This window comes from Sorangiineae bacterium MSr11367, assembly GCA_037157805.1.
Classification (GTDB): Bacteria; Myxococcota_A; Polyangia; order Polyangiales; family Polyangiaceae; genus Pendulispora; species Pendulispora rubella.
The window spans coordinates 8617574-8675244 of record CP089983.1 but is presented as its reverse complement, the minus strand read 5'-3'; the positions used below and the strand labels follow the sequence as shown (position 1 = coordinate 8675244).

The following is a 57671-nucleotide window of genomic DNA, read 5'->3' as shown; positions in this document are numbered from 1 at the left end:
TTGGTCCATGACCGATGACCGCGCCATTGCGCGGTGCGTTCTGACATCGAGGCGAGAACGCCGGCGCACATGCCCTCACGTCTCAGCCGGGCGCGATCCTCGAACAGTGTCATTGGGAGAGAGAGAAGGAGAGAAGCACCGCCAGGACGCCAAAAGAGAGTCGCCAGGATCGCCAGGTGAACCAACGATATACCCTCATTGGATTGTATGGGGAGATCAGGAGATTGTGTCGAGCCGCGCCACGCGGTTGAAACACCAAAAAAACTCCCGATCTCCCGATCTCCCTGTAAGAATTCTCCGGCCGTCATCGCGTACGCTCGACGCGACCCTTGGTGGCTCGTTTCGAGAATCGTGCCCGTCCATTTGGAACGCCGAGGCACCGCCATACACATCGTGGATAGGTCCCATAAGCGCCGCTCGGCTGTTCCGCCAACGGCGCCGCCCTCACATGAGCGGCATGAATACGAGGAAAATGGCGGTGAAGTTCGGCAGGGTGGCGCTGCTGCTGGCGATGGTGACGGCGTGTGCGGCGGTCGATGCGGATGCGGAACCGTCGAAGGGCAAGGTCAACTTGCAGGTGGTGCCCGGGGTTTATCGATTCGACGTTGGCGATTTTCGCATGACGGCGCTCTCGGATGGCACCGTGGCGCAGGACGTTTACAAGATTGCATCGAATACGTCGCCGGGCGAACTCGATGGGGCGCTGCACCGTGGATACGTGACGAATCCCGTCGAGGCGTCGATCAACGTCGTTCTGATCCAGGCCGGGCCGCGGCTCGTGCTCGTGGACACCGGGTCCGGCGAATTGTTCGGCCCTGGCAATGGAGGCAAGCTGGTTTCTGCCATGACGGCGACCGGGGTCCGTCCGCAGCAGATTACCGATATCTTGATTACCCACGTTCACACGGATCACAGTGGCGGCTTGATTGCGGACGGCAAAATTCAATTTCCCAATGCCACCGTGCACGTGGGGAAGCCGGACGTGGACTTTTTCTTGGACCCGGCCAATTCGGCCAAGTCGGGGTACGATATTCACTATTTCAACGAGGCCATCAAGACGTTGAAACCCTACGTCGACGCGGGCAAGGTGCGCACCTTCTCGGGTACGACGGAGGTGCTCCCGGGCATCACGGCGAGCCTCCATCCGGGGCATACGCCGGGCACGGCGTTTTTCGTGGCCGAAAGCCGCGGGGAGAAGATTACCTTCATCGGCGACATCGTTCACTTCAGCGCGGTCCAATTCCCCAATCCGAAGGTCACCGTCGTCTACGATCTCGATACGAAGGCGGCGGCCGCGGTCAGGACGCAGCAATTTTCGCTTTTTGCGCAGCAGCGCATGCTCGTTTCTGCACCGCATTTGCCGTTTCCGGGCGTCGGGCACGTTCGCGCGGAAGCGGGGGGCGGCTTCGGCTGGGTGCCCATCGACTACACCAATCGGCAAGCGAAATAGCGATCACTCGTGCGCGTGGGCGATGGCAAAGATCTGCTCGCGCAGCCACTTGTGCCCAGGATCGAGCTGGCTGCGCTCGTGCCAATAGGCTGCGAGCTCGACCCGTTCGAGCTCGATGGGCGGGGGCGCGACGTGGAGCACGTCGGAGAGCGGCTCGAGCAGGCTCCGTGGAAGGGTGCAGACGATATCGCTGTTCGCCACGATGATCGGCGCCAGGGCGTAACTTTGCACGGAGACGACGACGTTGCGCGTGCACCCCTTGAGGGCCAGGGCTTCGTCCACGAGGCCCGAAAAGCCGCCATCGATCGATACGAGGACGTGCTCCAACCTGCAAAATTCCTTGAGCGACAGCGGGCCCGTCCCCCGTGGATGATCGCGGCGCTGCGCCGTGACGAAGTCCACCTCGAACAGCGTCCGACCGACCAACGAGTCGCTCCCGACACCGTGGGTGGCGCCGAGGAAGACGTCGACCTTGCCCGATTCCAAATCGGACATGATTCGGTCGGGGCGCGGCTGAATGAACGCGAGCCGCACGCGCGGCGCCAGCGACCGCACGAGGGGCACCAGCGCTGGCGCCAAGACCGTGGCAGGATTCTCCCGCGCCGCGATGACGAAGGTGCGCTTGCTTTGTGCCGGCTCGAACGCGGGGGCCACGCTCATCAACGCGCGCAAGCGTTCCACCACGTCCGCGACCAATGGCTTCAACTCGAGGGCCCGTGACGTCGGGACGACCCCGCGCCCCGACGATCCGGCGACGAACAGCCGATCGTCGAACAGCGCCCTCAGCCTCCCCAACCTCGCCGACAGCGCCGGCTGCGTGATGCCGAGCTTGCGCGCGGCTTGCGTCACGTTCTGGCTGTCGAGCAACGCATTCAGTGCGAGCAGCAGGTCAATGTCTAGATCGTCGATCTTCTTCGAGGTCATTCGCGGCGCTTCGGATACTAGACCGAGGAGCGCGAACGGCGGGGATAGAAGCGGATCTCTCGAAGATCGCGCAGGGCTTTTTGCCACAACGTGCTTGCCGCATCGGCGACGCCGAGAACACCCAGCGAGACCAGCGCCCGCTTCTCGTAGAGTGAAAATCCCGCCTCGTCGAGCAGAGCCACCTCTTGATCCGTACGGCTACCGCATCTGGTTCTGTCAGACCGTCGGAGAGCCCGTTCCTCCTCCCGGGACCAAGATGATCTGAGTCACTATCGATCTCGTTCGAACGGCCAGAGATTTTACAGGAAGACGGGAAGACGGGAAGGGCGGCCGGCGCGCGCAGCGCGGAACGCTTTTTTGGAGGTTTCCAGTTAGGCGAGTGCGCCATTTGGAAACTCAAAAACCTTCCCGTCTTCCCGTCTTCCTGTGAAATTCTCCAGCCGTCGACCGGGAGTAGCGACCGTTCTACGGGGTGACGCTTTCTTGGAGCATCATGCGGTGGTCTTCGTGTCCGAGCCTGTGGCAGTGAAAGACGTAGGTTCCGGTGAATCCTTCGTTCTTGAAGATGATTCGCACGGTGCCGCGGCCGGGGACCTGGACGGTGTCCTTGAGCCCATTTTGGTGGGCGGGTGGTGGCTGGCCATTGATGTCCAGGACGTTGAACTCCACCAGGTGCTTGTGGAACGGGTGCATGGCGCCCGAGTTGTTGGTCAAGGTCCAAATCCGAACGGCGTTGCTCGGGGAGGTGATGTCGATACGGGCCGGGTCGTAGGTGAGGCCGTTGAGTTGCCAATTGCCGTTCGCGAAGGCGAGCGCAATATTGGCCGACCCCGTCGAATCCGCCTCCGCGTAACGCGCAATCGTGGCCAGGGTGTTCGGGACCGTGCTCGTGTCCGTTTCCGTTCGATTTACGGTGAACTGCATCAACGTCGAGATGGCCGGAGCCGTGGCATCCGTATTGAACAAAGACAAGGTGGTCCCCACGGGATGTGGCGCGAAATCGACGACGATATCGTAACGCTCCCCGGGAGCAATCGAGAGACTCGTGGTGCTGACCGGCGCTTGAAGCAGCCCGCCGTCGGAGGAAATGACTTGGAAGGTTTGCGGGGTGGTGCCGGCGCGGAGCTCCAGATTCCATAGCCGAACGTCCGAACCATTCAGCAAACGAAGACGGTATTTGCGGTTGGCCACGTTGTGGACGGCATTGGCCACGCCGTTGGCCACCGGCGTATTGCCGAGAAACCCGCCAGCTTGGCTGGTGTACGTGAGGGTGTTGTCCGCGTTGAATTGCTTGTCTTGCAGCAACAGGGGGATGTCATAGTCGCCCGAGGGGAGATTGAGCGCATCCTCGGCGGCATCATGGATGATGTAGAACCCGGCAAGGCCGTTGTAGACGTGCGCGCCGGTCAGGTCCATCGTGTGGTCGTGGTACCAAAACGTGCCCGCGGGTTGGTCGTTGGGATACGTGTAAACCTTCGACGAACCGGGCGTGATGTAATCCACCGGGTGACCATCGCTTTCGGCGGCGACCTTGTGCCCGTGGTTGTGGATCGTCACATTTTCGTTCCATGCATTGGTTTGCGTGACCGTCGTCGTTTCTCCACGTTCCACGACGAGGGTGGGACCCGGAAAGATGCCGTCGAAGCCGACGATGGGGGTTGGATTCCCCGCCTTCATTTGCGCGGTCCCCGACTTGATCGTGAGGTTGTAGGCCGCGAGCGTCGTCGCAGCGGCCGATGCATTGGCCGTCGCGGTTCGCGCCATGACCGGCGGGACCCGTAATGGGTTGGTGAACGTGCCCTCTTGCGTGACCGCGAGTTCGCTTCGACCCGCGGGTTCGTCGGATGGATCGGGCTGGGTGAGTTCGGAACTCGAGCCCGAACAGCCGGAGACGAAGCTCGCTCCAACCAAGCTCGCCCATATCGATATGCGTGCAAACGTGTGTAGATTCATAGGCAAATTCCTTTCTCGCGCATCTATTGAAGGCGATAAGCGGCTTGCAAAACGTCCTCGTACCGGGGCGGACTGCGCCAGCTCTCGCTGAAACCCCCCCACCGAAGGGCGCCACTTCGATCGAACAACAGCAAGCAGTGCATCGATGTACCGCACAGGGCCGTCACCTTCTGCTCGGGATCCGACAATAAGGAGAAGGGGAGCTCGGACGAGCGCTGGTGGCGAAGGAGTGCGTCGGGATCGTCCGCGCTGATGCCATACACGCGAACCTCGCTCGACGAGAAACGGGGGATCTGTTGCGCCAGTCGCGCGAGCTCCTTTCGGCAATAGGGACACCACACGCCGCGAAAAACGACGACGAGGAGTGGACCGTTGGTCTTGCCCAATTCGATGGGGGCGCCGCCTTGATCTTGCAAGGTCACCGCCGGTACGTGCGCGCCAAGGGCAAGTTCGGGTGGGACCGGTGGAAGCCTGCTCGACCGCGCGAGGACACTCAAAACGACAACATTCAGCACACAGGCGATCGCGCCGCCCGTGAGGAGCGCGGCCCATCGACCTTTGCCATCGAACCAGCGAACCGTCATGACGATGGCCGCCGTACCGAAAACGACGATCAGCTCGAATGGCCATGGACGATCGCGGAGCGACGGCGGGAGGAGCATCATGCGGTCGAGCGCCAAGAAGAGCGGCACGCCGAAAAGAAAAAGCGTGCCCATGGCGCCGGCGACGGGGGCGAATCGGATCATGGGGCAGAGGACTCCGTTACGCGTATAGATGGCCGCAACCGCGTGCCTTTGCGACGGCGGTTGGCGAGTTAACATTACGAAACAAAGCGGACATGAAATGACATCGCTGGAGGTTTCGTCGAAATGTGATATCCAACGACGAATATGAGCCCATTTCGACTTCCTTGGGTGGTGGGCTTGTCCGCCGCTGCGGTCGCGTTTGCTGGGATCGGTATTTGGAGAGAGAGCGCCACGCCGTCGTATTCGTATTATCGCGACATCGCACCGATCGTGAATCGTCGGTGTGTGCACTGCCATTCGACGGAAGGACTCGCGGCGCGGCCACGCCTCGATACCTATGAAGACGTGTCGAAGGCCGGCACCAAAGTAAAATACATGGTCCAGGCGCGCATGATGCCGCCGTGGATCGCGGAGAACAGCGGTATTTGCCGGACTTGGAACGACGCGGCGTGGCTCACCAACGAAGAACTCTCGACCCTGGTTCATTGGCAGGAGCAGGGGATGCCGCAGGGGGAGCGCGCCAAAGCATCGCCGCTCGAACCGAAACCGTTGCCAGATATCGGGCGTGCCGACGTGACCTTGGATACGGGGGGCGACTACGTGGCGGGACTCGGGGCCAGCGCCTACCGCTGTTTCGTGGTGGACCCAGGACTTTCGCGCGACCGCATGCTCACCGGCATTCGCGTCGTGTCCACCGATCCGCGCATGGTGGCGCAAGTGACGATTTTTTCTCCGGACTCCAACGAGGCCGAGGCACACGCCTCGCAGCTCGATGACGGCGACATGGGTCCTGGTTATTCATGCTACGGCTCGCCACGGGTCGAGCCGGCGCGACTCGTTGCGAGCTGGACGTGGGGATCGCCTTCATTACCATTTCCGGAAGGCACCGGACTGCGCCTCGATGCACAACGCAAGTTGGTGGTTCAAATCCACTACAACGTGCTCACCTCGGGACTGGGCGTGGCCACGCGGACGCGGGTCGATCTGAGACTGGATGACATCGAGCAGGTTCGGGCCGCGTCCTTCGAAGCCGTCGCCGCGGGTGACATCGCATTGGCTCCCGGAAAAGTCTATGTCGAGGCGGGGGGCGAGCGTGCAGTGGATCGTCCGACCACCGTTCTCGCGGTGGCCCCGCAGATGCACACTCTGGGTCGGACCATGGAGATCGACCATGTTCGCGCCGGGGCGCGCGATTGCGCGGCAAATTTCGATCATTGGAACTTCTATAGCCAGCGCCTGTTCATTTACGAGAAGCCGTTGCATCTCGAGCCAGGGGACCGGCTCGGAATTACATGCGTTTACAATACGGAATCTGCGGCGCACCCGGTCCATCGGGGTGAAAGCATTCGAGATGAAGAATGCAAAGCGAACCTTTACGTCGTAACTCCTTAACGATGGAGCCTCCGACGCATCACACGGGTGACGCCATTTCCGTCGTCTACATCGAGGACGACGTTCGCACCGCCCGCCTCATGGCCAAGTACTTCGAGTCGCACGGTCTATCCATCACCTTGGTGGCCGATGGCGCGGCAGGGATCGAGGCGGTCATGCAGGGCGAGCCGGACGTGGTGCTGCTCGATCTCATGATGCCCGGCGCCGATGGAATCGAAGTATGCCGGCAGCTGCGTGCGCGCACCAGCGTGCCCATCATCATGGTCAGCGCGCGAACCGAGGAAGCCGATCGCGTCATGGGTCTCGAGGGCGGCGCCGACGACTACCTGGTCAAACCGTTTTCCTCGCGTGAGCTCTTGGCGCGCATTCGAGCGCAGGTGCGCCGTGCGCGGGGGCGCGTGGGACCGCCCATTCAGCGGGTGCGCGTCGGAGGGCTCGTCCTCGATCCGCGCGCGATGAGCGCCACGCTCCACGGAGAGAGCCTCGCGCTCACCACGTACGAGTTCATGTTGCTGCGCGCGCTCGCCGAGCATGCAGGGCGCGTCATGACCCGCGAGCAGCTCGTGGACATCGTGCGCGGCAGCGCCGACGAGACGTTCGATCGCGCGATTGACGTGCACATCTCGCGCTTGCGTCAAAAGTTGAATGACGACCCGCGCCAGCCTCGAATGCTCAAGACCGTCCGCCGCATCGGCTACATGTTCGCGGCGGAGCAGGAGTGACGTGCGCGCACCGCGATTGCGACTCGTTCAACGCATTTACATCGTCGGTATTGCGCAGTTGGCTGCCGTGACCCTCGTAGCGGTGGTCCTCCTCGTCGTAGCGCAATCCGCGCGTCATGCCATGTTTCGCAGCCGTGCGATGGCCTTCGTCGCATCGACGCTCGAGGCCGAAGCTTGGGACCGCGCATCGCTGCAGGCCACGGTGGATCGCGTTGCCGACGAGTTGCACTGGTCCGTTGCGATTTACGACGCGAACGGTATGCGGATCGCGTCCTCGTCGCCGCAGACGTTGCCTTTTCCGCAGCCGTCGACCCTCGACCGCCGACGCCTCGACCTTCCCGGCGAGAAACCCATGCAGATGGTCGTCACGTTTCCCGATCCGCCGCCGCCACCCAGCGTTGCCGTGTTCGGAGTCTTCGTGTTGGCGATCGTCGGCATCTCGTCGTGGCTCACCGCGAGGTCGCTCGCCGTGCCGCTCGAGAGGCTCGGGGCCGCGGCGAAGATGGCGATTCAGGCCGAGCGCGAGCTGCTGGCGAATATTTCGCACGAGCTGCGAACCCCCCTCCAGCGAATTCGCATCGCGCTGGACCTTGCCGCAGAGGGCGATGCCGAGACCGCGCGCGAGTCTCTCCACGACATCACCGAGGACCTGGGCGATCTCGAAGTGCTCGTGGGCGACGTGCTCATCGCGACGCGTCTCGCGCTGCGGGAGGGCGCCGCCCCGACCGGCGCACTTCCGCCCATTTCTTTCGAACCGGTGGACCTGCACGGTCTTCTCGAGAGGTCCATGGCGCGGTTTCGGGCGGCCCACGCCGACCGCGGGCTCGAAGCGTCGATGGCAAATCCGCTCCCCGCGCTCCTCGCCGCCCCGCGCCTGTTGCGAAGGGTCGTCGACAATTTGCTGGAGAATGCGCACAAGTATACGGACGACCCGAATCGCCCCATTCATCTATCGTGCGCGAGCATTCCGAACGGCGTCGTGCTCGAAGTGCGCGATCACGGCATCGGCATCGCCGCGGCCGATCTCGAGCGCGTCTTCGAACCCTTTTTTCGCGCCGACCGCAGTCGCACCCGCGCAACCGGCGGCCTCGGCCTGGGCCTCGCCCTCGCACGCCGCATCGTCGAGGCACACGGCGGCACATTGTCCCTTACGAGCGAGTTGGGGCGCGGAACGACGGCGCGGGTGGAGCTTCCACTCCAGCCGGGGCAGGGGCATCCTAGCGCCTCATGACGAGTGGTCCGATCGGCGTATTCGACTCTGGAGTGGGCGGGCTATCGGTGGCTCGCGCCATCCGCCAACGATTGCCGCACGAGGACTTGCTCTACCTCGCCGATACGGCCTGCGTCCCGTATGGCGATCGGCCCGAGTCCTGGATTGAAGCTCGTTCCGCGGCCATCGCGGAACTCTTGGTGCATCGGCATGCCAAGGCGATCGTCGTCGCGTGCAATACCGCCACGGCCGCGGCCGTCCGGAGTTTGAGGGCACGCTTCGAGGTTCCAATCGTTGCGATCGAGCCGGCGGTGAAGGTGGCCGCGGAGACGACCCGAGCGGGGGTCGTTGCGGTGCTGGCGACGACACGCACGCTCTCGAGCGAGAACTTTCGCAGGTTGCAAGGGCTGTTCGGGGAAGGAATCGCGGTTTTCGCTCAGCCTTGTCCAGGATTGGCGGACAGGGTCGAGGCGGGGGATTTATCTGGACCAGCCACACGCGGGCTGCTCGAGAAATACGTGCGTCCCGCCATCGCGTGTGGTGCCGATACCATCGTTCTGGGCTGCACCCATTATTCTTTCCTGACCGGCCTCATCGCGGAGATCGCCGGCCCGCACGTGACGATCGTGGACCCCGCACCCGCCGTTGCGCGTCAACTCGAGCGAAGGTTGACCGAGACCCGCGTCATCCGCTCCGTCGTCCCGATTTCCCACCTTGACGAATGCGAACCAAAGGGGACCGATCGATTTCTCGCGACAGGTCCGATCGAGCACGCCCGCCGGATGATCACCGAACTTTGGCTGGCGGATGGTGCCTGTCGCCATGAGGTGGAGGTCGAATTCGTCGCTCCCGTGCGTCGGTAGCCCCCGTGGGGCTTCGCAACGCATAACCGAATATTTTCGTTGAAACTACGACTTGCGGGGGCGACCCCCGCGTACGCGGTTCTCGCGTAGGGTGTGTGGCCGACTCGCAAAGCCGAATTTGCTATCGGCGTAGGCTTCCATTCTTGGTTTGAGGCCGTGTTTACGAAATAGGCGGTAAAGATGGACACGGCTCAAACCGCTTGCGCGTGCAGCATCGGCAACCCGCGAGCCATGATCGCGTATCAGTCCCGCAAGGTAGTTGCGCTCGAACCGGGCCAGTGCCTCGTCCCGTGCGGCGAAATATTGCTGCGAGGCGGAGATTGGCCCGGTGTCCGTGTTCGAAGCGGCACTCTCGCGCAGGGCCGTCGTTTCGGCGTTCCCTTCTCGCACTGCGGCTGGTAGCTCGTCGAACTCGATCGATAGTCCGCGGCCGAGGACGGCGGCGTGTTCGATGGCATTGCGGAGTTCACGGATGTTGCCCGGCCACGTATACGACTGGATGGCCTCGATCGCTCGTGGCGAAAATCCAATGATCTGGCGGTCCGCTGCGCGAGCGGCCTCTCGCAGCAGTTGCTCGGCAAGGCTCGCGATCACGTCGCCACCGCGCTCACGCAGGGAAGGGACCCGGAGTTGGACCGTCGAGATGCGGAAATAGAGGTCCTTGCGAAAGGTAGCGTCCACCAACATGGCCTCGAGGTCCCGATTCGTGGCTACGAGAATACGGGCGCGCAACATGCGTGTCTGACGCGAGCCGATGCGCTCGAAGGCACGCTCCTCGAGGGCACGAAGAAGTTTTGCCTGACATCCGAGCGGAAGCTCGCCGATCTCATCGAGGAGCAGTGTGCCGTCTCCCGCAGCCTCGAAGGCCCCTTCTTGCGTGTTCACCGCACCGGTAAAGGCTCCGCGTTCGTGACCGAATAACTCATTTTCGATGAGCGATGCAGGGATGGCCGCACAATTGACGACGAGAAGCTTCGAGCGAGCGCGGGGGCTCGCTTCGTGAATGGCGCGTGCAAGATGAGTTTTTCCGGACCCGCTCTCACCATGAATCAGCACCGTGGTTTGGCTGGCCGCAAGCCGTTGGACCATTTCATCGAGTGTTCGCGATGCACCCCCTTCCAGTGTGATGACTTCGTTCAAGAATGAAGAACGAATAAAAGAATCCGAAACTGCATCCGATTCATGCATGGTCTGGTCTCGTGTCGAGTGCACGATTTACATAATTGTGAGCAATGGTTCGCAAATGGCGAGCCCTTTTTTCTCATCGAGCTGTTCGGAAATTGTCGCTACGTCGCGACGATGCGACCATCGATCGCGGCGGCCGCGCACGTCCTCACGACTACGTTGACGGAACGCATTTCGCGTCCACGCACGTGAGCCGCCCGTCGCAGGTGCCACCGAGGCAGCAGGGCTCGCCTGCGCGGCGCCCGCACGACGTCACGCACTTCGTCTCGTCGCTGCACTCGAGAAAATTGAAACACGTCCCGTTGCCGCAACAGGTGTCTCCGACCGCAGCGCAGCCACATCGGTTGTCCAGATTGCAGTCGTATCCGCTCTGGCACACAGCTCCTCGGCAACAGGCTTCACCGTGGTTGCCGCACGTTTCCGAGGAGCCGTCCGGGGTGGATCCATCCCTCGGAGGGACGTTCCCATCGGAGCCCGAATCCGGGACGGCGGAATCGGGAACTGCTGCATCCGGAGTGCCCTCGGACTTCGGGGTATCCGAACAGGCAAACCCCATCACGGGGGCGATGCACGCGAAGGCGATCGTGACGAATTCCAAGTAAGTATGGGCGCGGGCTCGACGAAGCGGCATGGAGAGACCTCCGAGAAGAACGTAAGCAATCGTGGAATCTTCTGCTTACGTCATCCCTACACGGATGTCTCTACTTGGAACTGCATGTCGTGCACAACGAACCAGCGTCGGACGGACATCCGCGCCGAGTCCACTCGATCGCGAGCTCAATGGCCTGTCGAGAAAGCGGCGGCTGTGTGAGTGGCATTCCTCGGAGCCGCCGCGCGGTGTTGCCGGTCTCTGGAAGCAGCCCGTGCCATTCACTGCGCCGAAGTTTCAATCGTGTGACGAGCGGACTCTCCGAACAGTTCGCTCCGGGCGAAAGGGCTCGTTTGAGTTCGGGACGCACCCACGGTCGCCGGCCGAGAACGGGAAACGCAATTGGGGTGACACCATTGGCCCCGAAGGTCGTCACGATACTTTTTGCGTCACTCGCACGGTCGTTGTGGCAGTGACGACAGCCTGCTGAGAACACTTGCCCCTGCACGGCGCGATAAAGCGCGATGTCCTCGAGGGGCGCGAACGACACCGGCGTCTCTTCGGGGGGATCGCCTCGTAGATCGGAGCGATCTTCGCTCACGTACCTGTACAGTGCATCGATATCATCCGCCGAGAGATGCCCGAATGGCGGCATCGAAAGCGTATTCGTGAGCTTGGGGGCGAGTCGATCGCCTTCCGGCAGCCATCGCATGGCATGGACCCGCGGCGGTGCCGTTGGACCGGCGGTGCCGTCACGCACGCGCGCCTCGAAGAAGCTGCGCGACAACAGCGGTATGCCGATGCGAAGAAGCGGCGCCTCGGACGTCTCTCCATGGCAATTTCGACACCCTGCGGACGCGAAGAGCTCCCGACCCCGTTCGACGGCCTTCGGATCCGGCCGCACGTCGGCGCACGGCTCGAGATCCTTGCCAAGAGCTGCGAGAAGAGCAGCGCTCCGAGCTGGCGTGAGAGGGTACATCGACTCGGAGGCCCCGAGCTTCCGAGGAACCGGGCTCGCAAGAAAGGCACGCACGCCACACTCGGTGAGGCGGCGTATGCGGGGGCCATTTCCGACCGGGCCGGAGAAGAACACGGTGGTGAGGTCTGGAACCGTTACGTAGGAATGGCGAGCCCGAACATGCTTGAGCGTGTCCGGGGCGGCCGCTAGCCATGCCGGCGGGCCTTCGCGCCGCGTTGCGGCCAGCTTGTTGTTGATATGGCATGTTCCGCATCCCACGGGATCGGCGCCATGCTCGTCGAATACGGAATAGTGCGCCGCGAGATAATAGGGCCGTTGGCGCGACGGCAAATGACACTGCACGCACTCGAGCTTTTGAAACACGGCCTCCTTGCGCGCGGCTTCCGCAGCCGCCTCCGCGGCGAAAGGTGACGTTGCCGTGACTTCTCGTGCGGGGAGGCTGCTCTCTCCCATGGGCGGAGCTTGCGGCAAACCGACATCCGCCGCGATGGGCTGGGTCTCGGGCGCGACGACATGTTCCTGGCCCGCGTTCGCGCTGGATTCCGTTCGATGCATGCTGGCAACGACGACCGTTGCCGCGCACGCGAAGGCCGCGATGCCCATCGCCAGCCTCGCGGCCACGCTCCGCGGCCCCTTTTGGCTGCCGCTCGGTTCTCGAGATGTCACGACTACCTTCGAGCGAGGACGAAGTCGCGCGCGGCGAGTTCCTTCTTCACGGTGGTGAGCATGTCCTGCCATTCTGCGTCGCTCGATCCGAGCTCTCGGCTATGGATGACGAGTTTCGTGTCCGGCTCCCAACGCTTTCTCGTGTTCGGTTGCCAAAGACAAGGAAACGTCGAGAGATCCGTCGCGGTAATATCCATGTCGTTGTCCGGGAGCCGGCAGGACCTGGCGTCCTCCACGAGCATTTCGAGCTGCCCGCCGCTGCCGTTGTCGTCCCACGAGATGGAAACCTCTCGCGGCCGGCGTTGTTTGAGCTCCTCCTCGGCGCGCGACGTAAACGCAGGATCGGTTTTCTCTTTTTCTTTGACCAAGGCGGCCTTCAACAGTCCCACCTTGAGATGTGCCGTTTGTTCGTCCCCATCGTCGACTCGGATCTTCTGCCCATTGGGCATATCGATGTACACGGGTTTCGTGAATCGCTCGAGTGCGGCCTGTCGGAGTACCAGGGCCTCTTCGCCCCGCGTCGGGGGAGATAACTCTTGCGCGAGCTGCTGCACGTAGGCCTGGCGTGTCGGCTCCGTGGGGATGGGGGCCTCGGACGACGGCGACGCAGCGGCCCCGCCGCCGGTCGGGACCGCCGTAGAGTTTCGTGCCCGAGTGACTCCGTACAGGGCGACGAGCGCGATGGCGACACCCGTGCACACGATCGCAATGTTGTTTCGACTCTTGGTTGCGTGCATCATCATTTCCTCACAGCCCGAATAGCGTTTCTTGGAGAATGCGCTTCTGAAGTTCCGCGGAAAGTGCCGTCACGATCTTTTGCTTGACGTCCTCTCGCTGAATGAGCTTCTGAAACAAGTCCCGGTAAAACGGTGACGTCGTGCCATTCACGGTCACCTTCGAGAACACGAGGCTCGGTAGCTCGAGCTGCATCGTTGCGAAATCGAGCTTCGCCTCGAGTGCCGCCTCGTAATCGACGACGACGCGATAGCCGAGCTCCACCACGAGCACGTCGATGGAACCGCGACAATTGACCGGTGCTGTCGGACGCACGGTGGCCACGCCGTTTTCGATGCTCAGTCGGTAGGTATCGTTCAGCAGGCGAGCGGTCATGAGGCTCTCGCGCAAGTTCACGCGAATACCGGCGCCGAGCGAATAGGGGCCATCCAGCACGCCGGGCGCGCGCATCTGCGTCCGGCGAAGAATATCCAAGAGCCAACGCGTCGGATCGGGGGCCGGCGGATTGACGACTTCGTTGATGACGCGCTCGGGGAGCTGCACCGTGAGAGGGGCGGCCGTGAGCCCGGTGCCCTCGGGAGAAACGTAGGCGTACGAGATGGACCCCTGCAGGGTTACACCGCCGTGCGTGAGCTGGCGAAGTACATCGAGCTGCTCGCGCGTAAAGCGCAATCGGTAGTAGATGGCGACAGGAGTCGCCATGGTGTCATCCGGCGTCAAGGTCGCTTCGACGTCGCCGAGAACCGTCGGAATCCACAGCGTGACATGCTGAATGGTCGATGGCAGCGGGAAGAAGAGCGCGTTGGGATTCGAGTTTTTGATCGTCGCCACCAGCCCCGCATTGCGCGAATAGTCGGGCTGCAGCGTCATGCGAAGGTCGAACGTCGTCCCAGGCTGGCCCACCGGGCTGGAGTCGGTGAGCCACGCCGACGGCGTCGTCCCCGTACCCTGGAGTGTCCACGCCGATGGGGCCAGAAAATACAGTCCCGGCTCGTTGGTGTCGAACCCCGCGAAGGAGCCGTCCGCGTTGTAGAGCCGATTTTTGGGAACGATCGTGCTTGCCTGCGACGTAGAGCCAATGAAGACGAACGAGCAAAGAAACAGGAGTGATACGAGAAAGCGAATGGTCGAATGACGGCCAGCGATCATAAGAGGCCTCGTTGAGACATTGTTCGGTTCAACGCAGGTCGGCCGCCATGGGCGAATGCCCCTGGCGGCGATGCGAAGGTGTGGCGAACGATCTACGGTTTCATACATCTCTGACGGAAGTCGCGAATCTCTCGTGTCGTCGCATCGGAAAGTGCGATTCCATGATCAATTCCCCATTGAAATGCGTCGCCATCCACCGCCGGCCCACCTGAACTAGGGCAATCGAAATGACGAATCGGAGGGTCGATCGGCGGTGCCGAGGCACCGTCGCTTCCACACGCGCTGACGACGACGAGCAGGAGCGCTGCGTAGAGAGTCACGGCACGGCTAGAGGACATACGTCTTCACGGTTCCGGCCCCCCCGTTGAAGCCGCCGGCCGGCTCCTGGGAGACGAGGACGTAGCCGCCCGTTCCGCCGCTGAACAATGCTGAAAATGCCTGGACGCGGAACGCTGTCTTGTCGCTGGGGGGCAGAGCGGCATAGCTGACCCAGGGCGCCGAGGCGCGTACGGCAATGCCGAGCGATAGGAGAGCGTCGTCTTTCTCGAGGCGCTCACCGGGGATGCTCCGGCGCGCGAGCAGATCCTGATAGAGGGGCTTCCACGGGATGCTCTGCCCTTGTGCAGCGAGGACGACCTTGACGTCCTTGTCAATGAGCGTACCAGCCGTTGCTTGCTGCTTCAGGCTGGCCACGACCGCGGAAGGGTCAGCTAGTGGAATTCGAAACACGAAGTCACAGATAGGAACGGTGTCTGCGGCGCTGATGTCGCGATCCTTGGCGAAGGAATATTGTTCGACGGATCGAACCGGGGATGACACATGCAGAACGCATTCGGAGGCGGGCCGTACGATGAACGGTCGCAACGTCTTTCCCCGCCAATCGGGGTAAAGGGACGGAAGGTCGCGATTCGTGACGGTCTTGAAACGAACTGCGGCCGTCCAATGGTCGTCATCCGGGTCGGGGGAAAACGGCGTGACGGTCGTCTCCGTTCTCGGAATGAAATAGACGATGTTGGCGTGAGCCGCGTCCTTGAGCTCGAAGAATACGGCTTCGTTGGTCTCGACCACTGCCCGTGCCGTTCCATCGGGTGCGTCGGCGGCGGCCGCCGGGCCCTGCGCGAGAATGCTCGCTGCGACGACGGCCAACCCATTCAATACTCGCAAAAGATGTTTCATGTCGTCCACCTTGCAATCGAAAGGAAAGTCCATGGGTCGAAGTGGCGGCGAACCCGGTCTCTCGTGTTCGCCGCCACTTTTCACTCAGCACACGTCAGCCCGGGGGTTGGCTCTGAAGGCGCTTGTCGAGGAGCGTGTCGAAGCCCAAGGAACCATTCCAGAACGTTCCGCAATCACCGCCGGTTTCGCGGCTGACGAAACCTTGGTCGTCGACGCGGATGCAGCCGATGGCCGCAGGGATCACGCTCTGTCCCGTGGTCACGTTTGCGGTGCTCGAGAAGTTGAGCGTAGCGTGCTTGCCCTGATACTTGGTGACCGTCTGCTTGTCGAGCTTGTAGCCGTTGCGGGGCGGATTCGTGTCGATGTTCGGCACGTCCGGCTTGTCGATGGGCATGAGCATCTCTTCCTGGAACTTCTGGCGGAACGCATCGACGGACTGAGCGAACTGCGATACGACTTCCGTATTGTTCGGGTCGATGGTGATGCTGTTGACCACGCGACCGATGCTATCCGTGTAGGTTACGTTGACGGCGCAGTCGGCCGGTGCCTTGCCCGGGCAAAGGGCTTCCTGCTGGAAGAACTCTTTGACCTGCTCATCGTAGCAATTGGAGCGGTGACGGGCCTCGTACTTGCGATAATCGGTGAACAGCTTGTCGTAGTTGACGACCATGGATGCCTTGTAGGCATTACCGGCCTTCCAGTATTCGGTGACGAGACGAACGTTGAGCGCCGCGCCCCCTTTGAGCATGAACTTGGTGATGACCGAGCCCTTGGTGGTGAGGTATAGCGTGACGTCGACGAACTCGCCGAGGGAGGGGCCTGCGCCGCGCTGGTACTCTACGTTCGTGTAGAACTTGTTTTCACAATCGTGAACCTCCGAACCGTCGGGATCCCTCGTGACGGTGCAGATCGGTTTCCCCGAGGTGGGATCGATTCCCGGCGTGACCGGCACGACCTTGGACCCCTTGTAGGGGATAGGGCGGGGGGTCTTCCCTGCGCGCTGAATGGCCCCGAAAAGCTCTTGTTTCTCGAGTCCAAAGACACCGTGTTCCAGTTGGGCATTGAGGATGCCGGAACCATCCGACGCGATGGCGAAGCCGAGCATGGGCATGCCATTGCTCAGGGCGACCCGCCCGTTCTTCGGGGCATAGTAGACGATGTTGGGATCTTCGTTGTCGTACGCGAGAATGTAGTCGTGCTGCGCTCCCGCGGGGAGGGGAATGTTGACGCCCACCTTCGCCGGATCGAGGATATACGCGTGCGCTTGTCCCGCAGACGTTGCCATCGCGCCGGCAATTCCCAGAACTGCCAACGATCGAGTGAAATTCATGCGATTTCTCCGCAAATAAAGTGCCCGCAGTGCGCAGGCAGCAATTCGTCAAGCGCCTGCAGAATGCAGGCGTTGCCACGTGGTGTTGCAGGTCTTCATCGTCGAGAGCGGCGTTCATCGAGTCGATGATGCCGCTCCCTTCGAGACCGCCCGCACTGCACGGCGTGTGCCGGTGAAGAAATCGGGACTAAAATCTCCTCACACGCTTCGGGTATCTCTTCTGAAGATACAAATGGATCTCTCGCACGGATACCGCGTATCTCCATCGGAGATTTGCGCGGGCGCAAGTGGTCATTCAGACACGGGATGCCGAGCGTGACGTGATGGCTTGTTTCGAGAATGGGGTGTGGTCTCGCTGTTTCGTATTGCGTGTCGAATTCGCGAAACGGGACACCGAGCCGGGTCGACACAGTGCTATTGCCGTTTGCGAATTGCGCTCGCGAATTTTGTTGCGCCCTTCAACGGGTGGAGATGCCGACGGAGAAGGCAAGGTCGAGAGCGTCGTCTGGGGCAAGGTCCGCCCTCACCGTGCTCGAGCGTTGCACCCGAGCGGGCGCGGGGTCAGAAACTTTACCCTGAAGGAGGAGCGGGCCTATCGTGCGGGCCATGCGCCTTCTCGTTGTGTCGTGTGCCTTCCTCTTCAGCGCGGTCGTTGCATCTTCTGCCCAAGCGGAGACCTTGGCCTCGGGCCAGGGGCGCCCCGTCGTTGCAGCATCGTCGACGCGCGGACACCGTGCGAAAAAGGCCAAGCGACCCGTGAAGCATGCGGAGAGCGCCCCGGCGGCCGCCGCCAAAACGACGGCAGCTCCTGCCCCCTTTCAGCCGCCCGCTGCGTCGATGAGCCGCCCCGTCGAGGAGACCCCGACGCCGCCAACTCCTGCCGCGGCACCGAGCCCTCCGAAAGCGACGTTGCCGCGGCTACCGGCGGCGCACGGCAAGCGCGTCCGAAAGAGCAAGGCCACGCGTCCGGCGCGCGGGACCAGCAAGAGCATCTGATCGGCATCTCGCCATCTGCGCCCTCGCCAGGTGCCCGATGCCACCTTCGAAGGCGCAGGGGACGTGAGTCGTCTCAGAAGTAATAGAGCTGCATGGCGAACGTGTACTGATTCGTCGAGTTCTTGGCGCCGTCTCCCGAGGTCGGGGCGTTTGGAAACGTCGAGTGATTGAACGCGAGCGTGAAGTTGCAGTAATTTTCGTACAGGTGGTATTTTAGGCCACCGCCATACCAGATTCGATTGGCCACCTGCGTGTCGTCCCGCCCGAAGAACTGCCCCTCGAACTTGCCGAAGACGGACAAGCTCGACGCTTTGTTGAAGTAGGCTGCTTCGATGAGGAGATCGTTCTGGCCGTTGAGCGTGCGCGCCGTTTCCTGGCCGTCGTAATACGTGTAGTTGACGAAGGAGGCAATCTCGTCGCCGCCGGCCTTGGCATCTCCGTTGAGCGGAATGGCCGTGAAGGCAGCGCCGGAGACCGCGTAATACGGATCGAGCCCCGAACCCTTCTGGAGATCGAACCCGGAGCTGATCCCCAAGACCTTCTTTCGGCCGTAATACGTGCCATGGAAGACGTATCCCTTTTCGGGATCGAGGAAATTGTATTGCAAGTAGCCGGAGAACCTAGGCGAGTTCTGCGCCCCCACCTCCACCTGCGGCGTGCCATGCGGGGCTTCGCGGATGCCCGAGAAGACACCGAGACGGTACTCGAAGTGATCGCCGAAGAGCTGCCCTTTGGCCTGAAATCCGACGTCGCGTAGCACGGATGTCTGCAGGGCGCCGAGCGTGACGGCGGTGGTGTTGCCGGTGTCGAGGCTAAGGTACGTGGTCGTGGCCATGACGTGGTTGCGGCTGACGGGGACGATCATGAGGCCCCCTTCGAGCATGAACGCGTCGTGGAACTTCACCTCACCCCACGCATCGAGAATCTGGGGCGGGCTGAAGTTCTTGTTGTTGCCCTGCGTGGTGCCGGTAGCCATGCCCAAGGCCGAACTTTCCAGAAGAACGTACAGCGTCATGTTCTTCATTAAGTTCGCACCCGCGAGGATGCGGCCCCGCCGCAGGATGAAGTTGTTCTGATGATCGCCGGTGCCGCCATCGGGCTCCCGATTGGGATCCTGCGACGAGTCGGCCCAGATCTGGGCTTGCACACCCAATCGAAGCGCCACGTTTTCGCTGAGCCGCAGCTCCCGATTCGGCCCCACGATGGGATAGTGCACCGGCTCCGGCTCGGGGGGCGTCGGCGGTGCCGCTGCGGGGGGCGACGGCGCGGGCGCGGGCGGCACGGGGGCGGGCGCCGACGTTAGCGGCGTCGCCCCCGATATGGGCGCTGGCGCGGGCTGCTGCGTCGCCGGATCGGTTGTTGGAGGTGGCTCGGGCGCCGGCGGCGGCGTGGGTGCCGGTGCCGGCTCCGGCGTGGTTGCCTGGGCCTCCGCGCGGGCGGAAGCCAGAATGAGTCCCAATGCAATGAGTGAAGCAGACCATCGTCGGCACCGCATGCGGTCGCTCATGTTCGATCTCCCCGTGTCTGCTGAACTTTGGCGAAGGGCGCGATTCTGAACCGCAACATGCGATTTCGCAAGCCGCTGCTCCGCGAGCTAGTCGTAAATCATTGCGTCATTCAGATTGCCATCTTTTTGCGATTCACCGCGTCAATGTGGCTTTACACCTCAAGCTAAAGCCCTGCGCGATGGCCAAACGTCCCGACGAAGGTCGATCCACGGTGAAGCCGTGACCGCGCACGTTCCTATGCGGCTCTCACGGGATCATGGGGCGCTTCCGTCGGTTGCGTCGCGAGCGCTGGAGTCGTTCCTGCAGCGAGCGTCCGTCTTCGTGAATCGCGCCGAGACGCTCGGCTTCGTGTCCACCTGGCTTCCAATCGTATACGTCCCCGTCTTGAGTGTACGAGGCCGGCCAGCCGGCACGTCGGGGAGCAGATCGAGATGGAGCGACGTGAAGGAGCAGTCCTATTTGACGGCAAACCAATTGGCGGTTATCCAAAATTTCCGAAACCAGGCATCCCCGTGGTCGTGCTCCTGGTCCGCCCCCCCGCCGCTACGTCATCACCGATTGGCAAGATTTGGCCAATGCCATCGTCGTTACCTACCGCGGCGGAGCGTACGGACATTCGCACCCGAATCCATGCTGGGCAAACGGTGCCAAGCACGTACGGGAATCTACTGTTCCCATATGGCGCGGGCCTCCAGCGGTGGTGAAGCGTGGGAAGATGAACTTGGCGTGAGGCGTAACAGAAGGGGCCATGCGGCTTCGCCCCCTACTTGCGCTCTCCGTGATCGGGAGCTTCACGCTGGCAGCGGTCTCGGTGACCGTTCTCGACAAAGTCCACCACGACGAATCCGACGCCAGCGTGGCAGATCTTTCTGACGCTGCTGCGGATGCCGCCCGCTCTGCGCCAGCGATGGGGCACCTCGAGGCGGAGGCCGGGCCCCCCGATCCGTGCGCGCTCTTCCATGCCTCGAACGAAGCCTTGATCGCTTCGTTCGAGGCAGGCGATGCGGGCGATGGCTGCGCGTTCCAGCGACCCCGTGTAGGTTGTGTCACGACGACGAACGGCGTGACGTGGGGCTACCGCATCGTCCGCGCCCAGGCATACCCGGGAGCCGCAGAGCGGTGCTACACGGCGTACGATTTCGACCTCGTACGTCGAGACGATGCGGGAACGCAAGTGGTTCCCTCCGGCCACATGTCGCTGAGCTTCGATCCATACTCGTTGGATGTGAATATCGGCCTCGACGCGGCGGCCGACTACGATAACGACGGCGAAGTCGAACTCCTTCGAACGACGTGGACCGAAGGCAGCGCAGACGAAGAGATCCCCATGCAGGAGCGCACCCTATTGACCTTCAAAGCGGGGGACCTCGCGCCGTACGAACCCGCCAGCGGAATCACGATCGAACAGCTCGAGGACGTCGACCAAGATGGGCGTCCGGATCTCATCTCGCGAGGCCCTTATGCACACGTGGTCGAAGATATCGACAATTTTCATCACGAAAGAGCGGTCGCCCCGTCGATATTTGCTTATCTTGCCCGCCTCGATGGCACATTCGTGCTCGGAGACGCTGCATCCATCGCCTTCACGCGCCGGTACTGCGATGCGCAGCCGGCGGTGACGTCACTGACGGTCGAGGATACGACGGGCCGTCCTGACCTTGACCATTCGAGTTTGGCTACGGCCATGACCTGCACCGTGCTCCGAGGTGGTAAGGGCGCTGCTAGGATCGTCCAAGCTTGGAATGCCGTCTGCCGCAACCGAAAGGAGGACGACGATCCGTCGGGCCGACGCGACTGGGAGTGCCAAGATTGGCCGAAAGAGCTGGCGACCATCCGACCGCCGTTCGTCCTTGAGTGAGGCGCAAGCTCGTGCAGAGCTTCACTTCGCGTTGATGCGATAGAGCGGCGGCTGCGATCCCTCGCCCACCGTGTAATAGGCGGAGCCGTCGGCCGCATAGGTGATGGCCTCACCTTGATCTTCGGAGGGCGCCGTCAAGGTGACGGGCGACTTGGAGAACGCCTGCTCGAACGACTCGCCCGCGCCGGCGCGGAATTCGTAGACGCGCGAATACGTGCGGAGCAGAAAGCGCGGCGCGCAAGGATGGATATCTGCGCCGGTGGCGGTGCCGCTTTGGCCGGACGGGAGATTCAGTTCGGCAATTTTGATGAGCGTTACTTTGGTATTGGCGGTGAGCGGCTCGGGGAATTTGTAAACGCGGCTCTTGCCCGTCTTCGTTTTGCTGATGATGTAGACGGAGCCCGTGCTGGGGTGAACCATCAAAGATTCGGCGTTGCGCGGTCCATCGGGGTAGGCGAACGGAAACTTCTCGGCCGCGAGCGAGCCGGAAGTCTGGCCGCCGGCAATATCGGGTTCGCGTACGCGGTAAAGGGCGACGTTGGTTCGTGCCTCGTCGTTGTCCCCAATATCGCCCAGGTACAGGCAGCTCCCCTGCGGGCAGGGGCCCACGGCGGTATCTTCCCAATCGACGGCGGTGGCGCCGCTCACGGAGAACGTTCCAATCAAGCCGGCCTGGCCATTCAGCGCGAAGAATCGGGCGGAGTCTCCCGAGTCGTTGTGCACGTACAGCACACCGGGATTGCGCTTGCTGGCCGCGAGCCCCGAGGCCTCGTCGATGGCACTGCTCTCCACGGTGCCCGCTTCGACGGCGGTGCCGTAGGCGTCGGCCACGCGGCAGGCTGCGAGGGAGCTCGCGTTGGAGTCCAAGGACTCGGCGTTGCCGCCGAAACATCCCGTGTAAAGGATGGTGAGCAACGACGGAATGGGCAGCGTGCGTGCGATCATCGAGGGCTCCGTTCGAGAGCCGCGAGTTTGCACCGCCATTTCTTCGAATCGGTGACGCGATGGTAACTTCTAGGTCAGCTGCGCACGCAACGCAGGACGTAGCGTCCCTGGCCGGCGTCCCGAGGCCTGCACACGAGCCCCGCGCTCGCGCACTCGGCATCGGTGCTGCACGCATCCGAGCAGTATTTCGTGCCTTCGGGAGAGTCCTGGATGCACCGATTGCCGACGCACTGGGTCGCTACGTCACACGCCTCGCCGAGCTGCCTGGTTCCCTTCGGGCTCACCGACTCCGTGCAGACCGTGATGATGTCGGCATGACTGCGTGCCTTCGTGTTGTCGCAATAGGTCGTGCAATCGTTGGAGTTACGGCAGGCCGTTCGGCATTTGTCGGTCCCGTCCTCGCAGGCACCTTGAGCGCACTTTCCGGCCAAGATCACTTCGCAGGAGTCTCCGACTTTGGCCTGCCCCTCGGGGGCGCCGCATCCGAGTACGTATTTCGTCGACGTTCCAACACCCTGAAGGGCGATGGCCCGGCAGACGGTGTCGTTGGTGCAATGCGAGGCGTGGCAGCACGTGTCGGCGCACTTGTTGGTCGCGTCGCAAACGCCGGAGCGGCAATCGGCTTGCACCGTGCAGGATTCCCCTCCGGCACGCGCGCCCAGCGCGGGGCGCTGCAAGACGCCTTTGCCGACGCAATAGTTTCCGCCCGTGCCGGCGCCGTAGCAGACGAAGTCCGCGGGGCAGTCGGTCGACTTGCAGCACGGTTTGGTGCAGACGCCGTCGGCCTTCACCACGTCGCTGGTGAGAACGGGCGAGTAGCCGCAAAAGGTTCCAGCCACGCACTCCACGTCGGCCTTGCATCCCTCGCCTAGTTGCTTTTCCGCCGGCTTCACGCATTGCCGTGTTCCGAAGTCGCAGACCTCCGTTCCCTGGCAGCTGCCCGCCGTGCAGGCCGTCGCGCCGTCGATGCACTGATTCGTTTTCGGTGCGCACACCTGCCCGGGCGCGCACGTCGTGTCGCCGCATTGGACGACGGCGGCATCCAAGGCAAGCGTGCCGTTCGGTACGCACGTCGTTCCGAGGCAATATTGGCCGGCGGGGCAAACGCCCGCGTCGAAGTGCGAATCGCAGCGAAACGAGGGGACCGCATCGCCCACGATTCCTTGGCAGCCACCCGCCGCCAGAAGGGTCACCAAGGGGAGCGCGATCGCGAGGGACAGGATGCGGCGGTACACGGCTTGCTCAGATGTAGCACGGCGCAGCTGCGCGCGGGGCCGTTTCACCGTCCGCGGTCAAGACCGGGCAGCGCCCGTAAGTTGCCGTCACCGTTCATGAAACGCGGCGCCTACGGAGATGGCGAACGCAGTGCGACGCTGGGCGCGGAGTGGGCGTGCGTGGGAGATCTTCGCCCGGGGCGCTTCCATTTCGCACGTGCGGCAAGAACCCGATTGTACGGACGCCGACTGCGGACTGAAGCGCGTGCCCCGATCCGTGTCATGCGGGCATCGTGATTCTGCAGAGCGAGAACATCACGATAAGGGTGAAAAGCCCCGCGGAAAAATGTACGTAATGTGCAATCGCCGCGGCGGGTATTCGTATATTCAACTCGAAAAAGTCGTGGCTTTTCGGGACAATTCGAGGGACCTTACGGGCTGACGAAGTCCATCCCCCCGGCCATCAGGTAACGTGGAGGTTATTCTATGCCGTCGCCCTCCGAACCCGGGAGTGTGCCGACCGTCGTTGGCGTTCCAGCCCTTCCAGATCCTGTCGGCGAAAGCCGAAATCGGAATTCCGTTTCCGTCGTCGAGAACCATTCCGACCATACGGCCGTCACCCGGCTGGTGCCGCTCCTGAAACGGCTCGCCGTTGGCTCGAAGATTCCAACGTCTTTTCAAGCCGCGCATATCCGTGACGAGGGCGGCAGTACCGCCGTTACGCCGAGACACGAAATTCCCATCATCATCCTACCGCCTTCGTTCAAGGCGCAGGCGCAAGCACAAATGCGGGCTCGCGCGGGCATCGCGGGCGATGGCCCCGCGCTTCGGGGGGAGCCCGAAAAGGGATCGCGGTTCCTACGGCCGGTCATGGTCGGTTTGGCCCTTTTGGCGATGGTGACCGGGGCCGGCATTCTGGTGAAAAAGCAATTGGCGTCCAAAGCGAGTGGGGACGCTCCGCGTATTGCGCAGTCCGCGCCACGGGAGCAGCCCGCGGCGCAGCAGGCCGCGGTTGCGCCCGTCACGGAGGCGGTCCTGGAGCTGCCCTCGACGGCAGAACCCGCTGTCGAGCTTGTAGGCTGTAGTGTCGCGGGGAAGCCGAAAATCGTCGCGGCGCAAGCCCTCCTCGCACCGGGGGTCGAGGTTGCCGCGGCTGCGCGCGGGATCGTGATCGGATTTGCGCCCCGCCCCGTGCAGGCGGTCAGCGCGTTCGTCGATCCGACGACCCTCGCGGTGACGGCCAGCCGCGTAACGCATTCGCACGACGCCGTTCGACGGGTGACCCCCATTCCGACGCCCACGCCCACCGGCGCGGGGGCGTCGAAGAACCACCGGCCGAAGGTTGCCGTGTCCACCGATCGTCCCGGCGACGCCATGGCGATGCGCCGGACGTCTTCGGGCGCGACCCCCATCGATCTCGGAGTGGCCGGCGGTCAGCTCGTTTGGGCTCCGCACGATTCCGACGAGCTCAACGCCTTATGGCCTCTGGCGGGTGGCTCGCCCGTCGAAGGCCTGCGCGCCGTCCCGCTCGAGGCGCCGGCTCGGGGTTTCGCGATGGCGTTTCGCCGCGGCGGTTCGATCTGGACGGGGCTCATTTCGGCGAAAGGCAATCATCGCCTCTCACCATTGGGCAATTTGATGGAGAGCAAGGCCCTCGGTGTGGAGGTGGGCTCCCCCTCGATCGCCGTGAGCGGCGATACCGTGCTCGTAGCCTGGGCCGATCGCGCGGCGCGCAAGGACGCATGGGGCTTGCGCTACCGCACGTGGCGCATTCCTCGCGCGAACGAGCCCATGGCGGAGACGCCCGCCGCCACGTTCGAAGTCCCCGAAGGCGGATTGGGTGCACCGTACATGGCCCCCGCCGTCAGCGCCCTCGGCGCCGGCCGTTTCCTCCTCGTATGGACCGAGGGGCCAGCCTCCGGCCACCGCGTGCGCGGCCTCACCATCGACTCCGAAGGTCACCCTCGCGGCGCCCCCATCGTCATCTCCGACGAAGGCGAAAACGCGGGCCAAGCCCAAGCCGCCGTCCTTGCCGACGGCCACGGCATGGTCGCCTACCTCGCCGCCACGCCCCACGGATTCAAAGTCATGGGCACCTCCGTCACTTGCCGGTGACGTCGTAGAAGTAATATTCGGCGTTGTAGGGGATGCGCTTCTCGAAGCCTACGGAAGCCTCGTCGCAGCCGCCTTCGGGGGCTTTGCCGCCCGCGGTTGCGATGCGTTGAATGAACTTCGCTTGACCGAGGCTGCCGGTCCCTTCGTGGGATTTGGCCTGGAGGAGCAGCCACGGGATGGCATTCGGATCGGGGCTATCGGCTTTGGCCTTCATCTCGCCAACGACTTTGGTGCCCGATAGATCTTCCCACGTCGGTCCCGCATAGTGTTTGCCAATGCGTTTGCCCGACGCATCGAAGAGATCGGCTTCGGGTGCGACGAGGGTCCAGGCGAAGCTCGCCTTTCCCTCCGGGGGCGTCTTGCACATGTACCGCTGGACGCCCTCCGCGTGCGCTTTGAGCACAACGACCGCGCCTTCCGGTACGGCAATGGCCGGCGGTACGGTGGGGGCCTTCTCCGCGGCGGGCCTGCACGAGAACAACCCAGCCAAGAGCACCAAGGCGAGCAAGTCGGTGGCAGTGCGTCGTCGTATCGGCATCATCGTGGGGCGGAGGCTACCATACGTGGGGCGGCGAGCGAATGAATCCGAAATATTCGGATCATCGTGCCTTTCAAATGTTCGATACGCCTTGCGGTGCGAGCTTCATCATGAGCAGCACGGGCCAGCCAATGTACTTTTGCGCGCGCTCCGCCTTTGCGGCGATGCCAACATCCATGGTGTGCTCGGACAATGCGAGAAATGGCAAGTTGGCAATCTGCGCCGCGATCACGTAATCGCTCACCAGGTTGGTGCTCGCCTTGGGGCGTATTTCGACGCCCGTTCTCGGATCCGCGAAGCGCGCCTGCACACCGCGCAGCAGCATGGCTGGATGCATGACGGAGATGAGGATGAATCCGTCCTGCCTGCATATTCGCCCCAATTCGCGAAAGAGCGTGGGCAACTGCGCGGCGTGAAAATGATCGATCACCAGGCAACTAATGACGCGATCCATGCTTCGATCGGGGATGGGGAGTGGCATCCGGAGATCGTGCATGACGAAGTCGACCGAACAGCCTACCGCCTTTTCCTTCGCCCGCCCCATCATACCGCTCGAGAAATCCAGCGCCGTGACCTTGGCTCCCTCCCGTGCCAATCGAATGGCATGGCGTCCGGTCCCACAGCCAACGTCGGCCACCGAAAGACCGTGCACGTTTCCGAGCTGAAATTTGACTTCGGGTTCTTCGAGTAAGATGAGCGGATTTTGCTCGCTATCGTAGATTTCGGACCAGAGATCGTACCCTTCTCGGGTCGCCAAAACGCGAGGATTTACGTTCTCTGGGATCGTGAGCCATTGCGTGCCCGAACTGGTGTCGAACTTTCCAGTCATGCGTGAGTCGTCTTCCGTATTCGTGTCGATACTGACTCGAATCGACGAAAGCGACAATACGTCGATGTATCAATCGATGACGATTAACGCGCTAGCGCACGTTCTCGGCATTCGACTCACCGGACGATTCGGAGGCGCCGTTCTCCGGGGTGCGAAATGCGCTTTACTGAGTATGCGCAGATCACACCCCGGGTTACCGCATCATGGATTGCCGGGCTGGCGCAGCGTGGCGTCGGTCGCCGCGATGTATTCTTTTTTATTCACGGCGTCGCGCACGCTGAAATAGAGCCACCCGTCGGAGCGAAAGTGCGGGAAAAGGGCGAACTGCCCCGGCGCCATGCGTGTAACTCGCAGCTTTTGACCGGTGAGCATGTCGGCCACGTAGATGTCGCTCGCGTGCTTGTTCTTGTACGGTGCATACTCCGCGTCGGAAGCGAAATCCTCGCGCGTGAGGTAGTGGTACGTCACCAGGAAGCGCTCGTCGTACGAGAAGTTCGCCTTGTGACCCTTCATGCAAATACGACCGGCCTCCGCCAACGCGAATTCGTAGCCTGTCGCGGTCATGGTCGGCGTGACGCGGCGGATCATGTAGCCCTGCTGCGTTTTGTTGGCACCGGCCACGCGATTGGCGATCAAGCTCGAAGTGGGCGACATCATCGTGTCGCCCTCGAACGGCGTCAGGAGTGTCTTCGTTTCATGCAGTTCGTATTGATCCGAAGAGCCTTTGGTGACGAGAACTTGGATGGTCACTCCCACCTCGGCGCCTTGCTCCGGTGGCGGATCCGTCTCTCGCAAATTGCGGCCACCATCGTCGCCGACCCATTCGCTGAACACGACGAAACGATCGCGGAGGGCGTCGTCGCCGAGCGTCTGCCCCACGCTCTGGTAGAGACCGTGCGAACCCAGTTTGGAGCACTCTGGCTCGTTGAACGTGATCTGCGTCGTGCTCGCGCGTGTGAGCAGGCTCTGCTTGCAATACCCGGCGCCGTCGTCACCTTGGAAGAGAAATCCTTCGTTGTCCGGGTAGAAACTCGGATCGTAGCGGGCATTCACCCAAATGTCGCGCGTGGTGCCTTGCAGCGCCGCTCCGAGATCGACGACGACGGCGTTGTCTTTTCCGCCTTTCGAGACGCCGCTTCCCACGAAGCGTCCGTCGGCCGAGCTTCGGGTCCAGAAGCTTCCTTTGAATTCGAGCTCACGGAGGACGCGCACGGTGGTGCCCGGCGCGGCCCATGTTCTCGCGAATGTCGTGTCCTTAGCATTCGGGAAGACGTCCTTTCCGTCGCGCTTCTGCGAGAAGCACTCGAGCGGGCTGCCGGTGCTGCAGGCGAACATGGGAACCCGATTGTCGCGGTTGACCGCGCCCCACGCGGTCGTGCGCATCTTGCGCGCATGCTTGGTCAGCTCCGTGAAGTCGTCGATGCAGCTCGTGGGGCGCCCTCCATCGGGGAGAAGCTCGTCCAACTTGGGCAGCTTTCGCTCGACCCAGGTGACGACGGTCTCGTATTCGCTCGCGGTCAGGCGATCGAACCTCGGCTTGATGGGCATGAGCACGGCGTCGCGGAAACTGGCATAGTCGTCGTCACGGTCGTGGAAGAGCCCCGCGAGAAGTTTGCCCTGCGCGAGGGCGATCGGATGGCGTGTTGCATCGATCTGTGGACCCATACCAAGGTGCGCACCGCCCGCAAGGAAACCGATGCGCGTTGGCGAGAAGTTGGAAGCTGGATTGTTCGGATCGGCGCGAAGGCCATTCATGCGTGTGGCGACGGGCTGGGTGGTATCGCGAAGGACCGCCATGGTCGATTCGTAGTCCTCGGCCCAGCGCCGTATCCTGGCATTGTTTACGTCGTGGCAGCGGTTGCACTGGTCGTTGCGCTCGGCGACGCGGGCACCCAGAATGCGGAGCGACGTGCGCGCGAGCTCGTCGTCGCCCAGGGTCGAGGCCGCACGGAGCTCGGAGGTGACGACGCCACAAGTCTCGGTATCGTCACCGTTCGGGGTCGAGCCCGCCGAGCAGCCCATGGACAAGGAGAGAACGGGCCAAGCGACCCATCGGAGAGCAGACGGATTGTGGGGGGGCATCATGGGGTATTTCGTTCTCAAGGGCGTCCGCGTGGAACGTCGGCAAAGACACATTCGGGGCTGCTGGACGAGGCGCAATGGATGATGTGATCGGTGGCTTTCTTCCATTTCGAGCTCTCCCATTTCTGGGCATCCAGGCCATCGACGTTCGTGGGCATCCAGTGCGATTTGGCGAAGTCCGTGCTGTACGAAGACGTCATGTGCGCGAAGTACGCATCATTCGGATTGCTCAGTGTCCCCCAGGCGCTGAATTGCTTCATCATTCCTTGGCCCCCCGGCCCCGCGATGCGGTGGCAGCTCGTGCACGCCGCCGCCTCTTCGCTGACCAGCTGCTGTCCGATCTTCCAGCCCTGCGCATCCATGTTCACGACGCTGTAGGGCGCATCGAGCCAGCTAATGGGAAAGTCCGGCTGCTCGCCCATCTTGGGCACGATCGTCCTGCCGTTGGAACGCAGCGCACCATCGATCCACGGACTGTGCACGAAGGCGTCGGCCGCGTGGCAGCTCGTGGTGCAATAGCCTTTGGGCGAGCTCCATATGCTTTCGGACTTGGCACGATCGGCCGGGTGGGGGATCCGATCTCCGTGGTTGGCGGGACCAATGTCGTTTTGAAAGAAGCACGTTTTGCCCGTTTTGGGGTTGTGCCCAATCATGGCGATGTCACGGAACGTCTTCGTCCGCGACATCCCATCGAGCGTGGGGGCGTTGGCGGCGCGGCAGAGGAGCACCCAGTGGGTTCCCTTGTCGTTCTTGGCCGTGGTGACCGTCGGCCCCGGCTCGCATCCTTTGTTCAGGTATTGCGGCTTGTCGCATTTGTTGACGCAATAGTAGTTCTTGTTTTGGCTATCGACGTCCGCGACCGGCTTGGCAAAATCGCAATCGGGTTTTGGAGCATCCTCCACCGTGAGAGGAATCGGCTTGCCCTCCACCCCTTCGATGGCTCGGGTCCCCGTGCCGTCCGAGCCCTCGAAGTCTCGGCAGTCGAAGGTCTCGTACTCCCCGATCCCGCTCTTCTTCCGGAAGAACGGGATCTCGCCGAGCTCTTGCACGCAGCGCTCGGCGTACTTGATCATGCTTTGGATCGGCTCCGCCGCCGCCGCGCTCAGCGCACGCCGCGCCGGGCCGCCGGTGGGCGTCTCGGCCTCGTCCCGGGCCAGATCGATCACGTAGCCCAATGTTTTGTGCTGCTCGTCGCGGATCTGGCCATCCTTGAGGAGGCACGTTTCCACGATGGCGTTCGTGCCTTTGCGGAGTTCTTCGCGCATCGATTCGGTGAAGGGCCCGGTGACCCATGCTTCGGAGTCGAACCGTCTCGGCAGATCGAGTAATTCCTGGTCGACCTGCGGCCCATCGAACTGCAGGGCGTCACCCTGCGCGATGCCCTGCAGGGCGTTGCCATGGGTCGCGAGCTCGGTGCACGTCGACTCTCGGGGGACCGTGCCGCGCCGGACGCGCAAGAACAACTGCTCGTGCTCCTCGAGCGCACGGTTCAAACGCGCGCCCACGCGCTTGGTGCGTTCGTCGTACGTCAATTGCAGTATCGATGCGTTCGGCGAGTTCGCGGCCGGATTCCCTTCTTCCAGGGGCGAAGGCGGCGCGCTGCTTTCCGAGCAGCCGGCGAACCCAACGACGGCGGCGCCCAGCGCCGAGCACGCAAGCCCCAAATGGGAAAGTGACTTTTTTGATTGCACGATGGGAATACCTCCGCACAGGGCGGGTTACCGCCCTTGTCCGGCATTAGGACGCTGTGCGCGTTCGACTGGCGCAAAAAAATCCGCGCCCGCGGCAAACGAAATGCCAGCGGGCGGAGCCATGGTTCGAAAGCGCGTTTCCCTCGGCGCGGCGATGTTGTTCCGCACTACTCCCCTATTACGTGCAGTGTCCCGCCAACTCGGCGGTCGCCCCCTTGCAACGGGCGTTGGGCAGGCAATCGCGATCCTCGAAGCATCGGCCATCCTGCAGGACACAGTGACCTCGCCGGATCTTCGAGGTGTACGTTGGATCACGGAACGGCGCGCATTGGAGTCCTTCACCGCAAATCGGAGACATGCACTTCGCGCCCATGCCGTGAGACTTCGCACCGGGTGCGTGGCAAGCCTGCACGAGAAGCGCGATGCCAAATGCCGCTGCGAGAAATCGGACCATCAGAAGAGGATGGAACCCGCCAGCGACCGATGCGTTGAAAGAAATTCGTTTCGCCGATGACGATTTTGGGGTGCGCGTTCGAAAGGAGGGAACGGCGGCTTCGCATGGGTCGAAGGAGCTGTCGACATGTTCCGCGCTCTTCCTTCCCTAGCTTGTGTAGCTTCCGCCGTGCTCATGGCGTGCGGGACCATCGCCACCCCCACGGGCGGTGGGGGCGCAGGCGGCTCGGGGTCGGAGGAGGCGACGTCGTGCAGCTTCGGCGTGCTCACCGCATCGCCGGCATCGGGCTACGAGGAAATCGGCTCGGTCGATATGTCTCTGAATCCGCTGTGTCCCGAGTGCTCGTGGCCGCAAAGCCTCGCCGACTTCCGCGAGGCGGTGCGGCCGGAGGTATGCAAAGCCGGGGGCGACATGGTGCTCGCCGTCTCGAACGGCCTCGGTTACTACATCAAGGGTACAATCTTGCGGCGGGTCGAAACGCCACCGGCCCAAGCCGCCGCCGTCTCGACGGGATGCCAGTACGATACGCAGTGCAAAGGCGAGCGCCTATGCGTTGCCGGGCGGTGCGTGGAGCCCGCTGACGCCGGAGCGCCGGCTCCGTCTTCTTACGCGCACTGAATGCGTTCGAAGAACATGCTCGATGTAACAGGCGGACGGGCTGTGGGGTTGCGACAATAGGTTATTTCAAGATGGTTTTGAATCCCACGCAATGCGCAAATGGCAACGCGCGTCTCGGGGATTCCTCCGAGGCGCGCGTGCTCGTTGGGGCGAATTATTCGGAGTCGAAGGCGAAGCCCGAGACTTGCGGCTTGAACCAGCAGGTCGGGACGTTCTTGCCGTTGTAGCCCGGCGTGCCTGCCGCGGCGCTGGCGGGCAAGCAGCGGGTCTTGGCGGCCTCACGCTCGGCATTGGCGGAATTGCGGCCGCCGCTGGCATTGAGGCCCGGGATGGCGTTCAGGTTCGCCTGCACGGTGCAGAGGGCCCCCGTCATGTACGTGTCCAATCGGCATTGGGCGCGCGGGTGGGCGGTGTTGGTGCGGGTGACCACGGTGGTGTCGGGCGTGTTGTAGTTGGCCGTGGTGCCTCCCAGCGCGGCGAGAAGATCGGCCGCGGACTTTCCGGCCACGACGTTTCGATAGCAGAGGTCTTGCTCGGCGGTCGTCGCCCACTCGTCATCGCACTTGTCCTTCACGATTTGGGGCGCGGTGTTGCGGAAGGTGGCATTTTTCGCGGTCTCGCTGGCCCAGAGGCGGCGCGTACACGCTTGCGTGGCGTACCAGTCCGATTGGCCTTCGGCCGCGGCCCAGTCGGTGCCGCTGTAGAAGAAGTACCCGCCGAGGTGGTGCCCGAGCTCGTGGCAGAGGACGACGCCAAAGCCGTCGGACGTGACCTCGGCGCGGCGCGCGAGGCCGCCGTACATGTTGACGGTCCACGTGGTTCCACTGCGAGAGGCGTTTGCGTTGACCGTGTTGTTGGTCCAAAGCGCGTTGATCACCAACCGGCCACCCAGCGCGGAAACGATGGGGTTGTAGACGGTTCGCGTTGCCGCAATGACCCGATTGAACTCGGTCTCCGTGATGCCGGTGGGGGCCAAGAGATTGTCCTCTTGGTCCAGGTTGTTGTCGGGCATGAACGAAATTTCCCGCGCCGACCCGCCGGGGAGTCCGGTGGCTGTCGTACTAACGAGCCCGAGTCCAACGACCGCAACCACGCCAGCCAAGCCACGAAATACGTTCTTGTCCATTGCAATCTCCTTGATGTCGATTTGCTGCGCGAGCAAACTTCGGATTGTCGGAGGCCGATGGCTCAGTCGCCACTCTCACTGACGGGAGCGATTGCACCTGGCCCGACGGGTTACGTGGGCGCGGTGACTTTGATCGTTTGGTGCTCTGGGGTCAAGCTCGAAGAATCATTTGTCGCGATTGCACAATTCGATGTGCTTGCGCAGCAATACTACATTGACATGCCACCCAATCGCGCTCGGGAACGCAGTGCGGCAATGTCGCGCGACACGGATATGATCAATGCCGCACTCTGATTTGCGCGCATCGCGCTAATCGACCCACTTTTTGGCTCAACCGGTTCAACGCACCGGGTACGTCAATGCCATATTGTGTGCAATGGAGTCATGCGGTCGCGGTGGTGTTTTTGGAACACCGCATCACCACGCGGATACGAAACAGTCTACCGCTTCGACGCGCGCACGTTCTGGAGGACCTCCTCCGCGCGTGGGTCGTTGCTCCAGAGCGTCGCGCGAAGGTCGCCGCAGTACCAAAGTTTCTCGACGATTTCTGTCAAGTTTTCGCTCGTCCGTGCGCAAATCCACCAATCCGCCTGATCTTCTCCGTCCCAGAGAAGAAGGCGCGTTTCGCCGTGTTCGAAACGGTACTGAATATCGCCGGGCCAGCCCCGTGTGGTCGTTCGTTCGGTGAAATTTCGCCGCAGAAATGCCAAATCGTCGCTCCGCAATGGCAAATCCTGAGCTTGAATCACCATTCGCGCGTGCGGCGTCGTATCGGCGAGGATCTCCGCGTGGTCCCAGATCTGGCACTCGATGAATGATGAAAATGTCTCCGCACAGGGCTGCCATTCGTAATCAGGATCGCACGCGACGAGCACCGGCGGATCGTCCGATCGACCGAGCTGGACGGCCCAAACGCATACACCTTGATTCTCGACCATGAAGATGAGGAGACCTTCGGCCACACAGTCGGTGGGGTCGTCCCAAGGCCCATCCAATGACGCGCCAAGCCGCACAATGGGGACGGGATTGTCGCAATTGCTATTACGTTGCAATAACTCGATACCGCCTAGCATGCCGTACCACTCGACAAAAGAAGCGGGCAGCGAAATACCGAGTTTCTGCTCCCGGGCCACGAGGGCCGCCATGGCCGCGTCATCGCTCATGTACGCGACGCCAAGCCGTCGAAGAGCCTCTCCGTGAAATGAGTGGACCATGCCGGCTTAGAGCGTTCTCCGTGCGTTTCCTTTGCGATGGCCGGAGCATGGCGCTTCTTTTGAAGTATGGAGCGCCGGCTTCCACCTTCGCTTACGAGAGCAACCCGTGGCTTCTTGCGCGGTGCTAGAAAGTTGCACAAGGGCAAGGTTCAGGCGGCGCATTTTGGGGAGAAACGATGGCGGTGTCTGCAACGTCCAAGATAGGGAAGTATGCAGATGCGTAGAGGGGAGCGGGTCCGGGTCAAGGCTGCGGGCCACGGGCGAGGGGAGCGCGTTGGGGAAGTCGTCGAGGTGCTCGGCGAGAACGGCGAGCCTCCCTACTGGGTGAGGTTCGACGACGGGCACGAGGCCCTCGTAGCGCCGAGGTTGGACTTCGACAGCCGGGACGGTGGCTAGAACATCGGATCGGCACGCGGAGCGCGCTGAAATTTACGGCGAACGAAACGGACGCGGCAGCCCGTGCATCGGAGGTTTGTCCCTGACGACCCTCGAGGCAAGAGCGCTCTTCCTCGGGGGTCCAGGGGGGACCAACGCGCGGTTGGCAACGCATCGTGGCCATTCAGGGGCTCAAACCTTGGACCGAATGTACCGAAACTCCTGCGTCGCCCCGCCGAAGCCATAGGCATCGGCCGATACCTCCTGGACGTAAATGTAACTCTCTTCGTGGAGCGGTCCGAGAAGCTTGTCGAAGCCCGCGAAGCACTCGGCGATGTAATTCGCTTTTTCGTCTTTGGTATTCGTACCGTCCACCACCTTGATGTCGAAGTAGAAACTGTTCTTGCCTTGCGCGGCCAAGGTCGCGCCGCCCACAATCCAGTTCTCCGGCGGTACGTAGTCGATGACGATGGCCGTGAGTTCACGCTTCTTGCGCAAGATGCGAACCGTGTGCTCGAGCAGCATCTCCGAAATGGCGTGGGTCAGGGCAGGGCTCGCGGGTTGGCTGACTTTGACGTTGAGAATGGGCATGGCGATCTCCGTGGATGAAATAATTAGCTATGCAACTATATGGCGAAAAAAAAAGACGCTACTTGAGAGCCGAGCACACGTTGCGGACCTTGCGAACGGTATCGTCGAAGTGCTCCTTGCCGATTTCGCGCTGGATGCGTTGTGTGACCTGACCACTTGCCGCATTGAGCTCGGTCTGGATCTTTTTGGCGGCCACCGTGGGATGCACCTCCCAATGGCGCGCGTCGAACGCGGCCTGGCGCCGCTCGACGAAGCCTAGGCCTTGCAGCCCGTCGAGCAGACGCGTGGCCGTTGGGCGCGCGATGGTCAACTCGGACGCCAGCTCGTGGGGCGACAAGCCGGGCCGGGAAAGGACCAATCGAAGCAGGAAGGCCTGCGGCGGTGTCAGGCCAAACGGTTTGAACGCCGCTGCCCACTCCCGCTCGACCACGCGCGCCAGCGCGGTCGTGTTGAAGTACAGGCAGTGTTCGAACATGAGGAACAGCGTAGCGCAATTGGTTAGCTATGCAATCAATTTTTCGGCCCGGCCAGGACGATACGAACCCCGCCGCAAGTCCTCGAGAACCGAAGGCCCTTTGGGAGCCCATCCCAAGAGCAAACGCGCCATGGGGGCCGTCACCGTTTGCGTGAGCGCCAGCGCGTCCGCGAAGGGCCCCATCGATTCGCGGGCGCGTTCGAGCGGCCACTCCGCCACGTGGCCAGGAATGCCGGCGGCATCGCTCGCGGCGCGCGCAACATCGCCGACCGAGAGCTTCTCGTCGCTGGCGGCCGTGAGGATGGTGCCGGCGGGGGCGCGCTCCAACGCGCGCACGTAGAGATCGGCCAGATCTTCCACGTGGACGAACGACCAACGCGTGGAGCTCGGGCCGACGTGGCGCACGATGCCATCGCGCCGGCCGCCCGCGACCAGCATGCCCGGAATGCCGCCCCCGCGCCCGTACACGATGGTGGGGCGAATGATCACCGCGCGAACATTTCGCTCGCGCGCGGCGGCGAGGATTTCGTTCTCCACCGGGACCCGCCACGCGACCAGGGCCGCCGGTGCGACGGGCGAGGTCTCGTCCACCGAGGTTTCTCCCGTGTTTCCGTAGACCCAGCAGCCGCTCGTGTAGATGAAGAGCTTGCCCGTGCCGTAGAGGCCGGCGAGGATGGCACGTACGGCGAGGAGGTCCGTCTCCCCGGCGTCGGGGCCGTTGGTGGAGGCCGTGTGGATGACGGCATCGGCGCGCCGTGCGGCGTTCTCGAGGACCAGGGGATCGCGGAGACTTCCCTCGACGACGGCGCGCCCTCGCGCCCGCTGCTCGGTTACTTTTTCCAGTCGATGCACCAGGGGCCTCACGCGATGACCCTTCTCTTCGAGGTCGTCCGCCACGGCGGCGCCGATGTAGCCCGTAGCCCCGGTCAGAAATACGTTCATGGAGTTCCTCTCTCGATGTCGCGGGAGAAACCCTAGGGACCGGTATGGGGTGAGTCCAAACCATAGAATGAATCTCACTTATCTACCGTGTCGATAATGAGATGATACTATCGTCTCGATGAATATTTCGGCCATCGATTTGAACTTGCTCACGGTTCTCGATGCGCTCATCAAAGAGCGAAACGTGACACGGGCGGCGCGCCGCGTGGGCCTCTCGCAGTCGGCCACGAGTTCGGCGCTGGGCAGGCTCCGTGTGCTCTTCGACGATCCGCTGTTCGTGCGTACGCGCGATGGCATGGTGCCTACCAAACGAACGCTCGCCATGAGCGGCCGCCTCGAAGCGATGCTCGACGGGGTGCGCGCGCTCCTCGCCGGCTCCGAGTTCGATCCGAAGAGCGCATCGCTGACGTGGAATGTCGTCACCAGCGACTACACGCAGGTGCTGCTCGTGCCGGACCTCGTTCGAGAGTTGGCCTCGAGTGCGCCGGGCGTGACCGTGCGCGTGCAGCCGCTCGTTTCGGACGTGGCCGAACACCTCGTCTCCGGCGATGCCGACGTGGTGTTGGCCCCCTTCGTACGCGCAGCTTCGGGTCTACGCATCGCCCCGTTGTTTCGGGATACGATGACCTGCATGGTCCGCCGGGGCCACCCGTTGGCCAAGAAGAAGAGGCCCACGGTGCGCGACTACATATCCTATGGTCACGTGCTCGTTTCCCCGCAAGGTCGGGGGCCCGCGATGATGGACACGGTGCTGGCCGAACGCGGCATGTCTCGACGGGTCGCGGCCATCGTGCCGCACTTTCTCATCGCCCCCGAGGTCATTGCGAATTCCGACTTCGTGACCGCGATTCCCACGCGCGCGGCCAAGCGGGCAGCTGCCGATGGACGCTTCCACCTCTTTGCGCCGCCGCTGCCCACGCCGCAACTCGACATGTCGTTGGTCTGGCACGTGCGCTCGCACGACGATCCGCTGCACCGCTGGCTGCGGCAGGCCCTCATCGAACTGACCCGTGCCATCCTTGCGGGATGAGTCGTCGAACGCGCCGAATCGTTGCCCTAGCACCGGGGTATTTCGAACTGGGGCGAATGCGACCCGCGCTCGGGAGTGGATACAGCTCAAGTTCGAATTAATCGCACTGCACGGGTTGCTCTCGATTCCAAAACAGGACAAGCATCGTTATTCGGTTTTCCACTTCGGAGCGCGGAGGTGAGCCATGTTGGAAATGCCAAAGATCAGGACGGTCGTCGTTACGGAGCGGGGTGCCGAGCGGCCACGACGCGGACCGATGTGAGCATGCTCGGGCCGCGCTGATGAGCCGAAGGGCCACTTGCGCCTCGAAAAAAGGAAACCATGTTGCTGCACGGAGGCGACTCGATCGCTGCGCACGCGCGCGCAGCGACCTCGGGGAACCTTCGTCCAATCTCGAAGAAACGTAATTACGAAAGGGGCGGATAAATGAAAAATCCTATTTTGCAGTCCAACCCTCTGGGGTCGGTCGCGCAGGGAGTGAAGGGAATCGCGCAGGATGTGCGAGGGGCGTCGGCGCAAGTCGTGGCCCAGATGCTCTCGCCGCTGACGAGGTTCCAGCACGCGTTCTTCGAATCGTGCCTGGCGCCCGACGGCCTCCCTCCGGGCTCGCAGGATCCCTTTGCCGAGACGGCCGAGACGGTGCGCAAACCGCCGCCGGGCACGAACCCCGTCGTCCTCATTCACGGAACGTGGGCGAATCGTTACAATACGTGGAAGACGCTCTCGCCCGAACTCCAGAATGCGGGATTTGCTCTCTTTGCCATCAACTATGGCGATACGGGGACATTCCCCAAAGTCATCAAAGGATACGCTGATATTCGGGAATCTGCGAAGGAATTGGCGCTGTTCGTCGACGAAGTTTTGAAGAAGACGGGGGCCAAGAAGGTCGACTTGGTAGGCCACTCGCAGGGCGGAGGGCTCATGCCGCGCTGGTACCTCAAGTTCTTGGGAGGGAGCGAAAAGGTCGATAAATTGATTGGGATCGCGCCGAGTAACCACGGTTGCACGGGTCGAGGGATCGGAACGCTATGCCACGCGATCATCACCCTGCTTGGGGTTCAGGGATACGCGACCGAAGGCATTTCCTTGATGTCCGGTCAGGCAGGACTCCAGCAGTCGTTCGAAGGATCGCAAAACTTGAATCTGGAACTGGACCGAGATGGTGACACGGAGGCGGGGGTCAATTACACCGTGTTGGCGTCACTCCACGACGAGGTGGTGACGCCTTGGAAGAATGCGTACTTGAACCCACGCACCGGGCACCAGGCGGTCAACTATTGCCTCCAAGAATACAAAGGATACAAGTTCGATTTGACCGCGCACCTGGGCTCTCCGAACCATCCCGTCACGGCGGAAATCGTGAAACGCGCACTTTTGGGGAAGCCATGCGATACCACGAGCGTGGTCGTTCCCAACGTGCCACCGCTCATCACGCCGTGAGGCAAATGTAACCGTCTCGCTGTGTCGGCGCGCCGAATCGTGGGCCGTGAAGCGGCGCGCCGGCGACGGGGGTCAAATGGCGGCCAAATCGTTCCACGCGTCGAGCAGGTCGGGTGCCCAGCACGCCGCCGGAAGGAGCGCGACTTCGTCGAGCGCATCGCAAACGAGCAAGGGCAGGAGGTGCGCGGCCAGTCGCGGCACCGGGAGGTGAAGCCGGTAGGGGAGCAGGGCCGAAAGGAACAGCGGGCGTCCCTGGCTCAGTGCAGGTGGCACGGGAAGCGAGAAGCAGCGTTCGCTCTCCGCACGCAGGAAGCTGGCCAGCTTGTCGAGATCTTCGTCGACGGGCTCCAGGCTGCGAAGTGCATAGATCTCGTGGCTGGCGCGTTCGAGCTCGTCCGCTTCGACCAGGAGGTTCGGATCGCGCGGGTGGACGACGAGGCCCGGCGACGTCCCGGCACCGAGTCGGAACATGGCGACGTTGGCCATCACCAGGTAACCCATGACGATATGACCTTCGTTGAGGAGGCGTGGATGCAGCCGATGGGCGGCGGCCAAGGGATCGCCTTCCCCGAGCCACGCCGGGGCGGCCACGGGCAAGGACACGGAACGGGGAGGCGCCCCGAAGCGGGTGCGCGTGGCGTGCAAAAGGCGCGACATTTTCAGGGCCTCGCGATCATGGTGCGGACGTACAGGGCAAGAATGGCGATGGCCAGGACGAGGCCGAAGAAGGCCATCTCGGTCAAAGCGAGGCGGCTATCCGTGTCGACCCACCGGACCAGCAGGACGAGCACGAAGAGGACGAAGATCCAGCCTTTTTTCAAAAAGTGAATCCATGGAACGTGGCCATCGAAGAGAGCTCCGAATTGACCGTGCGCTACCAAATGAAAGCGCGCCCGTCGCGCGACGTCGGAGACGAAGGTACGCGTTTGCGGGGTCTCGGTCAGCGCGCGGATAGCGCCCCGCGCCAGTGTGATCTTCTCGTATTTGTCCGAGATCGAGCAGGTTTGCACCTCGACCAGCGCCCGGGCGAGATGGGCGACCTGTCGCGCAATGGCCGGGTAGGCTCGTTCATCGACGCCTTCTTCGACATCGGCGTCGATGGCCGCCAAAAGGGATTTCGCCTGGGAGGTTCGTCGGGCGATGGCCTCTTCGAACGCGAGCCACGCGCGATGGCCCGCGAGGCCTTCCGAGCCCTCGTGCTGCACGGCGGAGCGGCTCACCGCGAGCGCGTTTCCGTGAAATCCGAGCCCGTGGAATGCGAGCACCAAATCGTGCAACCGCTCCGGTGATGCCATCGCGCGCGCGCGCCAGCCCCTGGACCAGAGGAGCGCCCGAAAAAGGAACCCGTGTGCGATCAAGGGGGCGAATGCGGCGCTCCAACCGACGTCGTCCGCACGAAGCCAGTCGCGATGCGCTTGCAGCTGCGGGACGATCTGGTGAGGCGGATACTCGCCGAGGAGATCGCAAAAGGCCTGGGCGGCATTCCGCCCGGCGCTGCTCGATGCCGGAAGGAGGGTCATGCGTTCCGCCACCGCGAGCCCTCGACGCCACGCCTGCGTGCGCATCCAGAGACGCACCGCAGCGGCGTTGACGTCGCCGCCCGAGACCACGGTTTCGTCGAGCACCCGGTTGGCCTCTGGGCCGAGTCCCATCGAGAGCAGCGTGCTGTACGCCGCGCCGACCATGCTTGGCCGCGCCCGGGGATTTCCGCATGCACTGCGAAAGCGCGCCAGCGCATCGGCATCGTCGCCGCGCGCGATGGCCGCACGAACTTCGCAGGTCAGGAGCCGCTCCTCGGGCACGCCGGCGCGCAGCAGCCCCAGCGCAAACGATGCCGCATCGAGATCGCCATCTTCAACACCGATGTAGAACACGGTGAGCGCCATCTGCAGGTGCGTGGGATCTTCCTCCAGCGCGCGCCGCATGGCCGCCTTGGCCTCCTGGCGCTTTCCCATACCCAGCAGGGCTTGCCCGAGCCGCGCCTGAACCCCCGGCTCCAACGGCGCGATGGCGGCCAGCTTTTTGGCGGAATGAAGCGCATTCCGGTGCGCCCGCAACTCGAGCCGCGCGTCGATGAGCCAGCGCCACGCGCCCGTCAGCGAGGGCTCCTCGCGGAGCACGTTGCGAAGCTCCTTGATGCCTCGAATCTTGTCCCCGGCCACGAGGCGGACCCACGCCGCGCGCGCCCGAAGCGACGCCGGTACCTGCGTTTCCTTCGCCTGCGGGCTGCACATCCGCAACGCGTCGTCGGTGCGTCCCACCAGGGCGAGAATCCGCGCCGATTCGTCGCGCAGTGCGAGGGCTCCGGGCATGCGCTCGCGGGCTGCTTGCAACACCGTGCCCGCTTCGTCGGACGCACCGTTGAACGCGAGAAAGGAAGCATGCGTCGTTTGCGCGCGCGTGTTGTACGGGTGTTCGTGCGCGATGCGGCGCACCACCTCATGGACGCGCGTCCCCTCTTCTGCGGAGAACCCCGCGAACTCCTGCACGGCATCCCACGCGGCTTCGCATTCCAGATCGCGCGCGAGAACGCGGGCCAGTTCGTCCACGGCCGCCCGCACCTCGCCCCGGCGGGCCCGCACACGCGCCGCGTGCAAGACGACCGCGGGATCGAAACTCGAGCGATGGCATGCTTGCGCGAGCACGGCATCGAGTCGATCGCGGTCACCCCGAGCCTCGAGCGCTTCGCTCAGCCGAAGCACCGCGGTCGCATTTTTGGGCCCCAGTTCCACCGCGCGCTCGAGCGCGGCCAGCTTGCGGTCACCCTCCCAGACGCACGCGGCCTCCAGGTGAATGCCGTCCACATGAGGAAAGCGCGCCAAGGCTTCTTCGGCCAACTCGCCCGCCTTCGACGGCGACGTGGCGAGCGCATGGCGCACCGAGAGACCCCACACGGCGGCCGCGTCGGAGCGGCGCTCGCGGAGGCCATCGAGGAGCTCGGCGAGCATGTCGTGCGGGAGGTGCAGCCTCGCCATGTCGTAAAGGACGGCAAACGTCGCGTTGGCCACCGCGCCTGCGGCGGTTACCTGAAAGAGCTCGCGCAAGAGAGCCTCGCGTTCGTCCACGGGGGTCAGCAGCACCAAGCGCGAAATGGCCGGCGGCGCATCGGCGTCGATGTCGAGCCCTGCGCGGTAGGCGGCGCGTGCTTCCTCGTGACGGCCCATCTTCTCCGCGATCGTCGCGCGCGTGAGCTCGAGCGCGAGCGAACGTGGTTCCAACGTGGCGGCATGTTCGACGGTGTCGCGCGCTTCGTCCCACCGTTGCCGTTGGGCCAGCGCCAGGGCGAGCTCTCGATGCGCCCATGCATCGTTGGGCTCCGTCGCGAGCCGCTTTCGGATCGCACGTTCGCGCTGCTCCGGAGCGGTATCGCGAAGCCACTCGAGAAGAAGGTGCGCCGTGGGAACGTGGTGCGGAAAGCGTGTCAGGTGCGCGCGAAGGTGCTCGATGGCCGCGTCCCACCCGCGCGTGCGCTGGAGCAATGTGGTCAGTGTGACGTGCGCCTCCACGTCGAGCGGTGCCAACTTCGCGAGCTCCTCCCAGCGTGCGACTTGCTCCTCGGCTGGCGTGCCGAGGCTCGCCGAGGTCAACGCGGCGGAGCGAAGCCACGAGACGCGATCCGTCTTCCCCCGCGCGCGCTCGAGGGCGGCGCGTGCCTCGTCACCCCGGCCCAAGTTCGCGTGGTGGCGTGCCGCCGCCAAGGCGGCATCGCCATCGTCGGGCCGGCTCTTTTCGGCAGCTTCGAGCACGCGCAGCGCCTCGGCGGGCTCTTGGCCCTGCTCGAGGAGCTCGGCCAGGAGCACCGCCGGTTCGGTCGAACGGAGCCCGAAGCGGGCGACGCGCTCGCGAAGCATCTGCAGCGCTTCGTGGGATCGCCCTGCGCGTTGTGTGGCCAGCACGTAATTCCGAACCCGCGCATCGTCGGTGGGGTCGACGCAGGCGGCCAAGCGAAAGCGATGAACGGCGCACGCCGTTCGTCCCTCGGCCCACGCCATTTGGCCCAGCAAGCCAAGAGCCTCGGCCGATTCCCCATGCTGGGTGAGCACGTCCCGAAGCGCCCGACGCGCCCGGCCGTATTCGCGGGAATCCGCGGCCAGCTCGACGGCCAAGCGCAATGGAAACGCCGGCGACGTGCTGCAGGCCAGGGTCGCTTCGGTGAGGCGAGCGATCCGCTCGGTGCGTGCTTCGAGCGTGCTCGAGGTGAGGGCCACGTCGAAGCGCGCGAGGTCGTTCGTCGGGTCGAGGGCGAAGGCTTCCTTGGCCATCCCGAGCAGCTCGGCGACATTGCCATCGTAGTTCGCCAAGGCCCGGCGCGCCGCGCGGGTGAGCCGATGGCCCGGAGCCGCGTCCCGCATGCGCGTGCATACCGTGTGCGCCGCATCGCGCTCGTGCTTCGAGAGCGCACGTTCCAACAGGTGAAGCTCGTCGTAAAGGGCCGCATCGGGGAGGGCGATCCCTTCGAGCCGGCCCGAGAGCTCGGACGGAACGAGGACCATCGCGCGCGGGCCGCTATGGCGGAATCGCTCGAGAAAGGATTCGGCGTCCACGTGCAGCGGCAGGGGAATCGTCGGGTCGCGCAGCACCAGACTGCGGTCGCTCGCGTCGTAGCCCATGACGGCTTGCGCGTGCCCGGAGCCGGGAACGAACGTGGAGAGCTGGAAGGGGAGGTCGCGATCCAGAAGAGCGCACGCCGTTTCCCAGGTCAGGGTGAATTCGCGCGCGACGAATCCGCGCTCCTCGGCCCACGCGCGTTCGGCATGGGCCGGTGTGCCCGCGTAACAGATGCGATCGGCCACCTCGACATGCTCGGCGGGACGCTCGAAAAATGTGCACAGTGCACTGATCGTCGCCGGCGCGCAGGTGAGGTGATGCTGCCGGACGAAGGGCACGTCGAGCCGGCGCTTCGGTGCATCGACCCCGCCCGATCCGCGCGCGCGGCGCTCCGCTTCGTCGAGCACGTGTTGGAGCGCCGAGGCCACCTCGGGTTCGGCCAAGGGACTGAGCTCGACCCATCGCCGGGCGGCGCGAACGGCTTCGGCGTGGTCCTCGAGCGAGGTGGCCACCATGTACGCCATCCGGGCCACGTCGGAGGCCTGCATCGCGTCGAGCGCACCTGCGAGAAGGGCCAGGGTCTCGTTGGGGCGGCCGGATAGAGCAAGAAGGTGCGCCGTGCAGAGCAGGAGGCGCCGGTGCTGCGGATGCTCCCGGCGTGCCGTCTGCGCGAGCTCGAGGCCTTCCTCGAGGCGATCCATGCGTTCCAGCCAGTGGGCACGCGCGAAAAGCCAATCCGGATTGGCCTCCCCCTCGAGCGTGGCCCAGCGCGCGAACCCGGCCTCGGCGGCGACGAAATCGCGGTACGCGATGTTCATCAGGACCTCGAGCTCGAGCGCGTCGGCCTGCGGGATGACCCCGGCATCGTCTGCGAGGGGCACGTCGCGGAGCGACTCGAGCACGGCCCAAGACCCACGCAGATCCCCGCGGATGTTCTCGACCGCGACGCGCGCCCAAGGATCGCCCGGCTTGCGCCGATAGGTGGAGAGGAAAAGCCGCCGCGCGCGCTTTGGAGCCCCGAGGTGATGCACGAGGCGCGCCCCGATGACGCTCTCTCGTCCGGCCGGAAGCTCTTCCGGCGCACCCCGCTCCCCCAGCGCCGCGTAAGCATCGAGAAAGAGCGCCCGATCGTAGAGGAAGGCCACGCGCTCGAGGCTTTGGTTGGACATGCCGATGTAAGATCGACCCTCCCCGCGCGATGGTTTCGCGAATATTCGTTGGCCCCGTCGGAGCTCGCTTGCGCTAGGGCACGAGCAAGCGACGGTACGTGTCGAAGACCAGTTTCACGTGTGCGGTCAAGTCGTCTTGGGTGACGTTGGTGCGGCGGGACGCGATGATGGTGTCGAAGGCTTGGTCGCTCGCCTCGAGAAGGGTGACCAAGTCGTCGGCGCTTAGATCGCTGCGGACGCAGCCGAGAGCCTGCCCTCCGTCGATGATGCTTCGGTAATAGGCCCGGGCGCGCTGCTGGAGGGCGAGCAGGCGGGGGTTGCGGCGCTGCGTGTCGCCGATGTGCGCCGAGATCTGGAGGAGCTCCGTGGGGGTGTCGGTACCTTCCATCCACTGCTGCAGGAATTTCTCCACGGAGGGCCAGAAGCGTGCGCGGCTCACCTTCGCGAAATCGGGTACGGGAATGCGCGAAAACAAGGTTTCGGCTGCGCTCTCCAGCACGGTGGCGAACAGATCCTCCTTGTCCTCGAAACAGTAATAGTACGAACCCTTGGAGAGGCCTGCGGCCGCCAGAATCTCGTTGAGCGATGCGCCGTCGAAACCGCGTTCGGCGAACTGCTTGGTGGCCACCCTCAAGAGCGTTTCCCGCGTCTCCTGGGGCAGGTTGAGAAATCGCTGGCCGTTCATAGACTGGCAGTTTAGACTACCGGTCTAAATCCGCAACTCCTCATGGAAACGGTGTCGTCATGCCGAGCCCTTCGGAAAGCGCTCCGCCGAATAAATGGCTCGTCACGCTGTCCATCAGCCTCGGTACGCTGATGGGGGCGGTGGACGCGTCCATCGTCAACGTGGCCCTTCCGCAGATTCAGGGATCGCTGGGCGCCACCGTGCAAGAAATCACCTGGATTGCGACCGGCTATTCCATTGCCCTGGTCATCCTCATGCCGCTTACCGCGTTTCTCGGGCGGCAGTTCGGTCAGAAGCGTCTTTACCTCTCCTGCCTTGGGCTCTTCATGGTGGGCAGTGCGCTTTGCGGAACCGCGCAAACACTCACGCAGATGATCATTTATCGGATCATCCAGGGCCTCGGCGCGGGCGCGCTCCAGCCCACCGAGCAGGCCATCTTGCGCCGCACCTTTCCGCGCGAAGAGCAGGGCATGGCCATGGCGGTCTTTGGCATCATCATCATGCTCGGTCCGGCCATCGGACCCACCATCGGCGGGGTCATCGTCGACCAGTACCATTGGTCGTGGATCTTCTTCATCAATCTGCCGCTCGGCCTCGCCGGCTTCTTCATGGTTTCCAAAGTCCTTCGCGAGGATCCCGAGACCTTCGCGAAGAACCAAGAGCGCGCGGCCGTCGAACGCAGACATCTCGATTGGGCGGGAATCGCCTTGCTCTGCGCGGCCCTGGGGTGCGGGCAGTACGTGCTCGAGGAGGGTCAGCGCGAAGGGTGGTTCGAAAGTACGCTCATTTGTGGCCTCACCTTCGCAGCCGTTTCGCTGCTCGCGCTGTTCATCGTGCGCGAGCTCACGGCGACGGCGCCGGTGGTGCAACTCCGGCTCTTTCGCGACCCCACGTTCGCCTCCGGCGTGATGGTCAACGGCCTCACCATGGCCATGCTCTTGGCCAATGTTTTTCTGCAGCCGCTCTTCATGCAAGAGATGCTCGGCTTCACCACGTTCCAATCCGGATTGGCGCTGCTGCCGCGGTCCATCGTGATGATGGTGGCCATGGGCATCGTCGGTGCCGTGTACAACCGGGTGCCGGCGCGGCTCCTCATTGGCTCGGGGGTCATTTTCTTCGTGGTGAGCGCCTACGCCATGGGGCAATTCAATATGGCGACGGGCGTGGAGCAAATCGTCATCGCGGTGTCGCTCCAAGGCATCGGTCTCGCGCTCGTCGTGGTGCCGCTCGAGGCGGTGGCCCTTTCGAACGTGCCGAAGCACCAGATGACCGACGCCACCGGCCTGAACAACTTGATCACGGAGCTGGGCGGTGCCATCGGGCTGGCCGTCTTTGCGACGGTGTTTTCACGGCACATCCCCATGGCCAAGGCGACGGTGGCAGCCCACGTCCACATCGCCAACGCGTATGCCGAGCCACGGCTCCACGCGTACGCCGAGGCCATCGGTGGTGGTGCGCGGGCGGCCGGTCTGCGCGCGCTCGCTTCGGTCGTCACGCGCGAGGCCACCGTGCTCGCGTACGACTACGTATTTGTCCTCGGTGGGGTGGTCTTCGTCCTCATGGTCCTTCCATTGGTGTTCTGCCTGAGGCCCGGGGCGTCGACCCACGGCGAAAGCGGCGATGGCGCCGAAATGGGTGAAACATGACTGAGGCAGCGTCTTCTTCGAAAAAGGCATACGTTTCGGTGGGCGGCGGCATCGCGCTGGTCCTCCTCGCCATTCTTCTTTACGCGCTTCACGGCCGCGGCAAAGAGAGCACGGACGACGCGCAGGTCGATGCCGACGTCGTATCCATCTCCGCGCGCGTCTCGGGGCCGGTGCTGGAGGTGCCCGTCGACGAGGATCAATGGGTCAAGAAGGGCGCGCTGCTCGTTCGACTCGACGACAGCGATTACCAGGCGAGGCTGAAACAAGCGCAGGCCGAGCTCGCACAGGCGCGTGCCCAGGTCGCGCAGGCCGAGGTGCAGGAGCAGATCGTCACGGCCACGGCCAAAGGCGGAATCGCATCCGCCCGCGCGCTGGTGCAGGGCTCCGCGGTCGGAGTCGACAGCGCGGTTGCCCGTGTGGCCTCGGCGACCGCCGCGCTCGCACGTGCCAAAGCGGAGGCCAAGAATGCGGAGGTGCAGTTGCATCGCGACAAGTCCCTACGGGCCGACAATGCCATCCCGCAGGCCCAATTGGACACCGCGCAAACCAACGCCGACACCGCGCGTGCAGCGCTCGCGGCGGCGGAGGCCAACCTGGCTGCCGCCGTGGGTGACAAAAGGGAGGCGAACACGCGGGTGGCCGAGGCGCAGGGAAGGCTTACCCAGAGCGCTCCGGTGGAGATACAACTCGCGTCCGCGCGCGCGCAAACGGAGTTCCAGCGTGGCCGTGTCGCCTCCGCGGAGGCTGCGATTGCATTGGCGCAAACGGAACTCGAGGCCACGCGCATCGTGGCGCCCTGCGATGGATACGTGGCCAACATCACCGTCCACCCGGGCGCACTTCTCGGGGCCGGGGCCGCGGTCGCCCAGGTCGTCCCCAAAGAGTCGTACATCGTGGCGAACTTCAAAGAAACGCAGCTCGATCGCATGCGCGTGGGGCAGCGCGTGGAAATATCCATCGACGCGTTCGAGCATTACCCCTTCGAGGGCAAGGTGGAGAGCGTGGCCGCGGGCACGGGCGCACGCTTTTCCCTTCTTCCCGCCGACAACGCCTCCGGAAACTTCGTCAAGGTCGTGCAGCGCGTGCCCGTCCACATCTCCATCGCAAACGCCCCTCCCGACCTATTGCTGCGCGCCGGCCTGAGCGCCAACGTCACGGTCCACGTGCGATAGACTCGAGCGAGTCACCGCCGAAACCGGCGCCTCCAACCAACGCATGAACTCCGCGACGTGGTGAGCCCAGAGCGCAGGCAACGTCATCGTGAGATGGCCAGGGGATGAAGCCGTTCCGGGTTGCACGACATAGCGACCATGCGCCAGTTTCGGCACCGTCGATTGGAGGACCTGCAGTCGGTTGGGGTTGAACTCGTCGTCGTCGAAGTTGAGCGCCAAAAGCTTCGTCTTGATCCCCGACAAGCCAGGCGTCGGATCGTAGCTAAAGGACGACTTCAGGGAATAAAGTATATCATTCGCATCTACGTGTTCCGCGATGGCGCGGTTGGCTCCGAGCATCTTGTCCGCCGCGGGCCCATCCGGTACTTCGTGCTGGAGATCGGACGCGCTGTCGATCATCAAGCGCAGGATATTGTACCCGACGACCCATCCGCGTGGCGCATGAGCATAATCGCCGTTGTTCCATTCGGGGTCGGAGCGTATCGCGTCGATCACCGCGCGACGCCAAAGCAGATTACGACCCGAGACGGCGATAGGCAACGAAACCACCGGCATCACGCCGTCCATCATGTCGGGGTACGCCTCGGCCCATTGCCATGCGTTCATCCCACCCATGGACATGCCGAGAATGGCGTGAAGATGCTTTACGCCCAAGGCCTCCGTTACCAGTTTGTGCTGGATGTCGACGATGTCATCGTAATCGTAGTTCGGAAACTTCGCCTTCAGTCCATCGCTCGGCTTGCTGGATTGGCCGTGGCCTACGTTGTCTGGAAAGATCAGGTAATAGCGATGGGCGTCGAGTGGTCGCCCTGAATCAAAGAGTGCCCGTACATACGCCGAACCTAGAAGCACGCGACTGTCCGCGCCGGTCCAGTGGAGAACGAGGACAGCGTTGGTGATTTCCCCATTCGTGTTCCGACGCGGTGTCCCCAGCGTGGCATAGTGAATCTTGAGATGAGATAGCGTCTCCCCGTCACGGAAACGATAATCATCCCACCGGACGTCCGCCTGCAACGCGGCGGCATTCGCCGCGTAATTCAACGGTGACGCCGACGCCTCGGGCGACGCAGGCCGAGAGTGTATCTGCGCGCACGCGGAACTTGGAAGCAAGATTCCACATAGGAGACCGAACAGCAACGTCGGCGCCGCGCTAGCGTAATGATATTTCATGGTGAGCTCCTCGCGCTCCAACGGCGCCTACAATCTTCCCCGCCTGTTATCTTCGGACACCTTCAGAATAGGAGCCTGGCTCACCATGTTTTCCGGCTGCACCCTTTCCCAAAGGCCGCCCTTCCCAAGCTCCCTTCCCAACTGATCCTCGCGCCGGAGCCACTGCTCGACACTCTTGATCCGATTTGGATGAATCTCGTCCAGAAGCGCGTAGTCCCGTCGAATGACGCCATATTTCCAGATATTCCAAAATCCGGTGAAGTTGTCCCGAAAGCTCATCGTGCTCTTGTCATCTGGGCTGGCGTTGTACCCAGCCGGCAAATCCGCTGCTGCCGCGAGCGGGCCGCTCCAGTACGCCTCGATATCGGTGTCGATGTACTGCGCAGGGCGTCCCGTCACCCTCTCGAACGCTGCGGCCAGTTGGCGATATTCGACGTGCTCGATGGCGACCTCGAGGTCCATTCCATTCGCGCGCTCTGCATGGTCGAAGAGCCACCTCGCGTAGTATCCGCAATCTTCGAGCGCGACGTGAGGAATCGCGCCATTGCCGAGCGGCACCCTCCAGGTTACGACACCGTCCTCCACGGACGGGCTCATGGGTGTCCTCGCGGAGATGGCCATCTCCATGTATGGGCCGGTCGTGAATACTGCAGCTCCCATGCGCCTTTTGTTCTCTTGATTTTGGAACAAGATCCATTCGCCGATGCGGCCCTTTCCGTCGTAGTGCCCGGCGCGGAAACGTGAATCATATCCAGCCTTCTTTAGTGCGTAATCGAGGTTGCCGTACACGAAGAACTTGACGCCTTCCTCCAGCGCTATCTCGTAGCTTCGAATGGCCCAGTACATTTCCGTCTTCTCGCCAGTATTGAATCCGTCGATGTTGATGTACGCGCCGTCACATCCCCGAAAGCCCGCTCTCAGGATGGCCTCGTCCGCAAATGTTCCCTCCAGAATGGCGACATTTCCGAGTGCGACGAGGCTCTTTGCCCGTCGAGAGTCAGGATCGCGGCTCAGTGCTCGAACGGAATATCTCTTGTCTTTCACGAGGGCGCTGATGACGGGTATTCCCTGCGCGCCCGTTCCGCCGATGACAAAAATGTTCGCAATGTCAGAATGCATGATTGTCTCCGCCGTTTCGTTGCCAGTTCCGTGTAGGTGCTTGTTCCAAGGCGCTCGCCGTCGTCACGCGCGCTATGGTGAAACTCGTACGGTGCGGCTTGCCCGTCCTTTCTCGTGGCGTTTCTCAACGATTCTCCGTGGGAGCTACGACCGGGGATAGGGTCGCTCCCGCCCACTCCGAGTACACGATGAAGCGAAAGGGGTTGAGCGCGGAGGCCCGCTCGCGCATTGCGTTCACCGCCTGGGTCCGTACCGCACGCAAGCGGTCGGACGTCGGATATTGCTTGATTCCGAGGTTTGCGAGTTGGAGAGCCATCGGTGCATCGCCGCGGGCGAGGAGCCTGTCTACCGCATGGGCGAAATTGCCGGCGTTCTCACCCGCTAGAATGTTCAAGGCGCGCCCCCATTCGTCCTGCGTAAAGTGGTCCATCCCAGTACCGTCGGCCTGCCAATAGCCGGCGTGCTCTTGGTAGAGACGCTGCACGAACTGGTCACGCACCACCATGAACGGTACGACGGCCTTCGGGGTCGCGCGGAGTGACGGTGGCAAGAAGTCGTCATGAAGGATGTCGGCGAGCGGTCGAGCGGTGACGGCGGCCGCCAAGGTTCGTTCATAGAGAGCGGCGGTGGCGTCACGGAGACCGGGCATGGCGTCCATCGTAAACAGGGCCGTGAGCGGAGGATGCCCATGCACGAGACGGCGCGGATGCAGCTTGAGAACGAAGTCGATCGCGTCCCGGTACCCCTCGGCCGAACCCTCCGCCGCGAAAGGAGCGCCAAGGTACGGCATGAAGGCATCCCCGACGAAGAGGATGCCGTGCCGCATGTCCATCACATAGAGCGCGTCCTCTGTCTCTCCGCTGGGCCCCGGAAGCAGGGTCAGCTCGACTCCGTCCTCGATGATCGACTCGCTCGCGCTTACGAGTCGATCGACGGTTGCAGCGAGGTTGGGCTTGTCGTCGCCAAAAAAGTCGTGAAAGGGAATCTTGGTCACTTGCGATCGCGCGAGCACTCGTGGGAACGACGCAGATGCGATCACCCGAGTACCCGGTTCGCGTAGCGCCGCGACTCCTCCCGCGTGGTCCCAGTGACCATGTGTCAAGATCAAGTACTTGATCGGCGCCTGGGTGATCTTCCTGAGCTCCGCAAGGGCCTCGCGAGCGGTACGTTCACTCGTTCCAGCGTCGACGGCTACGACCATGTTGTCGCCGACGATGAATGAGATGTTGGCGAAGTCGTATCCTTCCGCGACGTAAACGCCGTCCGCCTCTTTCACCATACGTCGCGTTCCGAAGCGGAAGCCTTCGACGGGGCCGACTGCCACATCGCCGAGGATTTGCGGCTTCTCATCGAGCGATCGAAGACCGGAACGTGCCAGCATTTCTTCCGATCGCGCCTGATCGCCCGTCGTTCGATACGCCGCTGCGAGCCCGCGGTAGAGCCCTCTGTTGAACGGCGCCGGCAGCTCCTCCGTGTGCGCGAGAACAAACTGCAGGTCGCCCACCGCCACGTGCGCCTTGCCAAAGCGTTCGGGCAAATCGGCGAACACGAGCCCGCGTGCGAATCGTCCGAGAACCGGATCGGCCGCGACACCGGCGTCGAGCTTGCCGATGGCGTCCTCTACCCAGGCTACGCGTCGAAGTAGAGGCACGTCCGCCGCGACGCGCGCCTGCATCAGCCCTTGCAATGAAAGGAAGAGTGCGCGGCGTGCCGGTTGTTCGGATGCTAGTTTGCCGAAATACACGACACCGTCCCACTCTCGCTGCCCCGACATGAACAGTGCGGCGGTGACGAGAAGGACGAATTTGTCGGAGTTCGGTTCTGCGGCGAGCGTCCGGAACGCCTCGAGATCCCGATTTCGAGTGAGTGGCGCCGCAGGCGTAGGCGGACTCCCGCAGCCCATGAACGAGCAGAGGAGAATCGTGAGAACCGCGAGGCGCGCGCGAACGCGCGCCTCGGCAAACGGCTGCGAAGTCGGCCAAGTCATGTCGTCACTCCTGCATACGTGTATATGCACCTATTTGGGGTCGTCAAGTGGACGCCTTGTCCTCTCGTGGGCGCTTGATACGGCGCAGTTCGCAAGACCTCCCGGCTCGCGGCGCCTCGACCACGAAGGGTCGTTTGCTCGACAGATGAGCGGTCCGTGCATATACACAGTGCATGGCAGACTTCACGCAGATGGCGCGACGGATCGCCAAAGAGTGTGCGGGTATGCGAGTCCGACAAGTGGCTCGGCTCTTCACCCGCATTTATGACGAGAGCCTTAGGTCGGTCGGGATTCAGGAATCTCAGCTCTCGGTGCTCGTCGCGGCGGCAATGTTCGGCGAGAACGGAGCTACGATGGGCGCCCTTGCGGGGCGACTCGTCATGGATCGCACGACTCTCACGAGGAACATCGTGCCGCTCGAAAAGGCCGGATACCTGCGCGTCGCGCGCGCCGCCGCCGACGCCCGCGCCCGGGTAGTCCTCCTGACCCACGCCGGCGAACGACTGATCGAGGCCGCGTATCCGCACTGGGAAGAGGGACAAAAGCGGATTCGCCGAACTCTCGGCGCCGAACAGTTCGAGGGTCTCCGAGCGCAGCTATCCGACGTTGTCGCGATCGCCGACAAGCTCGAGGTGGGCGGATAGAGGGGGCTGCCAGAGGAACCAACTATCAACCCTAGAAATGAGGGCTTTATCGTTGGTTCCTCTGGCGTCCCGGCGTTTTCTTCTTCTCTTGGATTACTTCCGTTCCACCTGGCTGACGTCGCGGACGGCGCCGGTGTCGGAGCTGGTCGTCATGGCGGCGTAGGCGCGTAGGGCGGGGCTCACGATGCGCTCGCGGCCGATGGGCTTCCACGCCTGCGGCCCTTTTGCCTCCATGGCGGCGCGGCGGGCGGCGAGGGTTTCGTCGGGGATGGCGAGGCGGATCGTGCGGTTCGGGATGTCGATCTCGATGCGATCGCCCTCCTCCACCAAGGCGATGGCGCCCTTTTCGGCGGCCTCGGGGCTCGCGTGGCCGATGGACAATCCCGAGGTGCCGCCAGAGAAACGGCCATCGGTGAGAAGCGCGCAGGCTTTGCCCAGGCCCTTCGACTTCAAATACGAAGTTGGGTAGAGCATCTCCTGCATGCCCGGGCCGCCTTTGGGGCCCTCGTAGCGGATGACCACCACGTCGCCGGCGACGACTTCATCGGAGAGAATCGCGGTGACCGCCGCATCTTGGCTCTCGTAGACGCGCGCGCGCCCCGAGAACTTGAGAATCGATTCTTCGACCCCCGCCGTCTTCACGATGCACCCGCGCTCGGCGATGTTGCCCGTGAGCACGGCGAGGCCGCCATCTTGCGAATAGGCGTTCTCTTTGCTTCGAATGCACCCGCCGGCGCGGTCCGTGTCCAACGTCGGATAGCGCCGCGATTGGCTGAACGCCGTTTGCGTGGGCACGCCGCCCGGGGCGGCGCGGTAAAACAGGACCGCGGGCGAATCGGTCGCTTGCCGGACCACGTCCCATTCGTCGATGGCCGCGCCCATCGATGCGCTGTGCACGGTGCGCGCATCGCGGTGCAGGAGCCCCGCGCGATCGAGCTCGCCGAGGATGCCCATGACGCCGCCGGCGCGGTGCACGTCCTCCATATGGTATTTCTGCGTGGCGGGGGCCACCTTCGCCAAGCAGGGCACGCGGCGCGAGACGCGGTCGATGTCCGCCATCTTGAAGGGCACCTCCGCTTCGAACGCCGCGGCGAGCAAATGCAACACCGTGTTGGTCGAACCGCCCATGGCCACGTCGAGGCTCATCGCGTTCTCGAAGGCCTCGAACGTGGCGATGTTGCGCGGCAACGCGGTCTCGTCGTTCTGCTCGTAATAGCGCTTGGCCAGTTCCACCACGACGCGGCCGGCGCGCAAGAAGAGCTCCTTGCGATCGGCGTGCGTCGCGAGCATCGAGCCGTTGCCCGGTAGCGAAAGCCCGAGGGCCTCGGTGAGGCAATTCATCGAATTGGCGGTGAACATGCCCGAGCACGATCCGCACGTCGGACACGCCGAGCGCTCCACGGCGGCGACCTCGGCGTCGCTCACCTTGGGGTTGGCCGCGTCGATCATGGCGTCGATCAAATCGAGGTGGCGGGTCTTGTCACCCCAGTTCACCTTGCCGGCCTCCATGGGCCCGCCGGATACGAACACGACCGGGATGTTGAGGCGCAGCGCGGCCATCAGCATACCCGGTGTGATCTTGTCGCAGTTGGAGATGCACACCAGCGCATCCGCCGTGTGGGCATTCACCATGTATTCGACCGAATCGGCGATGAGATCGCGGCTGGGCAAGCTGTAGAGCATGCCGCCGTGGCCCATGGCGATGCCGTCGTCGATGGCGATCGTATTGAACTCTTTGGCGACGCCGCCCGCCTTCTCGATCTCGCGAGCGACCAGTTGGCCGAGATCCTGTAGGTGCACGTGACCAGGGACGAACTGGGTGAATGAATTGGCGATGGCGACGATCGGTTTGTCGAAGTCGTCATCTTTCATTCCGGTTGCACGCCAGAGGGCGCGTGCGCCTGCCATGTTGCGGCCTGCGGTGGAGGTGCGAGATCGGTATTGGGGCATGTCGGGTTGCGTACAAACTAGCCCATTTTGGCCGCCCGCGGGCGCCGCACGTGCATCCGCGGACGAGCACGAGCTCGCTTACACCTTTTCAACCGTGGATGTAATGTTCGAGTTGGCTAATGATGAATTGCTGGTCGGCGATGACGCTCTTCACGAGATCGCCGATGGAGACGATGCCGACGAGCTGCCCCTTGTCGATGACCGGCAAATGGCGCATGCGGCGCTCGGTCATCAGGGCCATGCATTCGTCGCTGGTTTGTTGCGTGCCCACGTAACGCACCGAGGTCGTCATGATCTGTTCGACCCGGGTATCCTTCGACGAGCGATCCCTCAGCACGACTTTGCGCGCATAGTCCCGCTCCGTCACGATGCCGGCGACGGTGTCGCCGTCCAGGACCAGCAATGCGCCAATCCCCTTTTCGGCCATCAGCTTGATGGCGTCGTAGACGGAATCCGTCTTGGAAACGGTGTAGACGATGCGGCCCGAGTCGGGCTTGGTTTGGAGAATTTGACCAACGGTGGTGCTCATCGCGAACCCCCTTTGAGTTCGTTCAGTATAGCCCGAAGGGCCCGCGGCGACGGACAAGTGCACACGGGCGCCAGCCGTCTGCGGGGTAGAACGGTCGAGGCGCCCATTCGACACGCTGCATACAGGCGATCTCATGGCTGACGTGCGGGCGGGCGGCGTCTTCCGCTACGCGTGAGCTTCGCCGTCGAATCGTCGAGATGCGATATCGAATTGCCAAAATGCATTTGGCGCGCGGGCGAGGCGCGGTCGATTCGGCCGCAACCGACCAGAGCAAGTTGGATAAGGGTCGACCGAGCTCCGCGTCGAGAACGCGTCACGTCGACGCAACGGTGTGTTCACTGGGTTCATCGATCGAAAATCGCCGCGGTGTCGATCTTTCGCGCCGCCGAAGACGAATTTTTGTTAGCTAGGCAACATCAGTCCACATGCCCATGATTCCGCCGAGCGAAGGATCGAGCCTTCCCACGTTTGCCGATCTGCTTCGCTATGCACGCAGGCAGCTGCAGGACGCCGAGGAGATTCTTCGCTTGCCTTGGCAAGGCGCCGTTCCGACCCGAGAGCAGGTCGACGCGCTCGAGGAAGCTCGCACCCATATCGCCGCCGCGCATGGGATCCTGCGGACGGCCGAGGAGAGCAACCGCAACGCGTAGCACCAAGCATCTCGGGTGTTGCAGCGGTGACGGTGTCGTGGCAAAGCCGTCGGCGTGCAGTTGTCGGCTCGACGGGACTTGGGAGGACGCGAATGAAGGTGCCTACGTTCGACGACATGGTGGATGATGCCTATCGGCGGCTCGAGGACGTCGAACACGTGCTTCGCTCCCCTCGTCGCAACGGGTTCGACGTCGACGCCGACCACCAGGTCATGCTCGAGTGGGTTCGCAGCTACGTCGCGAATGCCAAGGAGTTGCTCGCGAACATGCGCTCGGCCGAGGCCAAGGCCTCGGACGCACCCCGCGCGCCCAAATCGGACGACGCAGGGGACATCGCCGAGACCCTTCGCCCGCCGCATTATCGCGCGCGGAGATGAGCATGCCTGCACATCGGGCCGATACATGGTAATGCGATATTTCGTATTTTAATGCACATACCTGTCTTCGGGACGACAGTCCCGTCTTGATAAGGAGATCCAAGTCCCCGCGACCATCGTGAGGACGGTGGAGGGCCAGGACGGGATTCAGTCATGGATAGAATCGTGCGGGGGCGTCTCACCGTGGTGGCACGTGAAGGCATGCTACATCGACCTGGGTGTCGTCTGGTGTGGTCTCTGTCGCAAAAGCCGCCGTTGGCAGACGTTGCTCCAAGACTGTCAAGCGAGAAAGCTCCGTTCTGACCGGACGGAGCCACCCGCAAAAATGGCGCACGCGGACACACGAGAGAAGCTTCGCGCGGTCATAGAGCTTCCTAGGGGGAGATGATGTAAAGTGCATCATCATATAGCTCGAACCCCTCCCGCTTTTGCGGACGAGAGGTCTTAGGAAGGGGAGGGCATAGCCCACCATGTTGTTGGCCGGCGATACGTTTGACCGCTTTCGCATCGAGGGCAAGCTCGGAGAAGGCGGAATGGGGCTCGTGTACCGAGCGTACGACCCTATGCTGCGTCGCCAAGTTGCCCTCAAGGTCGTCCGGCCGGAGGTGGCCCAGACAGCAGTCGCCACCCGCTTGATGCGCGAGGGTCGCGCGGCCGCGTCGCTCAATCATCCGAACGCCATCGGAATTTTCGATGTTGGGACCTTCAACGGTATTCCGTACATCGTGATGGAGCTGGTCTCGGGGCATCTTCTCAGTGCGTTCATGGGGGACGAACGCGTGGGCATGCGGCAGCGCCTCGCCTGGCTCGCTCAGATTGCGCGCGGGCTGGATGCCGCGCACAGGCAAGGGCTCGTCCACCGCGACGTAAAGCCCGAGAACGTGATGGTGTGCAACAGTGGCGAGATCAAGTTGT

Annotated in this window: 48 protein-coding genes (1 of these 48 cut by a window edge); 18 read left to right on the top strand and 30 right to left on the bottom strand. The window is 63.3% G+C overall.

The features are described 5' to 3' along the window. Positions 1-457 precede the first annotated feature (457 nt). Positions 458-1450, top strand: coding sequence for an MBL fold metallo-hydrolase (locus LVJ94_33420; protein ID WXB01805.1), 993 nt, complete (start codon positions 458-460; stop codon positions 1448-1450). Positions 1451-1453: 3 nt separating this feature from the next. On the opposite strand, the gene LVJ94_33415 is transcribed toward LVJ94_33420, so the two are convergent. The 4 genes from LVJ94_33415 to LVJ94_33400 form a co-directional block, all read right to left on the bottom strand. After that, positions 1454-2374: a LysR family transcriptional regulator gene (locus LVJ94_33415; GenBank protein WXB01804.1), complete on the bottom strand. Its 921-nt coding sequence runs from the start codon at positions 2372-2374 to the stop codon at positions 1454-1456. Positions 2375-2391: 17 nt separating this feature from the next. Further along, the gene (locus LVJ94_33410) at positions 2392-2556 is read right to left on the bottom strand and encodes a hypothetical protein (GenBank protein WXB01803.1); all 165 of its coding nucleotides are present in this window, start codon (positions 2554-2556) and stop codon (positions 2392-2394) included. A 283-nt stretch (positions 2557-2839) separates the two neighbouring features. Beyond that, positions 2840-4327 carry a multicopper oxidase domain-containing protein gene (locus LVJ94_33405; protein WXB01802.1) on the bottom strand — a complete coding sequence of 496 codons (1488 nt, stop codon included), beginning with the start codon at positions 4325-4327 and terminating at the stop codon, positions 2840-2842. 23 nt (positions 4328-4350) lie between these two features. Next, on the bottom strand, positions 4351-5073 hold the full coding sequence (locus tag LVJ94_33400; protein WXB01801.1) for a peroxiredoxin family protein: 723 nt from the start codon (positions 5071-5073) through the stop codon (positions 4351-4353). A 144-nt stretch (positions 5074-5217) separates the two neighbouring features. Here LVJ94_33400 and LVJ94_33395 point away from each other — a divergent pair, with 144 nt between their 5' ends. From LVJ94_33395 to murI, 4 genes are read left to right on the top strand one after another with little or no spacing between them, the layout of a single operon-like run. Further along, positions 5218-6465, top strand: coding sequence for a hypothetical protein (locus LVJ94_33395; GenBank protein ID WXB01800.1), 1248 nt, complete (start codon positions 5218-5220; stop codon positions 6463-6465). A gap of 2 nt (positions 6466-6467) precedes the next feature. Continuing rightward, positions 6468-7187 carry a response regulator transcription factor gene (locus LVJ94_33390; GenBank protein WXB01799.1) on the top strand — a complete coding sequence of 240 codons (720 nt, stop codon included), beginning with the start codon at positions 6468-6470 and terminating at the stop codon, positions 7185-7187. A 1-nt stretch (position 7188) separates the two neighbouring features. Next, positions 7189-8418: a HAMP domain-containing histidine kinase gene (locus tag LVJ94_33385; protein ID WXB01798.1), complete on the top strand. Its 1230-nt coding sequence runs from the start codon at positions 7189-7191 to the stop codon at positions 8416-8418. Then, positions 8415-9260 (top strand): glutamate racemase, encoded by an 846-nt coding sequence (murI, locus tag LVJ94_33380; protein WXB01797.1) that lies wholly within the window; start codon positions 8415-8417, stop codon positions 9258-9260. Before LVJ94_33385 ends, murI begins: the two co-directional genes overlap by 4 nt. A 45-nt stretch (positions 9261-9305) precedes the next feature. On the opposite strand, the gene LVJ94_33375 is transcribed toward murI, so the two are convergent. The 6 genes from LVJ94_33375 to LVJ94_33350 all read right to left on the bottom strand — a co-directional run bounded on the left by LVJ94_33375 (position 9306) and on the right by LVJ94_33350 (position 17024). Beyond that, positions 9306-10349 carry a sigma-54 dependent transcriptional regulator gene (locus tag LVJ94_33375; GenBank protein ID WXB01796.1) on the bottom strand — a complete coding sequence of 348 codons (1044 nt, stop codon included), beginning with the start codon at positions 10347-10349 and terminating at the stop codon, positions 9306-9308. 797 nt (positions 10350-11146) lie between these two features. Then, a complete protein-coding gene (locus LVJ94_33370) occupies positions 11147-12679 on the bottom strand; it encodes a cytochrome c (GenBank protein ID WXB01795.1) in 1533 nt (510 codons plus the stop codon). A 2-nt stretch (positions 12680-12681) separates the two neighbouring features. Next, positions 12682-13422: a hypothetical protein gene (locus LVJ94_33365; protein ID WXB01794.1), complete on the bottom strand. Its 741-nt coding sequence runs from the start codon at positions 13420-13422 to the stop codon at positions 12682-12684. A gap of 4 nt (positions 13423-13426) precedes the next feature. Continuing rightward, positions 13427-14563, bottom strand: a complete 1137-nt coding sequence (locus LVJ94_33360; protein WXB01793.1) for a hypothetical protein — start codon at positions 14561-14563, stop codon at positions 13427-13429. Between the two features lie 327 nt (positions 14564-14890). Further along, the gene (locus tag LVJ94_33355) at positions 14891-15739 is read right to left on the bottom strand and encodes a hypothetical protein (protein WXB01792.1); all 849 of its coding nucleotides are present in this window, start codon (positions 15737-15739) and stop codon (positions 14891-14893) included. A 94-nt stretch (positions 15740-15833) separates the two neighbouring features. Continuing rightward, positions 15834-17024 (bottom strand): hypothetical protein, encoded by a 1191-nt coding sequence (locus LVJ94_33350; GenBank protein ID WXB01791.1) that lies wholly within the window; start codon positions 17022-17024, stop codon positions 15834-15836. Positions 17025-17675: 651 nt separating this feature from the next. Here LVJ94_33350 and LVJ94_33345 point away from each other — a divergent pair. Next, entirely contained in the window at positions 17676-18065 is a 390-nt protein-coding gene (locus tag LVJ94_33345; protein WXB01790.1) for a hypothetical protein, read from the top strand. A 73-nt stretch (positions 18066-18138) separates the two neighbouring features. On the opposite strand, the gene LVJ94_33340 is transcribed toward LVJ94_33345, so the two are convergent. Next, a complete protein-coding gene (locus tag LVJ94_33340; GenBank protein ID WXB01789.1) occupies positions 18139-19572 on the bottom strand; it encodes a hypothetical protein in 1434 nt (477 codons plus the stop codon). Positions 19573-20321: 749 nt separating this feature from the next. Between LVJ94_33340 and LVJ94_33335 the strand changes: the two genes are divergently transcribed. Then, entirely contained in the window at positions 20322-21431 is a 1110-nt protein-coding gene (locus LVJ94_33335; GenBank protein WXB01788.1) for a hypothetical protein, read from the top strand. A gap of 21 nt (positions 21432-21452) precedes the next feature. Here LVJ94_33335 and LVJ94_33330 read toward each other — a convergent pair whose 3' ends face one another. Both LVJ94_33330 and LVJ94_33325 read right to left on the bottom strand, forming a co-directional pair. Beyond that, the gene (locus LVJ94_33330) at positions 21453-22376 is read right to left on the bottom strand and encodes a hypothetical protein (GenBank protein ID WXB01787.1); all 924 of its coding nucleotides are present in this window, start codon (positions 22374-22376) and stop codon (positions 21453-21455) included. A gap of 74 nt (positions 22377-22450) precedes the next feature. Beyond that, the gene (locus tag LVJ94_33325) at positions 22451-23611 is read right to left on the bottom strand and encodes a hypothetical protein (GenBank protein ID WXB01786.1); all 1161 of its coding nucleotides are present in this window, start codon (positions 23609-23611) and stop codon (positions 22451-22453) included. Between the two features lie 765 nt (positions 23612-24376). Between LVJ94_33325 and LVJ94_33320 the strand changes: the two genes are divergently transcribed. Continuing rightward, positions 24377-25705 carry a hypothetical protein gene (locus LVJ94_33320; GenBank protein ID WXB01785.1) on the top strand — a complete coding sequence of 443 codons (1329 nt, stop codon included), beginning with the start codon at positions 24377-24379 and terminating at the stop codon, positions 25703-25705. On the opposite strand, the gene LVJ94_33315 is transcribed toward LVJ94_33320, so the two are convergent. The 4 genes from LVJ94_33315 to LVJ94_33300 all read right to left on the bottom strand — a co-directional run bounded on the left by LVJ94_33315 (position 25692) and on the right by LVJ94_33300 (position 30845). Beyond that, a complete protein-coding gene (locus tag LVJ94_33315; GenBank protein WXB01784.1) occupies positions 25692-26246 on the bottom strand; it encodes a DUF3455 domain-containing protein in 555 nt (184 codons plus the stop codon). The genes LVJ94_33320 and LVJ94_33315 overlap by 14 nt on opposite strands. A 70-nt stretch (positions 26247-26316) precedes the next feature. Then, positions 26317-27072, bottom strand: a complete 756-nt coding sequence (locus LVJ94_33310; GenBank protein WXB01783.1) for a methyltransferase domain-containing protein — start codon at positions 27070-27072, stop codon at positions 26317-26319. Between the two features lie 201 nt (positions 27073-27273). Further along, the gene (locus tag LVJ94_33305) at positions 27274-29157 is read right to left on the bottom strand and encodes a hypothetical protein (protein ID WXB01782.1); all 1884 of its coding nucleotides are present in this window, start codon (positions 29155-29157) and stop codon (positions 27274-27276) included. 14 nt (positions 29158-29171) lie between these two features. Further along, a complete protein-coding gene (locus LVJ94_33300) occupies positions 29172-30845 on the bottom strand; it encodes a hypothetical protein (GenBank protein WXB01781.1) in 1674 nt (557 codons plus the stop codon). Positions 30846-31425: 580 nt separating this feature from the next. Between LVJ94_33300 and LVJ94_33295 the strand changes: the two genes are divergently transcribed. Beyond that, positions 31426-31917, top strand: coding sequence for a hypothetical protein (locus LVJ94_33295; GenBank protein WXB01780.1), 492 nt, complete (start codon positions 31426-31428; stop codon positions 31915-31917). Positions 31918-32071: 154 nt separating this feature from the next. Here LVJ94_33295 and LVJ94_33290 read toward each other — a convergent pair whose 3' ends face one another. After that, entirely contained in the window at positions 32072-33043 is a 972-nt protein-coding gene (locus LVJ94_33290; GenBank protein ID WXB01779.1) for a hypothetical protein, read from the bottom strand. 440 nt (positions 33044-33483) lie between these two features. Next, positions 33484-34206 carry an SMI1/KNR4 family protein gene (locus LVJ94_33285; GenBank protein WXB01778.1) on the bottom strand — a complete coding sequence of 241 codons (723 nt, stop codon included), beginning with the start codon at positions 34204-34206 and terminating at the stop codon, positions 33484-33486. Between the two features lie 261 nt (positions 34207-34467). Here LVJ94_33285 and LVJ94_33280 point away from each other — a divergent pair, with 261 nt between their 5' ends. Continuing rightward, positions 34468-34653, top strand: a complete 186-nt coding sequence (locus LVJ94_33280; protein ID WXB01777.1) for a DUF1918 domain-containing protein — start codon at positions 34468-34470, stop codon at positions 34651-34653. 171 nt (positions 34654-34824) lie between these two features. Here the strand turns inward: LVJ94_33280 and LVJ94_33275 are convergent, their stop codons facing one another. Genes LVJ94_33275 through LVJ94_33265 form a run of 3 tightly spaced genes read right to left on the bottom strand, consistent with a single transcriptional unit; the run spans position 34825 to position 36640 of the window. Continuing rightward, positions 34825-35223, bottom strand: a complete 399-nt coding sequence (locus tag LVJ94_33275; GenBank protein ID WXB01776.1) for a 4-oxalocrotonate tautomerase family protein — start codon at positions 35221-35223, stop codon at positions 34825-34827. 58 nt (positions 35224-35281) lie between these two features. After that, positions 35282-35698, bottom strand: a complete 417-nt coding sequence (locus tag LVJ94_33270; GenBank protein ID WXB01775.1) for a MarR family transcriptional regulator — start codon at positions 35696-35698, stop codon at positions 35282-35284. 27 nt (positions 35699-35725) lie between these two features. Next, complete coding sequence (locus tag LVJ94_33265) at positions 35726-36640, bottom strand: NAD-dependent epimerase/dehydratase family protein (protein WXB01774.1); 915 nt, start codon at positions 36638-36640, stop codon at positions 35726-35728. Positions 36641-36758: 118 nt separating this feature from the next. On the opposite strand from LVJ94_33265, the gene LVJ94_33260 reads away from it, so the two are divergent. Next, the gene (locus tag LVJ94_33260; protein ID WXB01773.1) at positions 36759-37670 is read left to right on the top strand and encodes a LysR family transcriptional regulator; all 912 of its coding nucleotides are present in this window, start codon (positions 36759-36761) and stop codon (positions 37668-37670) included. Between the two features lie 426 nt (positions 37671-38096). Then, a complete protein-coding gene (locus LVJ94_33255) occupies positions 38097-39110 on the top strand; it encodes a lipase family protein (protein WXB01772.1) in 1014 nt (337 codons plus the stop codon). Between the two features lie 72 nt (positions 39111-39182). Here LVJ94_33255 and LVJ94_33250 read toward each other — a convergent pair whose 3' ends face one another. From LVJ94_33250 to LVJ94_33240, 3 genes are all read right to left on the bottom strand, one after another. Continuing rightward, the gene (locus tag LVJ94_33250) at positions 39183-39767 is read right to left on the bottom strand and encodes a hypothetical protein (protein ID WXB01771.1); all 585 of its coding nucleotides are present in this window, start codon (positions 39765-39767) and stop codon (positions 39183-39185) included. A gap of 2 nt (positions 39768-39769) precedes the next feature. Then, positions 39770-44827 carry a hypothetical protein gene (locus LVJ94_33245; protein ID WXB01770.1) on the bottom strand — a complete coding sequence of 1686 codons (5058 nt, stop codon included), beginning with the start codon at positions 44825-44827 and terminating at the stop codon, positions 39770-39772. Positions 44828-44900: 73 nt separating this feature from the next. Further along, positions 44901-45512, bottom strand: coding sequence for a TetR/AcrR family transcriptional regulator (locus LVJ94_33240; protein ID WXB01769.1), 612 nt, complete (start codon positions 45510-45512; stop codon positions 44901-44903). Positions 45513-45571: 59 nt separating this feature from the next. Here LVJ94_33240 and LVJ94_33235 point away from each other — a divergent pair, with 59 nt between their 5' ends. Further along, a complete protein-coding gene (locus tag LVJ94_33235) occupies positions 45572-47158 on the top strand; it encodes a DHA2 family efflux MFS transporter permease subunit (protein ID WXB01768.1) in 1587 nt (528 codons plus the stop codon). Next, positions 47155-48330 (top strand): HlyD family secretion protein, encoded by a 1176-nt coding sequence (locus LVJ94_33230; GenBank protein WXB01767.1) that lies wholly within the window; start codon positions 47155-47157, stop codon positions 48328-48330. The genes LVJ94_33235 and LVJ94_33230 overlap by 4 nt, the downstream gene beginning before the upstream one ends. On the opposite strand, the gene LVJ94_33225 is transcribed toward LVJ94_33230, so the two are convergent. The 3 genes from LVJ94_33225 to LVJ94_33215 all read right to left on the bottom strand — a co-directional run bounded on the left by LVJ94_33225 (position 48280) and on the right by LVJ94_33215 (position 52606). Next, the gene (locus LVJ94_33225) at positions 48280-49371 is read right to left on the bottom strand and encodes an alpha/beta fold hydrolase (GenBank protein WXB01766.1); all 1092 of its coding nucleotides are present in this window, start codon (positions 49369-49371) and stop codon (positions 48280-48282) included. The two genes, LVJ94_33230 and LVJ94_33225, sit on opposite strands and share 51 nt — an antisense overlap. Before the next feature lie 156 nt (positions 49372-49527). Next, positions 49528-50619, bottom strand: a complete 1092-nt coding sequence (locus LVJ94_33220; protein ID WXB01765.1) for an NmrA family NAD(P)-binding protein — start codon at positions 50617-50619, stop codon at positions 49528-49530. A 124-nt stretch (positions 50620-50743) separates the two neighbouring features. Then, positions 50744-52606, bottom strand: a complete 1863-nt coding sequence (locus LVJ94_33215; GenBank protein WXB01764.1) for an MBL fold metallo-hydrolase — start codon at positions 52604-52606, stop codon at positions 50744-50746. A 173-nt stretch (positions 52607-52779) separates the two neighbouring features. On the opposite strand from LVJ94_33215, the gene LVJ94_33210 reads away from it, so the two are divergent. Beyond that, positions 52780-53250 carry a MarR family winged helix-turn-helix transcriptional regulator gene (locus LVJ94_33210; protein ID WXB01763.1) on the top strand — a complete coding sequence of 157 codons (471 nt, stop codon included), beginning with the start codon at positions 52780-52782 and terminating at the stop codon, positions 53248-53250. 93 nt (positions 53251-53343) lie between these two features. On the opposite strand, the gene ilvD is transcribed toward LVJ94_33210, so the two are convergent. After that, positions 53344-55200, bottom strand: a complete 1857-nt coding sequence (ilvD, locus tag LVJ94_33205) for a dihydroxy-acid dehydratase (GenBank protein ID WXB01762.1) — start codon at positions 55198-55200, stop codon at positions 53344-53346. 88 nt (positions 55201-55288) lie between these two features. After that, on the bottom strand, positions 55289-55729 hold the full coding sequence (locus LVJ94_33200) for a CBS domain-containing protein (protein ID WXB01761.1): 441 nt from the start codon (positions 55727-55729) through the stop codon (positions 55289-55291). Between the two features lie 425 nt (positions 55730-56154). Here LVJ94_33200 and LVJ94_33195 point away from each other — a divergent pair, with 425 nt between their 5' ends. The 3 genes from LVJ94_33195 to LVJ94_33185 all read left to right on the top strand — a co-directional run. Further along, entirely contained in the window at positions 56155-56379 is a 225-nt protein-coding gene (locus tag LVJ94_33195) for a hypothetical protein (GenBank protein WXB01760.1), read from the top strand. 92 nt (positions 56380-56471) lie between these two features. Next, entirely contained in the window at positions 56472-56756 is a 285-nt protein-coding gene (locus LVJ94_33190) for a hypothetical protein (GenBank protein ID WXB01759.1), read from the top strand. A gap of 470 nt (positions 56757-57226) precedes the next feature. After that, positions 57227-57671 carry the beginning of a serine/threonine protein kinase gene (locus tag LVJ94_33185; protein ID WXB01758.1) on the top strand. Its footprint extends 551 nt past the window's final position, so only the first 445 of its 996 coding nucleotides appear in the window; it begins with the start codon at positions 57227-57229; the stop codon falls past the right edge of the window.

Bases quoted from the DNA above. Each gene is read 5' to 3' on its own strand.
- LVJ94_33255 (WXB01772.1), top strand. From the start codon at position 38,097: ATGAAAAATCCTATTTTGCAGTCCAACCCTCTGGGGTCGGTCGCGCAG.
- LVJ94_33285 (WXB01778.1), bottom strand. From the start codon at position 34,206: ATGAGCGATGACGCGGCCATGGCGGCCCTCGTGGCCCGGGAGCAGAAA.
- ilvD (WXB01762.1), bottom strand. From the start codon at position 55,200: ATGCCCCAATACCGATCTCGCACCTCCACCGCAGGCCGCAACATGGCA.
- LVJ94_33405 (WXB01802.1), bottom strand. From the start codon at position 4,327: ATGAATCTACACACGTTTGCACGCATATCGATATGGGCGAGCTTGGTT.
- LVJ94_33400 (WXB01801.1), bottom strand. From the start codon at position 5,073: ATGATCCGATTCGCCCCCGTCGCCGGCGCCATGGGCACGCTTTTTCTT.
- LVJ94_33220 (WXB01765.1), bottom strand. From the start codon at position 50,619: ATGCATTCTGACATTGCGAACATTTTTGTCATCGGCGGAACGGGCGCG.
- LVJ94_33295 (WXB01780.1), top strand. From the start codon at position 31,426: ATGTTCCGCGCTCTTCCTTCCCTAGCTTGTGTAGCTTCCGCCGTGCTC.
- LVJ94_33390 (WXB01799.1), top strand. From the start codon at position 6,468: ATGGAGCCTCCGACGCATCACACGGGTGACGCCATTTCCGTCGTCTAC.
- LVJ94_33315 (WXB01784.1), bottom strand. From the start codon at position 26,246: ATGATGCCGATACGACGACGCACTGCCACCGACTTGCTCGCCTTGGTG.
- LVJ94_33270 (WXB01775.1), bottom strand. From the start codon at position 35,698: ATGTTCGAACACTGCCTGTACTTCAACACGACCGCGCTGGCGCGCGTG.
- LVJ94_33420 (WXB01805.1), top strand. From the start codon at position 458: ATGAATACGAGGAAAATGGCGGTGAAGTTCGGCAGGGTGGCGCTGCTG.
- LVJ94_33345 (WXB01790.1), top strand. From the start codon at position 17,676: ATGCGCCTTCTCGTTGTGTCGTGTGCCTTCCTCTTCAGCGCGGTCGTT.
- LVJ94_33320 (WXB01785.1), top strand. From the start codon at position 24,377: ATGCGGGCTCGCGCGGGCATCGCGGGCGATGGCCCCGCGCTTCGGGGG.
- LVJ94_33230 (WXB01767.1), top strand. From the start codon at position 47,155: ATGACTGAGGCAGCGTCTTCTTCGAAAAAGGCATACGTTTCGGTGGGC.
- LVJ94_33245 (WXB01770.1), bottom strand. From the start codon at position 44,827: ATGTCCAACCAAAGCCTCGAGCGCGTGGCCTTCCTCTACGATCGGGCG.
- LVJ94_33365 (WXB01794.1), bottom strand. From the start codon at position 13,422: ATGATGATGCACGCAACCAAGAGTCGAAACAACATTGCGATCGTGTGC.
- LVJ94_33335 (WXB01788.1), top strand. From the start codon at position 20,322: ATGCGGCTTCGCCCCCTACTTGCGCTCTCCGTGATCGGGAGCTTCACG.
- LVJ94_33360 (WXB01793.1), bottom strand. From the start codon at position 14,563: ATGATCGCTGGCCGTCATTCGACCATTCGCTTTCTCGTATCACTCCTG.
- LVJ94_33330 (WXB01787.1), bottom strand. From the start codon at position 22,376: ATGATCGCACGCACGCTGCCCATTCCGTCGTTGCTCACCATCCTTTAC.
- LVJ94_33235 (WXB01768.1), top strand. From the start codon at position 45,572: ATGCCGAGCCCTTCGGAAAGCGCTCCGCCGAATAAATGGCTCGTCACG.
- LVJ94_33275 (WXB01776.1), bottom strand. From the start codon at position 35,223: ATGCCCATTCTCAACGTCAAAGTCAGCCAACCCGCGAGCCCTGCCCTG.
- LVJ94_33375 (WXB01796.1), bottom strand. From the start codon at position 10,349: ATGGTCCAACGGCTTGCGGCCAGCCAAACCACGGTGCTGATTCATGGT.
- LVJ94_33340 (WXB01789.1), bottom strand. From the start codon at position 19,572: ATGAGCGACCGCATGCGGTGCCGACGATGGTCTGCTTCACTCATTGCA.
- LVJ94_33290 (WXB01779.1), bottom strand. From the start codon at position 33,043: ATGGACAAGAACGTATTTCGTGGCTTGGCTGGCGTGGTTGCGGTCGTT.
- LVJ94_33215 (WXB01764.1), bottom strand. From the start codon at position 52,606: ATGACTTGGCCGACTTCGCAGCCGTTTGCCGAGGCGCGCGTTCGCGCG.
- LVJ94_33265 (WXB01774.1), bottom strand. From the start codon at position 36,640: ATGAACGTATTTCTGACCGGGGCTACGGGCTACATCGGCGCCGCCGTG.
- LVJ94_33200 (WXB01761.1), bottom strand. From the start codon at position 55,729: ATGAGCACCACCGTTGGTCAAATTCTCCAAACCAAGCCCGACTCGGGC.
- LVJ94_33310 (WXB01783.1), bottom strand. From the start codon at position 27,072: ATGACTGGAAAGTTCGACACCAGTTCGGGCACGCAATGGCTCACGATC.
- LVJ94_33240 (WXB01769.1), bottom strand. From the start codon at position 45,512: ATGAACGGCCAGCGATTTCTCAACCTGCCCCAGGAGACGCGGGAAACG.
- LVJ94_33210 (WXB01763.1), top strand. From the start codon at position 52,780: ATGGCAGACTTCACGCAGATGGCGCGACGGATCGCCAAAGAGTGTGCG.
- LVJ94_33190 (WXB01759.1), top strand. From the start codon at position 56,472: ATGAAGGTGCCTACGTTCGACGACATGGTGGATGATGCCTATCGGCGG.
- LVJ94_33260 (WXB01773.1), top strand. From the start codon at position 36,759: ATGAATATTTCGGCCATCGATTTGAACTTGCTCACGGTTCTCGATGCG.
- murI (WXB01797.1), top strand. From the start codon at position 8,415: ATGACGAGTGGTCCGATCGGCGTATTCGACTCTGGAGTGGGCGGGCTA.
- LVJ94_33250 (WXB01771.1), bottom strand. From the start codon at position 39,767: ATGTCGCGCCTTTTGCACGCCACGCGCACCCGCTTCGGGGCGCCTCCC.
- LVJ94_33355 (WXB01792.1), bottom strand. From the start codon at position 15,739: ATGAAACATCTTTTGCGAGTATTGAATGGGTTGGCCGTCGTCGCAGCG.
- LVJ94_33195 (WXB01760.1), top strand. From the start codon at position 56,155: ATGCCCATGATTCCGCCGAGCGAAGGATCGAGCCTTCCCACGTTTGCC.
- LVJ94_33350 (WXB01791.1), bottom strand. From the start codon at position 17,024: ATGGCAACGTCTGCGGGACAAGCGCACGCGTATATCCTCGATCCGGCG.
- LVJ94_33395 (WXB01800.1), top strand. From the start codon at position 5,218: ATGAGCCCATTTCGACTTCCTTGGGTGGTGGGCTTGTCCGCCGCTGCG.
- LVJ94_33415 (WXB01804.1), bottom strand. From the start codon at position 2,374: ATGACCTCGAAGAAGATCGACGATCTAGACATTGACCTGCTGCTCGCA.
- LVJ94_33280 (WXB01777.1), top strand. From the start codon at position 34,468: ATGCAGATGCGTAGAGGGGAGCGGGTCCGGGTCAAGGCTGCGGGCCAC.
- LVJ94_33305 (WXB01782.1), bottom strand. From the start codon at position 29,157: ATGATGCCCCCCCACAATCCGTCTGCTCTCCGATGGGTCGCTTGGCCC.